We start from the raw sequence: 57158 nt of genomic DNA on the forward strand, positions 1-57158 counted from the left end.
CCTGTGGGAGCGAGCTTGCACGCGAACGGTTCTGTACAAACCCCGTAAATGCTTCGACGGAAACACCGTCTTCGCGAGCAAGCTCGCTCCCACTAGGTCTTCATTGGCGCAGGGCATTCGCACGGCTCGAAACACCGTCGACCTGTGTGAGTAATCCACATGGCCCGAAAACACCCGGGCCCTGTGTGAGTGTTTCACATCGCCCGAAAACACCTCGCTCTCACGCCCTTCGGACAGAAGCCTGAAAGCCCTTTATTCCCGGCGTCACAGATCCGCGCCGTACCGTACTTTCAGGTACTGACGCGTCACTCCGGTGCTGCGACGGGTGTGGGGGCGGGTGGTGGGCGTAGGCCGACTTCGGCGCTAAGGCGCATTTCCTTGCCGTTGCGCATTACGTCGATCGCAATCTTGTCCTTGGGTTTGGTGCGCGCCACCTGGTTCATCGAACGACGCCCGTCGCCGGCAGGTTCGCCATTGATGCTCAGGATCACGTCACCCAGTTGCAGCCCGGCTTTCTGCGCCGGTCCGTCGCGGAAGATGCCCGCCACGACGATGCCTGGACGATCCTTCAGCCCGAAGGATTCGGCCAGTTCCTGGGTCAGGGGTTGAACTTCGATGCCCAGCCAGCCACGAATGACCTGGCCGTGCTCGATGATCGACTTCATGACATCCATGGCCAGCTTGGTCGGAATGGCGAAGCCGATGCCCTGCGAGCCGCCGGACTTGGAAAAGATCGCGGTGTTGATACCGATCAGATTGCCGCTGGCGTCTACCAGCGCACCGCCCGAGTTACCCGGGTTGATGGCCGCATCGGTCTGAATGAAGTCTTCATAGGTGTTGAGGCCCAACTGATTGCGCCCGGTGGCACTGATGATGCCCATGGTCACGGTCTGGCCGACGCCGAACGGGTTGCCGATCGCCAGTGCCACGTCGCCGATGCGGATGCTGTCAGAGCGCGCGATGGTAATCGCCGGCAGGTTTTTCAGGTCGATCTTGAGCACCGCCAGGTCGGTTTCCGGGTCATTGCCGATGACCCGGGCAATGGTTTCGCGGCCGTCTTTGAGCGCGACCACGATCTGGTCCGCGCCGGTGGTGACGTGGTTGTTGGTCAGTATGTAGCCTTCGGGGCTCATCATGACGCCAGAACCCAGACTCGATTCCATACGCTTCTGCTTGGGCGTGTTGTCACCGAAGAAACGGCGGAACTGCGGGTCTTCGAAAAGCGGGTTGTTGCCCTTGTTGACCATCTTGGTGGTATAGAGGTTGACCACCGCGGGCGCTGCGGCAATGACCGCGTCGGCATAGGAAGACGGACCTTGCATGACATTGGTGGTCTGTGGAGCCTGTTGCAGATTGACATCCAGGCTCGGCAGACCGACCCACTGCGGGTAGCGCTGAATAATCAGCATGGCGATAAGCACGCCAGCCAGCAATGGCCAGCCGAAAAAACGCAGTGCCTTGAACATTTAACAAGTCCTGATGGTTGCGGGCGCAGAAAGTTTTGCCACGGGTGCGCCATAATGGCGGGCATTATACGAGTACAACGCAGCTCTGAACTGCATATTTAGGAGTCTTTTATGGCTGTTGCCCTGAGCACCCTGGTCGAAGAAGCCGACCGCTATCTGAACAGTGCCCGGATTCAGGATTACTGCCCCAATGGCCTGCAGGTCGAAGGGCGGCCGCAAGTCATGCGCATCGTCAGCGGCGTGACGGCCAGTCAGGCCCTGCTGGACGCGGCAGTCGACGCTCAGGCTGATCTGGTTCTGGTCCACCACGGTTACTTCTGGAAGGGCGAAAACCCGTGTGTCGTCGGCATGAAGCAGCGTCGCCTGAAAACCCTGCTCAAGCATGACATCAGCCTGCTGGCCTACCACCTGCCGCTGGATGTGCATCCCGAAGTGGGCAACAACGTGCAACTGGCGCGTCAACTGGACATCACGGTCGAAGGCCCTCTGGACCCTGAAAACCCACGTGTGGTCGGGCTGATCGGCTCATTGTCCGAGCCCGTGACTGCACGGGATTTCGCCCGTCGTGTGCAGGATGCGCTGGGTCGCGAGCCATTGCTCATCGAAGGCAGTCAGATGATTCGCCGTGTCGGCTGGTGCACGGGTGGCGGTCAGAACTACATCGATCAGGCGGTGCTTGAGGGCGTCGATCTGTTCCTCAGTGGTGAAGCGTCGGAGCAGACGTTTCATAGCGCACGAGAGAATGACATCAGCTTCATTGCCGCCGGTCATCATGCCACCGAGCGCTACGGCGTGCAGGCGCTGGGCGATTATCTGGCGCGGCGATTTGCGCTCGAACATATCTTTATCGACTGTCCGAACCCGATTTGAACGATCAAACAGCAGGGCATATGCATAGATCGTTTCGATCTAGTTGCATCGCTGATTAGCGATATCACGCATGTTAAAGTGCGCGGCTCGAATACGGCCCGCTGGCCGCCCCGGGGTTTCCCGGTCCATAACGAACGCAATCCGTGAGTAGCCATGGTTGACAAACTGACGCATCTGAAACAGCTGGAGGCGGAAAGCATCCACATCATCCGCGAGGTCGCCGCCGAGTTCGATAACCCGGTGATGCTGTACTCGATCGGCAAAGATTCGGCCGTGATGCTGCACCTGGCACGCAAGGCATTCTTCCCCGGTAAACTGCCATTCCCGGTCATGCACGTCGATACCCGCTGGAAATTCCAGGAGATGTATCGCTTTCGCGACCAGATGGTCGAAGAAATGGGCCTGGACCTGATCACCCACATCAACCCCGATGGCGTGGCACAGGGCATCAACCCGTTCACCCACGGCAGCGCCAAACACACCGACATCATGAAGACCGAGGGCCTGAAGCAGGCGCTCGACAAGCATGGTTTCGACGCCGCCTTTGGCGGCGCCCGACGCGACGAAGAGAAGTCCCGGGCCAAGGAACGCGTCTACTCGTTCCGCGACAGCAAGCACCGCTGGGACCCGAAAAACCAGCGTCCCGAGCTGTGGAACGTCTACAACGGCAACGTCAACAAAGGCGAGTCGATCCGTGTGTTCCCGCTCTCCAACTGGACCGAGCTGGACATCTGGCAGTACATCTACCTTGAAGGCATCCCGATCGTGCCGCTGTATTTTGCCGCCGAGCGCGACGTTATCGAGAAGAACGGCACGCTGATCATGATCGACGACGAGCGCATCCTCGAGCATCTCACCGATGAAGAGAAGTCGCGCATCGTCAAGAAAAAGGTCCGTTTCCGCACCCTCGGCTGCTACCCGCTGACCGGTGCTGTCGAGTCCGAAGCGACCAGCCTGACCGACATCATTCAGGAAATGTTGCTGACGCGAACTTCCGAGCGCCAGGGCCGGGTCATTGACCATGACGGCGCTGGTTCGATGGAAGAAAAGAAACGTCAGGGTTATTTCTAAGGGGTGTCACATGTCGCATCAATCTGATTTGATCAGCGAGGACATCCTCGCCTATCTGGGCCAGCACGAACGCAAGGAAATGCTGCGCTTTCTTACCTGTGGCAACGTCGATGACGGCAAGAGCACGCTGATCGGGCGTTTGCTGCACGACTCCAAGATGATCTACGAAGATCACCTGGAAGCCATCACCCGTGACTCGAAGAAGTCCGGTACCACCGGTGATGACGTCGATCTGGCGTTGCTGGTGGATGGCCTGCAGGCCGAGCGGGAGCAGGGCATCACCATCGATGTCGCTTATCGCTATTTCTCCACGGCCAAGCGCAAGTTCATCATCGCCGACACCCCGGGCCACGAGCAGTACACCCGCAACATGGCCACCGGTGCGTCGACCTGTGACCTGGCGATCATTCTGGTGGACGCCCGCTACGGCGTGCAGACCCAGACCCGTCGTCACAGCTATATCGCCTCGCTGCTGGGCATCAAGCATATCGTCGTCGCCATCAACAAGATGGACCTCAACGGCTTCGATGAAAGCGTTTTCGAGTCGATCAAGGCCGATTACCTGAAGTTTGCCGACGGCATCGCGTTCAAGCCGACCACCATGGCTTTTGTACCTATGTCGGCGCTCAAGGGCGACAACGTGGTGAACAAGAGCGAGCGTTCGCCCTGGTACACCGGCCAGTCGCTGATGGAAATTCTCGAAACGGTCGAAATCGCCAGCGACCGCAATTATGCGGACCTGCGTTTCCCTGTGCAGTACGTCAACCGTCCGAATCTGAACTTCCGTGGTTTCGCCGGTACGCTGGCCAGCGGCATCGTGCACAAGGGCGACGAGATCGTCGTGCTGCCGTCGGGCAAGAGCAGCCGTGTGAAGTCCATCGTCACCTTTGAAGGCGAGCTGGAGCAGGCGGGGCCGGGTCAGGCGGTGACGCTGACCATGGAAGACGAGATCGACATTTCCCGTGGTGACCTGCTGGTGCATGCCGACAATGTTCCGCAGGTCAGCGATGCGTTCGATGCCATGCTGGTGTGGATGGCCGAAGAACCGATGCTGCCGGGCAAGAAGTACGACATCAAGCGCGCCACCAGCTATGTGCCAGGCTCCATTGCCAGCATCACCCACCGGGTCGATGTGAACACACTGGAGGAAGGCCCTGCCAGCTCGTTGCAGTTGAACGAGATCGGCCGTGTCAAGGTCAGCCTCGATGCGCCCATCGCGCTGGACGGCTACAGCAGCAACCGCACCACGGGTTCGTTCATCGTCATCGATCGTTTGACCAATGGCACCGTTGCGGCGGGCATGATCATCGCCAAGCCGGTTTCAGGTGGCGGCTCGCAGCACCATGGCGAACTGGCCCACGTCTCCACTGAGGAGCGCGCGCAGCGCTTCGGTCAGCAGCCGGCCACCGTGTTGTTCAGCGGCCTGTCCGGCGCGGGCAAAAGCACGCTGGCCTATGCGGTCGAGCGCAAGCTGTTCGACATGGGCCGTGCGGTCTATGTACTGGACGGTCAGAACCTGCGTCATGACCTGAACAAGGGCTTGCCACAGGATCGTGCAGGTCGTACCGAGAACTGGAGCCGTGCCGCGCATGTGGCGCGTCAGTTCAACGAAGCCGGCCTGTTGACCCTGGCCGCATTCGTTGCTCCGGATGCCGAAGGGCGTGAGCGCGCCAAGGCGCTGATCGGCAAGGATCGCCTGCTCACCGTCTATGTACAGGCGTCGCCAACGGTCTGCCGCGAGCGTGATCCGCAGGGCCTGTATGCCGCTGATGGCGACAATATCCCTGGCGAGTCCTTCCCGTATGACGTGCCGCTGAATGCCGATCTGGTGATCGACACACAGACACTCAACGTCGAAGAAAGCGTCAGGCAGGTGCTGGATCTGCTGCGCAGCCGCGGCGCGATCTGATTCATATCCCTTGGCAGGGGGCTTGCCTCCGCAAGGGATTGCAGTTTCGATCCTACAAAAAAAGCCCGCCGCAGATGCTCTCTGCGGCGGGCTTTTTGTGTGGCTGCGAAAGCTTACTTCTTCAAGCCGTAATGCTCATCCAGCATGCCCGGGGAGTTGGGCGACTTGGGCGCGTAATCCTTGGGTGTTTCAGTGTCGCGTGGCGGGGTCAGGCGGTCGCGATGATCGCGGTGCGCATGATTGGCCTCAGGGTGCAGGGCGGCCAGCAGGCGTTGGCGGGTCAGCTCGTCGAGAGCCAGACGGTTGGCGCCCTCGGCAAGGTGTTCCTGAACGTCCTGATAGCTCTGTGAAAGCTTTTGGACCAGATTGGCCGTGCTGTTGAAGTGCGTGACTACCTCGTTCTGATAGGCGTCGAAACGCTCCTGAATGTCATCCAGCTGGCGCTGGGTGCTGTTCGGAACGGTGTTGGGCAGCAGGCGTGCCACCAGAAAACCAATGACGACACCGGCCACCAGGGCGAGCGTCGGCAACAACCAGACTAAGAGCGAGTGTTCCACGAGTCCTTCCTCTATAAACGGCTTTGCTTTACGTTAACGGCTCGAACCTGCGCTGTATACCCGCGACGTATCGTTGATATGCATGCCGCAGACAATCAGCTAGACGAGTCGACCCATTTCGAGGTCACGGAGTTCTGTTTTGCTCATGCGTGAAACCCCATTATTTATCGATGGTCCTGAAGGCCAGCTCGAAGCGCTGTATCAGGATGTCCCCGACGCCCGAGGTGTTGCACTGATCTGTCATCCTAACCCGATACAGGGCGGAACGATGCTCAATAAAGTCGTCTCGACGTTGCAGCGTACCGCACGCGATCAGGGTTTGATCACGTTGCGCTTCAATTATCGCGGCGTCGGTGCCAGTGCCGGTACCTCGGTTGCCGGGCCAGGCGAGATCGATGATGCCCAGGCTGCCGCCCAATGGCTGCGGGCGCAACATCCTGATCTGCCGATGACCCTGTTCGGATTTTCCTTTGGCGGCTACGTTGCTGCAAACCTGGGTGGCAGGCTGGAAGCGCAGGGTGAAAAGCTCACGCATCTGTTTCTGATTGCGGCTGCGGCGTCGCGCCTCGAGGACCAGAGCGTACTGCCCAAGGCTTGCCCGCTGACGATCATTCAGCCGGAGAACGACGAAGTGATCGACCCAGAGACGGTCTATGCATGGTCCGCCGCGTTGCAACGTCCCCATGAGCTGCTGAAAGTGGCAGAATGCGGACACTTTTTTCACGGCAAGCTTACTGATCTGAAAGATCTGCTCCTGCCGCGACTTTCCAGCTGATTGCAGCCCGTATTGCATCCTATTGATAAGCGACCTGCCATGACCACTCGTATCCTGACCGGTATCACGACCACCGGCACTCCCCATCTGGGCAACTACGCGGGCGCCATTCGCCCGGCCATTGTCGCCAGCCGTCAGAGCGATTTCGACTCGTTCTACTTTCTGGCCGACTACCACGCGCTGATCAAATGCGATGACCCGCTGCGCATTCAGCGCTCGCGTCTGGAAATCGCCGCGACCTGGCTGGCGGCGGGGCTGGACGTCGATCGTGTGACCTTCTATCGCCAGTCGGACATTCCTGAAATCCCGGAACTGACCTGGCTGCTCACCTGCGTCGCGGCCAAGGGCCTACTCAATCGCGCCCACGCCTACAAGGCGTCGGTGGACAAGAACGTGGAAGGTGGCGAAGACCCGGACGCAGGCATCACCATGGGTCTATACAGCTACCCGGTGCTGATGGCTGCCGACATCCTGATGTTCAATGCGCATCAGGTTCCGGTAGGTCGCGACCAGATTCAGCACGTTGAAATGGCCCGTGACATCGGTCAGCGTTTCAATCACCTGTTCGGCAATGGCAAGGAATTCTTCGTCATGCCCGAGGCACTGATCGAAGAGAGCGTGGCTACGCTGCCAGGTCTGGACGGTCGCAAGATGTCCAAGAGCTACGACAACACCATCCCGTTGTTCAGCGGCGCCAAGGACATGAAAAGCGCGATATCGCGTATCGTCACCGACTCGCGTGCCCCAGGCGAAGCGAAAGACCCGGACACCTCGCATCTGTTTACTCTGTATCAGGCCTTCTCGACGGCCGAGCAGTGCGCCGAATTCCGCGCTGACCTGTTGCAGGGCCTGGGTTGGGGTGAAGCCAAGAATCGTCTGTTCACGTTGCTGGATGCGCAGCTGAGCGAGCCCCGTGAAAAGTACCTGGGGCTGATCGAGCGTCCTGCCGATCTGGAAGACATCCTGCTCGCTGGCGCGCAGAAAGCCCGACGTGTCGCCACCCCGTTCCTTGAGGAACTGCGCGAGGCGGTAGGCCTTCGGTCGTTCCGTACCGTGGTGCAGAACGCCGACACCGGCAAGAAGAAGGCCAGCAAGGGCGCTCGTTTCGTCAGCTTCCGTGAAGATGACGGTAGCTTCCGTTTCCGTCTGCTGGCAGCCGATGGCGAGCAGTTGCTGTTGTCGCGCAACTTTGCCGATGGCAAGGCGGCAGGCGTGGTCAGCAAGCAGTTGCAGCAGGGCGGCGAACTGGACCTGCGCAGCGAAGACGATCGCTTCACGCTGTGGCTGGACGGCGCCTGCGTGGCGGACAGTCCGGTATTCGCCGACGCTGCCGCGCGCGACAGCGCCATCGAAACACTCAAGCTGGCGCTCGCTTCTCAACAGGACTGATTGCCAATCCCCGGGGTCGTCGCTACAGTGACGACCCGTTTTTGTTGCCTTGCTAACGAATTATGACGCCCCTAGAACGATATCAAGCTGATCTGAAACGCCCGGACTTCTTTCACGATGCCGCGCAGGAAAACGCTGTGCGTCATCTGCAGCGCCTGTACGACGATCTGATCGCCGCTCACGACAGCAAGCCCGGCCTGTTCGGCAAACTGTTCGGCAAGAAAGAGCAGACGCTGGTTAAGGGGCTGTACTTCTGGGGTGGCGTAGGCCGCGGCAAGACGTATCTGGTCGATACGTTCTTCGACGCACTGCCGTTTCAGGACAAGGTCCGTACGCACTTCCACCGCTTCATGAAGCGCGTGCACGAAGAGATGAAGACCCTCAAGGGCGAGAAAAACCCGCTGACGATCATCGCCAGGCGTTTTTCCGATGAGGCGCGGGTCATCTGTTTCGACGAGTTTTTTGTCTCCGATATTACCGATGCCATGATCCTCGGCACGCTGATGGAAGAGCTGTTCAAGAACGGCGTGACGCTGGTGGCCACTTCCAACATCGTTCCGGACGGCCTGTACAAGGACGGCCTGCAGCGGGCGCGCTTCCTGCCGGCTATCGCGCTGATCAAGCAGAACACCGACATCGTCAACGTCGACAGTGGCGTCGATTACCGTCTGCGTCACCTGGAGCAGGCTGAACTGTTCCATTTCCCGCTCAACGAAGTTGCACAGGAGAGCCTGCGTAAAAGCTTCAAGGCGCTGACTCCGGATTGCGCGGAAACCATCGAAAACGATGTGTTGATGATCGAAAACCGCGAGATCCGTGCGCTGCGCACCTGTGATGATGTGGCGTGGTTCGACTTCCGTGAGTTGTGCGACGGCCCGCGCAGTCAGAACGACTACATCGAGCTGGGCAAGATCTTCCATGCCGTGCTGATCAGCGGCGTCGAGCAGATGGACGTCGCCACTGACGACATCGCCCGACGCTTCATCAACATGGTCGACGAGTTCTACGATCGCAACGTCAAGCTGATCATCTCGGCCGAGGTCGAATTGAAGGACCTGTACACCGGCGGCCGGTTGATGTTCGAGTTCCAGCGCACCTTGAGCCGTCTGCTGGAAATGCAGTCCCACGAGTTCCTCTCGCGGGCGCACAAGCCCTAGTCGCAGCGGCAAGTTTCAAGCTGCAAGCCGCAAGCTAAAAGCCCAGGCTCTTGCAGCTTGCAGCTTGCAGCTTGCAGCTTGCAGCTTATAGCTTCTCCCTCTGACCCTCGAACTGTTGCCGATACTGATTGGGTGACAGCTCGGTGTGCTGGCGGAACAGCCGGGCAAAGAAGCTGGCGTCGTCGTAGCCCACTTCATAGCTGATGGTCTTGATGCTCTTGCGCGTCCCCGAGAGCAACCCCTTCGCCGTTTCGATCCGCAGCCGTTGCAGGTAATGCAGCGGCTTGTCGCCCGTGGCGGTCTGAAAGCGGCGCATGAAATTGCGAATGCTCATGCCGTGCTCGCGGGCCACGTCTTCAAAGCGGAACTTGTCGGCAAAGTGCTCTTCCAGCCAGTGCTGAATCTGCAGAATGACCACGTCCTGATGAAGCTTCTGACCGCCAAAACCGATTCGCCCCGGCGAGTAGGTGCGACGCACTTCATAGAGGATGTCGCGGGCGACGGCCTGGGCGACATTGGCGCCGCAGAAGCGCTCAATCAGATAAATGTACAGATCGCAGGCCGAGGTCGTGCCGCCCGCGCAGTACACGTTGTCGGCGTCGGTCAGGTGCTTTTCCTGATTGAGCAGGACCTTGGGATAGCGCTCGGCGAATGCGCTGAAAAAGCGCCAGTAGGTCGTCGCTTCCTTGCCGTCCAGCAAGCCGGCTTCGGCAAGCCAGTAGACGCCGGTGGCTTCGGCGCAGAGTACGGCACCGTTGGCGTGCTGTTCGCGCAACCACGGCAGGATCTGGGGGTAACGCTGGCAGAGGGTTTCAAAATCGTCCCAGAAGGCCGGGATGACGATGATGTCGCTCTGGCACAGCGCGCCGTCGACCGGCAGGGTGACGTCGCTGAAGCTGCTGACCGAAAGTCCGTCCGGGCTGACCAGGCGCGTTTCGAAGGCGGGTACCAGGCCATGGCCCAGTTGCTTGCTGTAGCGCAGGCTCGCCAGATGGAAGAAGTCCTTGGCCTGCATGACAGTGGAGGCAAACATCTTGTCTGTGGTCAGGATGCTTACGCGGCGCAGAAGAGTGGCGTGTCGGATCGGCATAATCGTTATTCTTATATGGGTAAATGGTCATGCTACGGCTGGATCGTCTTATTTTTTGCCAAAACTGTCCAGCCTCGTTACGTGGGTGCCCTTGGCAGGGCACCCATGATGGCTTTGTGCTAAGGGGGTCAATATCCGCCAATCCACGCCTCGCAGGCAATAAACAGAATGTGAACAAAAAATCCGGTTGAGGTTATTTTTACAGTCTGTATAATCCGCCAGCTCTTTGCAGTGGAAGTGATGCGCCGTCTGCCGAAGAATCTTGCCGTATAACGGACGCGCTGACCCGAGCCCCCGATAGCGTCTGTTTCCGGCTGCCTTTGACTTGTCAAAGTACGCACTATTCAGTAAGATCCGCCGTCTAATTTTCAGGGCGGCCCCTGAGGCTATAAAGAATGAAAACTTTTACTGCTAAACCGGAAACAGTTAAGCGCGACTGGTTCGTCGTCGACGCTGCTGGTCAGACCCTGGGTCGTCTGGCCACCGAAATCGCGAGCCGTCTGCGTGGCAAGCACAAACCGGAATACACTCCGCACGTTGATACCGGCGACTACATCGTCGTGATCAATGCCGAGCAGATCCGCGTTACTGGTGCCAAGACCACCGACAAGATCTACTACTCACACTCCGGTTTTCCGGGCGGGATCAAGTCGATCAACTTCGAAAAGCTGATCGCCAAAGCTCCTGAGCGCGTGATCGAGACCGCGGTCAAAGGCATGCTGCCTAAGAACCCGCTGGGTCGCGACATGTATCGTAAGCTGAAAGTCTATGCGGGCGCTGTACACCCTCATACTGCTCAGCAGCCCCAAGAACTGAAGTTTTAACGGAATAGTTCATTATGTCGGCGACTCAAAATTACGGCACTGGCCGTCGCAAGACCGCAACCGCTCGCGTTTTCCTGCGTCCGGGTACTGGTAACATCTCGATCAACAACCGCTCCCTGGACAATTTCTTCGGCCGCGAAACTGCCCGCATGGTAGTTCGTCAGCCGCTGGAACTGACCGAGACAGTTGAAAAGTTCGACATCTACGTCACCGTTATCGGTGGTGGTGTGAGTGGTCAGGCTGGCGCAATCCGCCACGGTATCACTCGCGCTCTGATGCAGTACGACGAGACACTGCGTGGCGCTCTGCGTAAAGCAGGCTTCGTGACTCGCGATGCTCGTGAAGTTGAACGTAAGAAAGTCGGTCTGCGTAAAGCGCGTAAGCGTCCGCAGTACTCGAAGCGTTAATACGCTCTTCGTTCGAAAAAAGAACGTCCATCCCCTCGCGGGGCTGGGCGTTTTTTTATGGTCGTGATTTTTACGGTCAGGATTTTTTCGCGGTGCTCGTTTTACGTCGATATTGTGAAATTTATCCGCCTGTCGACGAAGATTACGGAATTTACATCGCGTAAATGAGCTATCTTGTGGCCCGCGACGAACACCTGTCCTGTTGCGTTCATTATCGGATGCGCCCTTGAAGCGCGTTCGTTCGTCTGTCCGATAAATTTTAACAAGCGAGGAGGATCGCCATGGGCGTGACCAACCGGTTGGCCTGCTATTCCGACCCCGCCGACCACTATTCTCATCGCGTACGCATTGTGCTCGCCGAGAAGGGTGTCAGCGCCGAAATCATTGAAGTGGTGGCAGGTCGTCATCCGCCGCAGCTGATTGAAGTAAATCCATACGGCAGCGTGCCGACCCTCGTCGATCGTGACCTGGCGTTGTACGAGTCGACCGTGGTGATGGAGTATCTGGATGAGCGCTATCCACATCCGCCTCTGCTGCCCGTCTATCCGGTTGCCCGTGCCAATAGCCGTTTGCTGATCCATCGTATTCAGAGAGACTGGTGCGGCCTTGTCGACCTGATCCTGGATACGCGCAGCAAAGAGCCCGCTCGTGTTCAGGCGCGCAAGGAGCTTCGCGAGAGTCTGGCCGGGGTTTCCCCGTTGTTCGCGGAAAAAGCTTTTTTCATGAGCGACGAGCTAAGTCTTGTTGACTGCTGTCTACTCCCCATACTCTGGCGTTTGCCAATTTTGGGTATTGAATTGCCGCGGCCTGCCAAGCCGTTGCTTGATTACATGGAGCGCCAATTTGCGCGTGAGGCTTTTCAGACGAGTCTGTCTGCTGCCGAACGTGAAATGCGCTAAGGCTTAAGGAGCCGTTAATGAACTCCAGTCGCCCTTATCTTGTTCGTGCTCTTTACGAGTGGATCGTCGATAACGATTGCACCCCGCATGTGCTGGTCAATGCGGATTACCCGGCGGTGCAGGTCCCGCAAGGATTTGCCAATGACGGGCAGATTGTCCTGAATGTTTCGCCGAGTGCTGTGCGTCATCTGCATATGGATAACGAAGCGGTGAGCTTTGAAGGCCGCTTCGGCGGTGTGCCGCATACGCTTTATGTACCTGTCGCTGCCATCCTGGGTATTTATGCCCGCGAGAACGGCCAGGGCATGGTTTTCGATCTGGAGCCCTCCATGGAAGAGGGCGAAGAAATCGAGATCGAGATCGAAGACGATACGCCTCCGCCAGACAGCGAACCGCCGCGTCCGAGTGGCAGGCCGAGTCTGAAGGTCGTGAAGTAAAAAACGGGCAATAAAAAAGGCGATCTTCGGATCGCCTTTTTCATGCCTGCCGGTTACCCGTCAGTCGATGTACTCGAAGAGTTTGACGATCTTCTGTACGCCGGAGACGCCCTGCACCAGGTTGGTGGCGCGATTGGCTTCGTCCTGGGTTACCAGGCCCAGCAGGAACACGATGCCGTTCTCGGTCACTACCTTGATGCGTGAGCCGGGGATGGATGCGTCAGCGATCATCTGGCTTTTGACCTTGGTGGTCAGCCAGGCGTCGTTGTTGCGCGCCAGCAGCGAGGAGGGTGCCATCACCTGCAGTTCGTTGTTGACCTTCTTGACGCGCTGAACGGCGCTGGCGGCCTGTTCGGCCATAGCCTTGAGGTCGGCACGCGGTGTCTGGCCAGCCAGCAGCACGATGCCGTTGAAGCTGGTCACGACGATGTGCGAGCCCTCTGCGAGGTCAGGGCTGGCCTTGGAGATGTTGACGGCTGCCTTGGTCTCGATCAGCGAGTCATCGATCTTGCTGCCGAAGGTGCGCGTGCCGCGATCATCTTCGATCGGTTTTTCGCGAGTGGCCGTGATCACCGAACTGCATCCGGTGATGCTGAGGCACAGTGTCAGAACCAGTAGGCTGAGACGATTAGGGGTCATTCTTCACTCCCGAACAGTTGGCTGTCGATCAAATCGCAAAGGCAATGGATCGCCAGCAGATGGACTTCTTGTATGCGTGCCGTGACATTGGCGGGTACGCGGATCTCCACATCCTCCGGCAATAGCAGTGAGGCCATGCCGCCACCGTCGCGTCCCGTCAATGCTACGACAATCATTTCGCGATCATGTGCGGCCTGGATGGCCTGAATAATATTCGCCGAGTTGCCGCTGGTAGAAATAGCCAGCAATACATCGCCTGGCTGGCCCAGCGCGCGGATCTGTTTGGAGAAGATTTCGTTGTAGCTGTAATCGTTGGCGATCGAGGTGATCGTCGAGCTGTCGGTGGTCAGTGCAATTGCCGGCAGGCTCGGCCGCTCACGTTCGAAGCGGTTGAGCAGTTCCGAGGAAAAGTGCTGTGCATCGCCAGCTGAACCGCCGTTGCCGCACGCGAGCATCTTGCCCTCGTTGAGCAGGGCATTGACCATGACCTGACTGGCTTGCTCGATAAAGGGTGCAAGGACTTCCATCGCCTGTTGCTTGGTTTCGATGCTGGCCTGGAACAGCCGGCGAATTCGGGATTGCATGTCCATCAATGTGACCTTAATTAGAGCGTACGGCGGCGGGACGGATGCGCCGGGTTCTCCCGGGAGCTATCCGGCACACAAGGTGTGCAGCCGGCAAAACAAATAGCGAAATCGGTGAGGGCTGTAGTGTATTGCAGGTCATGACTCAAGTCGGATTGCTGCTTCACTGCGCCAGGTCAACTGTCAAAAGCGCTCTTGATCCAGTTCAGCGGTGCAGCCTTACCGGGCTCGCCTTCAATGGCGACCACGTCGAAACGGCAGGGGGAATTGGCCCAGGCCGTTGCGTGCTGCAGAAAAAGCTGTGCGGCCGTGACGAGTTTCTCCTGCTTGCGAAAATCGACGCTTTCCATGGCGCCGCCCCATCCTGAATGGCGACGGTAGCGAACTTCGACGAATACTACTGTATCGCCGTCAAGCATGACTAGATCAAGCTCGCCGCGTTTACATAACCAGTTTTGTTCAATCAGGCGCAGGCCCTGCTGTTGCAAAAACTGCAGGGCGAAGGCTTCGGCCTCGCGCCCTGCTTGCTGGCGGGTGCTGCGTTGCATCAAGGAGCGGTGTCCGGCAGGCGCTGGATCTTGCCGTCGACGAATTCGGCCCATGGCAGCTGGCGTTCGACGCGACGGCCAGGGTTCAGGCTGAGGCTGCCGGACAGCCCGTCAATGCGGCTGTCAGGCATCGCCTTGAGCTGGGCGAGGCGCGGTGCCAGACGATAGGCGTCGATACCCATCGCATACAGGCGACCCAGGCTGCCTGCGGCCTGTGGCCATTGCGCGGTGACCTGCTGGCGCAGCGGGTCTTCGGCGTTCAGCAGCCATGGCGTTTCGCAGAAGCGCACGCCATTCAGGTCCATGTATTGCGCGTGATCGTTGCTGTTGGTGAACAGGTGCGAAGTGGCGTAGACCGGAACGTCACCTGCGTACTGGAAGACCATGGTGGGTTTGATCTGTTGCGCTTGTTGCGGGGTCGCGGCGAGGAACATGAAGTCGATGTCCTGGCGACGGCTTGGTTGAGCGGCGACTTGAGTGCCGGCCGTGCTTTGCAAGCGCTGCGCGCGGCCTTCGCTGTTACGCAGCTGGAACAGATCGGCGACCTGCTGTGCCAGTTCTACAGGCTGATCAACGTGCTCTGCAGCGATCAGTGTGCCGCCCTTGGCCTGCCAGCTCTTGCGGAAGGCATCCAGCACGCGGTCGCCCCATTCACCTTTCGGAACCATCGCCACGGCGCTGCGCTTGCCGTCTGCCCAGGCGCGACGTGCAACCTCGCGGGCTTCGTCTTCTGCGGCCAGGCCGAACTGATACAGCTGGGCAGGGCCTTCGTTGCTGGTGTCGCTGTAGTTCAGCGCCAGGGTAGTGATAGGCAACTGCTGACGGCTGTTCAGCTGTTTGACGAGGTTCTTTTCCAGCGGACCGACGACCAGTTGCACACCAGCGGCCTGGGCCTGACGATAGAACTCGTCCATCGAGGTGATTCGCGAGCTGTCGAAGACCTGGATGGCCGGAGGATTCTCGCCTGCTTGCTGAGCCTGGAAGTGCGCGGCCATGAAGCCTTCGCGCAATGCCTTGGCAACTGCGGCCAATTGACCGTCCTGCGGCAGCAGCAGGGCGATTTTGGTAATCGGCTCGCTGGTCAGTGCACGCAACTGCGCGAGGGCGGTTGGCAGTTGCAGTGCAGCAGGGTGTTTAGGGTTCTGCGCTTTCCAGCTGTCGATGGCAGCCTGTTGTTGCTCAAGCGTGCCTGCGCCCTTGATCGAGCGAGCCAGGTTCAGCCAGCCGCCCATATCGTCGGTGGCTGTGCTCTGCAGTTGTTCGGCAGGCAGGGCGGAGACCAGTGTCCAGATCGCGTCATTGTTGGCGCTGGCGTCTGCGCCTTGCAGCAGCGGGCCGGCGTAAACACGTTCATTGGCGGCTGCGAGCGCCTGACCATCGGCTTCCAGGGCGCGTGCCTTGACCATGTGCGTACGAATCTGCTGCTCGACCGACAGCTCGCCCAGGCGCTGCATGCTTGGATGATTCAGGGCGGTCAGCGCTGCCTTGGGCTGATTACGGCCCATCGCCAGCTCAGCGGACAGTGTGCTGGCGAAAACCTGCAAGCCGGGCTTGAGTTGATCGATTTGCACCTGTCCGAGGATTTGCGCGGCGCGTCCTGCGTCATTCTGGCGGCTGGCCAGATCGGCAGCACTCAAGCGCAGCGTTGCGGCCTGCTCGGGTGTTTTGGCGCTGGCGGCCTGCTCGAGCAATTGCTCGATGCTGGCATCAGGGGTTCGAGGCAGCTCGCCAAGACTGGACGAGGGCGAGCTGGCACAGGCTGCGAGGAGGGCAGCGAGGCAGAGGGCAGAGAGCAGCCGCAGACAAGCGATCATTGGTATGTTCCTGAAACTCAAGCGAATTAACGGGGGATTGTACCCAAGCGCTGGCCGGGGTGCGATGTCGATGGTATTTAAAGCCGTGATATCAGTCGCGTTAAGGTCATCTGGCGGCCAAATCGTTCAATTGGCGAGGTGCGCCGCGTTTCTGGCTCGGGTCTGAACATGTTTTCATTCCTTTTTTGTCGGCATCCTGAGGCGCGAACCGTTCCGCCGGGCCGCAGCCTGTACAATGCGTTTTTTCCAAGCACCTGTTTTAACCTGCGAGGTTTGCGTTTTGACTGTTCCGGTTGTTTCGAATTCCACTCCGGGTTCGCTTTATGTAGTGGCGACTCCTATCGGCAATCTGGACGACATGAGTGTGCGAGCCTTGAAGGTGTTGCGTGACGTCGCGCTGATTGCGGCTGAAGACACGCGTCATTCCGCACGGCTGATGCAGTACTTCGGCATCTCGACGCCATTGGCTGCCTGCCACGAACATAACGAACGTGATGAGGGTAGTCGTTTCATCACGCGTCTGCTGGCCGGTGATGATGTCGCACTGATTTCCGATGCGGGCACGCCACTGATCTCCGACCCCGGTTATCACCTGGTGCGCCAGGCGCGTGCCGCAGGTGTGCAGGTCGTACCGGTGCCAGGTGCGTGTGCCTTGATTGCGGCTTTGTCTGCGGCCGGGCTGCCGTCGGATCGATTTATTTTCGAGGGTTTTCTTCCTGCCAAGTCTGCGGGTCGCAAGGCCAGGCTCGAGCGTGTCAAAGAAGAACCGCGCACGCTGATCTACTATGAAGCGCCGCACCGCATCCTGGAATGCCTGCAGGATATGGAGCTGGTGTTCGGTGCTGATCGTCAGGCGTTGCTGGCGCGTGAAATAACCAAAACTTTCGAAACCCTCAAGGGTCTGCCTTTAGGTGAGCTGCGGGCATTCGTCGAATCCGACAGTAATCAGCAGCGTGGCGAGTGCGTAGTGCTGGTGGCTGGCTGGACGCCGCCGGATGACGAGGACGTCATTGGTGAGGAGGCTCGTCGGGTGCTGGATCTGTTGCTTGCAGAGATGCCGCTCAAGCGTGCCGCGGCGCTGGCTGCCGAAATAACCGGCGTGCGCAAGAACCTGTTGTATCAGGTGGCGCTGGAGAAGCAGAAGGAGTAGCGGCCTGCTTTTGAAAGGGGTAAGGGGGACACGCATGCTATTAAAGCTTGTTCTTGATGGCGTGTGCCGCTAACCTTGTCGGCGGAGAGTCGATTGGACAGTCGCTGCCTCTTGTTGTTCCGCAACAAGGGGGGGAGGAAAGTCCGGGCTCCATAGGGCGGAGTGCCAGGTAACGCCTGGGAGGCGTGAGCCTACGGAAAGTGCCACAGAAAATAACCGCCTAAGCACTTCGGTGCCGGTAAGGGTGAAAAGGTGCGGTAAGAGCGCACCGCACGTCTGGTAACAGTTCGTGGCAAGGTAAACCCCACTCGGAGCAAGACCAAATAGGGTTCCTAGGCGTGGCCCGCGCTGGAACCGGGTAGGTTGCTAAAGGCGTCCAGTGATGGCCGTCGTAGAGGAATGACTGTTCTCGACAGAACCCGGCTTACAGATCGACTCTCCACCTTTTTTCTTCCCCTTCGTTTCAAGCAGCAAAACCCCTCCGTAATACCAAAAAAATCTTACAGCTCATAAATTACATTAACTTCGAATCGCAACGATTTGAGTGGCGTGGGATTTATCCGTCGGATCCTTCGCAGAATTACCCTTTTATCCCCAATACCTCTCCTAAATCTCCGAAATGTAAGGGTTTTCCTTAAGACCGTGCCTTGACGGTGTGGTGGGCGCGTTCCTATAGTGTGCGCAAGTGGCAGAAAGTGGCACGAAGTGGGTTTTTTTAGCGCAAAAAGCTAATATTCGGAGAATGCGCCTGTGTTCCGTGGTGCCAATGCGATCAATCTCGATGCCAAGGGCCGTCTCGCTATGCCGAGCCGGTACCGTGACGAGTTGGATTCGCGTAGCGCCGGCCAACTTATCGTGACCATTGATGCTGTTGATCCATGCCTTTGCCTTTATCCGCTTTCCGAATGGGAGCTGATAGAAGCAAAACTTCGTGATCTGGCGACGTTTCGTGAAGAGAACCGCCGTCTGCAAAGGCTTCTGATTGGTAATGCTGTCGATCTGGAACTCGACGGGAGTGGGCGTTTTCTGGTACCGCCGCGCCTGCGCGAGTACGCGAAGCTGGATAAGCGCGTAATGCTGGTGGGCCAGCTGAACAAGTTTCAACTGTGGGACGAGGACGCCTGGAATGCTCTTGCTGATGCTGACCTGGCTGCCATTCAAAAACCTGGCGCGATGCCCGACGAATTACGTGATTTGATCCTGTGACTATGAATAGCGGCTTTACCCACATCACCGTGCTGCTCGAAGAAGCCGTGGAGGCTCTCGCGGTGCGCGCCGATGGCTGCTATCTGGACGGCACGTTCGGACGTGGCGGGCATAGTCGTCTGATACTCAGCCAGCTGGGCCCCGACGGTCGGCTTCTGGGATTCGACAAGGACCCTCAAGCGATTGCCACCGGGCAAGCGCTAGCGGCCGAAGACGGCCGCTTTGTCATTGTGCAGCGCAGCTTTGCCGAATTGGGATCCGAGGCTCAGGAACGCGGTTTGGCGGGCAAGGTCAGTGGCATTCTGCTGGATCTGGGTGTGTCGTCCCCGCAGTTGGATGATCCCGAGCGCGGTTTCAGTTTCATGAACGACGGTCCTCTGGATATGCGCATGGACCCTACCCGTGGCGTGAGCGCTGCCGAGTTCATCGCGACTGCCCCGGCTGAAGAAATTGCCCGCGTCTTCAAGGAATACGGCGAAGAGCGGTTTGCCAAGCGCATGGCCAACGCGGTCGTCGCGCGTCGCGAAGTCCAGCCTTTCGAGCGCACAGCCGATCTGGCAGAAGTGCTCAAGGTTGCCAACCCTGCCTGGGAAAAGGGCAAGAATCCTGCAACGCGTGCCTTTCAGGGCCTGCGTATTCACGTAAACAACGAATTGGGCGATCTTGAAGCCGGCCTCGAAGCGGCAATGGATGCGCTGGAAGTGGGTGGCCGTCTGGTCGTCATCAGCTTTCACTCGCTGGAAGATCGCATCGTCAAGCTGTTCATGCGCAAGCTCGCCAAGGGCGAAGCCGACAACATGCCGCGCAATCTGCCGATCCAGTTCAAGCCGTTCGAACCGAAAATCAAAATTCACGGCAAGGCTCAATTCGCTTCGGATGTCGAAACCAAAGCAAACCCGCGCTCGCGCAGTGCTGTCATGCGTGTAGCGGAGAAGCTCAGGTGAGCCGTCTGTTTCTGAAGCCTCTGCCCGGCGGCAGCTTCATTATGCTGCTGCTGTTCATTGCTGTCCTGATTTCGGCGATTGGCGTTTCCTATAGTGCACATTGGAATCGTCAACTGCTCAACTCGCTGTATTCGGAAATGAGCGTGCGCGACAAGGCGCAGGCAGAGTGGGGTCGGCTGATTCTTGAGCAGAGCACCTGGACTGCACACAGCCGCATCGAGAACCTGGCCACCGAACAACTGAAGATGCGCATCCCGAGCGCTGCCGAAGTGCGGATGGTGGCGCCATGATGAAACTTGATGGCGCTCTTTATCCGTGGCGTTTTCGCGTAGTCGTAGGGCTGCTGGTGTCCCTCGTGCTCGCCATTTGCTGGCGCATCGTCGACCTGCAGGTCATCGACCATACCTTTCTCAAGGAGCAGGGCGATGCACGCAGCCTTCGGCACATTCCTATTCCGGCGCACCGTGGCCTGATCACCGACCGTAACGGCGAGCCGCTGGCCGTCAGTACGCCGGTGACAACCCTGTGGGCCAACCCGCGTGAAATGCAGCAGGACAAGTCCAAGTGGCCGATGCTGGCCGCCGCGCTGGGTCAGGATCTCAAGGCATTGACCGAGCGCCTGGATTCGCAGGCGAACAAGGAATTCATCTACCTGGTACGTGGCCTGACGCCAGAACAGGGCCAGTCGGTCATCGACCTGAAAGTGCCGGGTGTCTATGGCATCGAAGAGTTCCGCCGCTTTTATCCTGCCGGCGATGTTACTGCACACATGGTCGGCTTTACCGACCTTGACGACCATGGCCGGGAAGGCGTCGAGCTTGCGTATGACGATTGGCTCGCCGGTGTGCCCGGCAAGCGTCAGGTCATCAAGGACCGGCGTGGCCGACTGATCAAGGATGTTCAGGTCACCAAGAATGCCAAGGCCGGAAAGACCTTGGCTTTGTCTATTGACCTGCGCCTGCAGTACCTGGCCACCCGTGAACTGCGCAACGCCATCGTCGAGAACGAGGCCAAGGCCGGCAGCATGGTGATCATGGACGTCAAGACCGGTGAGGTGCTGGCGATGGTCAACCAGCCGACCTACAACCCGAACAACCGCCGCACCATGGTGCCTGCCGCCATGCGCAACCGGGCCATCATCGACGTGTTCGAACCCGGTTCGACCATGAAACCGATCTCCATGACTGCAGCGCTGGACAGTGGCCGCTGGAAGCCGACCGACAAGGTCGAGGTTTATCCGGGCACCCTGCAGATCGGCAAATACACGATTCGTGACGTGACCAAGACCGAAGGCCCGATCCTCGACCTGACCGGCATTCTGATCAACTCCAGTAACGTCGGCATGAGCAAGGTCGCGTTCGATGTGGGCGGTGAGGCGATTTTCCGTGCCATGCAGCGCGTCGGGTTCGGTCAGTACACCGGCCTCGGTTTCCCTGGCGAGCGCGTCGGCAACCTGCCCAACTACCGCGAATGGCGCAAGGCCGAAACCGCCACGCTGTCCTATGGCTACGGTCTGTCGGTCACTGCCTTGCAGCTGGTGCATGCCTACGGCGCGCTGGCCAACAACGGCCGCATCGTGCCGTTGACCATCCTCAAAACAGATAAAGAGCCGGAGTCGACCCAGGCCATCCCGGAGAAAACCGCGAAGACCCTGCAAGGCATGTTGCAGCAGGTTATCGAGGACCCGCGCGGCGTCTATCGCGCCCGTGTGCCGTCCTACCACGTCGCTGGCAAGAGTGGTACGGCGCGCAAGACGTCCATCGGTACCAAGGGCTACGCGGAAAATTCCTATCGCTCGCTGTTTGCCGGTTTCGGCCCGATGAGTAACCCGCGCTACGCCATCGTGGTGGTCATCGACGAGCCGAGCAAGGGTGGTTACTACGGTGGTCTGGTTTCGGCCCCGGTATTCAGCAAGGTCATGTCTGGCACGTTGCGTCTGATGAACGTGACGCCAGACAACCTTGCGCCACCTGAACAAGTCAACGCCGCACCGGCAGCCAAAGGAGGGCGTGGTTGATGGCCTTTAATCTGAGCAAGCTTTTCGCTCACACCGACCGCGATGCGCTGATTCGCGAGTTGACTCTCGACAGCCGCAATGTGCGTCCGGGCGACCTGTTTCTGGCTGTGCCGGGCATCAAGGTCGATGGCCGCGCGCACATCGCCGACGCGCTCAAGCGTGGCGCAGCTGCCGTAGCCTATGAAGTCGAAGGGTCGATCGTTCTGCCGATCACTGACGTGCCGCTGATTCCGGTAAAAGGGCTCGCCGCGCAGTTGTCCGCGATCGCTGGTCGCTTCTATGGCGATTCGAGCCGCAGTCTGAATCTGGTGGGTGTTACCGGCACCAACGGCAAGACCAGCGTGACCCAGTTGGTGGCTCAGGCGCTTGATGCCCTCGGCCAACGCTGCGGGATCGTCGGTACACTGGGCACCGGTTTCTACGGTTCGCTGCAAAGCGGCCGCCACACCACGCCTGATCCGATTGCCGTGCAGGCGACGCTGACCGACCTGAGACAGGCCGGCGCGCGCGCAGTGGCGATGGAAGTCTCCTCCCACGGTCTTGATCAGGGACGCGCTGCGGCGCTGTCCTTTGATGTGGCGGTGCTGACCAATCTGTCCCGTGACCATCTGGATTATCACGGCACCATGGAGGCCTACGCTGCCGCCAAGGCGAAGCTGTTCGCATGGCCCGATCTGAAATGCCGGGTGATCAACCTGGATGACGATTTCGGCCGTGAACTGGCCGCTGTCAAACAAGAGTCGCGCCTGATCACCTACAGCCAGCTGGACAGCTCGGCCTACCTGTATTGCCGCGATGCGAAGTTCGATGACGATGGCGTGCGTGCCACGCTGGTCACGCCTCAGGGCGAGCACTTCCTGCGCAGCAGCCTGCTGGGCCGTTTCAACCTGAGCAACGTGCTGGCTGCGGTCGGCGCACTGCTGGGCCTGGATTACGCGCTGGACGAAATTCTCAAGGCGCTGCCGAAACTCGAAGGCCCGGTCGGACGCATGCAGCGTCTGGGTGGTGCCGACAAGCCTCTGGTGGTCGTGGATTACGCGCACACCCCGGACGCGCTGCAAAAAGTACTCGAAGCACTGCGCCCGCACGCCAAGGGCCGCTTGTTGTGCCTGTTCGGCTGCGGCGGTGATCGTGACCGTGGCAAGCGTCCGCTGATGGCTGAAGTGGTCGAGCGTCTGGCCGACGGCGTATGGGTCACTGATGACAATCCGCGCTCCGAATCGCCGGCCAGTATTTTTGACGATATACGCCCTGGCTTCGTTGCTGCGGACAAGGTGCGTTTCATCGAAGGTCGCGGTCAGGCCATTGCCGAGCTGATTGCCAGCGCCAATGCCGATGACGTCGTGGTGCTTGCCGGCAAGGGCCACGAGGACTACCAGGAAATCAACGGTCAGCGGCAGCCGTTCTCCGACCTGCAAGAAGCCGCCAGTGCGCTTGCTGTATGGGAGCCTGCGAATGCTTAAGCCAATGACCTTCAGCGAACTGGTTGTGCCTCTCGACGCCCGTCTGGTCGGCGGCGACTGCAGCTTTGCCGGCGTCAGCACCGACAGCCGTGGCATCGAGCCTGGCCAGCTGTTCGTGGCCCTGACCGGCCCGCGTTTCGACGGTCATGAATACCTCGATCAAGTGGCTGCCAAAGGTGCGGTCGGGGCTCTGGTCGAGCGCGAAGTGCAGGGCGCCGCCTTGCCGCAACTGGTCGTGCTGGATACCCGCAAGGCACTTGCGCAACTGGGTGCCATGAATCGCAATGCGTTCGTCGACCGGCCGGTTGCTGCCGTCACCGGGTCGAGTGGCAAAACCACGGTCAAGGAGATGCTCGCGAGCATCTTGCGCACGCGCGGGCCTGTGCTGGCGACCCGAGGCAACCTGAACAACGAATTGGGCGTTCCGCTGACCCTGCTGGAACTGGCCCCCGAATACACGTCTGCTGTGATCGAGCTGGGTGCGTCGCGGGTTGGCGAGATTGCCTACACCGTGAGCCTCGCCAAGCCGCACGTCGCCATGATCACCAACGCCGGAACCGCCCATGTTGGCGAGTTTGGCGGCCCGGACAGGATTGTCGAAGCCAAGGGCGAGATTCTGGAAGGTCTCGACGCGGGTGGCACTGCAGTATTGAACCTGGAAGACAAGGCGTTCCCGATCTGGCGCAAGCGCGCCGGCAATCGCAATGTCCTGACCTTCGCACTGACTGACTCTGCGGCTGACGTGTACGCCAGCGAGCTTAGCCGTGATGCGCGGGGCTGCCCGGCTTTCACCATCAACAGTCCGCTCGGCACTGCCCGGGTTCAGTTGAACCTGCTCGGCACACACAACGTGTCCAATGCCCTGGCCGCTGCGGCTGCCAGCTGCGCAATGGGTGTGCCGCTGGAAGGGATCGTCACCGGACTGAACAACGTGCAGCCGGTCAAGGGCCGTGCCGTGGCGCAAATCGCCAGCAATGGCACGCGCGTCATCGATGACACCTACAACGCCAACCCTGCCTCGATCAACGCGGCCGTCGACATCCTCACCGGCTTTACCGGTCGTACCGTACTGGTGCTGGGCGATATCGGCGAGCTGGGCGACTGGGCCGAGCAGGGTCATCGCGAAGTCGGTGCCTATGCCGCTGGCAAGGTGTCGGCGCTGTATGCCGTCGGCCCATTGATGACTCACGCCGTCAGCGCCTTTGGCGAGCACGCTTACCACTTTGCCAGTCAGGCTGAACTGATTGCGGCGCTGGGCGCCGAGCAGGACCCTGATACCACTTTACTGATCAAGGGCTCGCGTAGCGCTGCGATGGAACACGTCGTGGCTGCCTTGTGCGGTTCTAGCCTGGAGAAACATTAATGCTGCTGCTGTTGGCCGAGTTTTTACAACAGTTCTACAAAGGCTTCGCGGTCTTTCAGTACCTGTCATTGCGCGGGATCCTTGGCGTGCTCACTGCACTGACGCTGTCGCTGTGCCTGGGGCCGTGGATGATCCGCACCCTGCAGATGCGTCAGATCGGTCAGTCGGTGCGTAACGACGGTCCGCAGTCGCACCTGTCCAAGTCGGGTACGCCGACCATGGGCGGCGCGTTGATCCTCTCGTCCATTGGTATCAGTACGCTGCTGTGGGCTGACCTGAGCAATCGTTACGTGTGGGTTGTGTTGCTGGTGACCTTCCTGTTCGGCGCCATCGGCTGGGTCGATGACTACCGCAAGGTGATCGAAAAGAATTCGCGTGGCCTGCCGAGCCGCTGGAAGTATTTCTGGCAGTCGGTGTTCGGCCTCTGTGCCGCGATCTTCCTTTATACGACTGCGCCGTCGGCGACTGAAACCACGCTGATCGTGCCGATGCTCAAGGATGTGCGCATCCCGCTGGGTATCGGTTTCATCGTACTGACCTATTTCGTGATCGTCGGCTCCAGCAACGCAGTCAACCTGACTGACGGGCTGGACGGTCTGGCGATCATGCCGACGGTGATGGTGGGCGGTGCCCTGGGCATCTTCTGCTACCTGTCGGGTAACGTGAAATTTGCTGAATACCTGCTGATTCCCTACGTGCCGGGGGCGGGCGAGCTGATTGTGTTCTCAGGCGCGCTGATTGGCGCGGGGCTCGGGTTCCTGTGGTTCAACACGTATCCGGCGCAGGTGTTCATGGGCGACGTCGGTGCGCTGGCGCTCGGCGCGGCGCTGGGCACCATGGCGGTGATCGTTCGTCAGGAAATGGTCCTGTTCATCATGGGCGGCGTGTTCGTGATGGAAACCCTTTCAGTGGTCATTCAGGTTGCGTCTTTCAAACTTACCGGCCGCCGCGTATTCCGCATGGCGCCGATCCACCACCACTTTGAACTCAAAGGCTGGCCCGAGCCACGTGTGATCGTCCGTTTCTGGATCATCACCGTGATTCTGGTGCTCATTGGCCTTGCCACGCTGAAACTGAGGTAGAACGAGTGTCCCTGATCGTTTCCGACCGCTTCCGCATTGTCGTGGGTCTAGGCAAAAGCGGCATGTCCCTGGTTCGCTTCCTGGCGAACCAGGGCGTGTCCTTTGCCGTGGCCGACACGCGGGAGAATCCTCCTGAGCTGGCGACCTTGCGTCGCGACTATCCGCAGGTGGAAGTGCGTTGTGGCGAGCTGGACGTGGATTTCCTCTGCCGTGCCGATGAGCTGTATGTCAGCCCCGGTCTGGCCCTGGCGACCCCGGCCCTGCAGCAGGCGCACGCACGCGGCGTCAAACTGTCGGGCGACATCGAACTGTTCGCGCGTTACGCGAAGGCGCCGGTGATTGCCATTACCGGCTCGAATGCAAAAAGCACCGTGACCACGCTGGTCGGTGAGATGGCCGCTGCCGCTGGAAAGCGTGTGGCGGTGGGCGGCAATCTCGGCACTCCGGCGCTGGACCTGCTCAGCGACGATGTCGAGCTGTATGTGATGGAGCTTTCCAGCTTTCAGCTCGAAACCACCGACCAGCTCAATGCTGAAGTGGCGACCGTGCTGAATATCAGCGAAGACCACATGGACCGCTACAGCGGCCTGCCTGCCTACCACCTGGCCAAGCACCGGATTTTCCGTGGCGCGCGGCAAGTGGTGGTCAATCGTCAGGACGCGCTGTCCCGCCCGTTGATTGGCGAAGGCCTGCCGTGCTGGACATTCGGCCTCAACAAGCCCGATTTCCATGGTTTCGGCCTGCGTGAAGAGAACGGCGAAAAGTACCTGGCGTTCCAGTTTGAAAACCTCATGTCGGTGCGTGAGCTGAAAGTGCGCGGTGCGCACAATCAGGCCAACGCGCTCGCAGCCTTGGCGCTCGGGCATGCAGTCGGCCTGCCGTTCGACGCCATGCTTGCCAGCCTGCGTGAATTCACCGGCCTGGAGCATCGCTGCCAGTGGCTGCGCGAGCACGATGGCGTTCATTACTACAACGATTCCAAAGCCACCAACGTGGGCGCCGCACTGGCGGCCATCGAAGGGCTGGGCTCGGATATCGACGGCAAGCTGGTGCTGATCGCCGGCGGCGATGGCAAAGGTGCTGACTTCAGCGGTTTGCGTGCGCCAGTCGCCAAGCATTGCCGCGCGGCGGTCTTGCTCGGTCGCGATGCCGAACTGATTGCCCAGGCATTGGGCGACGCCGTCCCGCTGCTGCGTGTCGACACCGTCCAGGCGGCTGTCGAGCACAGCGCAAAACTGGCGCAACGTGGCGACGCCGTATTGCTTTCTCCTGCATGCGCCAGTCTGGACATGTTCAAGAATTATGAAGAGCGCGGACGTGTGTTCGCGCAGGCAGTGGAGTGCTTGTCATGATCTTCGGTGTGATCAAGCCTTATCCATCGCCACTGATCAGCGGGCGCGGCATCGACCTGGACTTCCCGATGCTGGTCGGCTGCCTGGCGCTGCTCGGCCTTGGCCTGGTGATGATTACCTCGGCCTCGTCGGAAGTGGCCGCAGTGCAGTCGGGCAACACGCTGTACATGATGACCCGTCACCTGGTTTATCTGCTGATCGGCCTGGGTGCCTGTGGCGTGACCATGATGATCCCGGTCGCCACCTGGCAGCGTCTGGGCTGGATGATGCTGCTCGGCGCGTTCGGCCTGTTGCTGCTGGTGCTGGTGCCGGGGATCGGGCGTGAGGTGAACGGTTCGATGCGCTGGATCGGCTTCGGCGCGTTCAACGTGCAGCCGTCGGAAATCGCCAAGGTGTTTGTGGTGATCTTCCTTGCCGGCTACCTGATCCGTCAGCAGCAGGAAGTTCGCGAAAGCTGGATGGGCTTTTTCAAGCCGTTCATCGTGCTGTTGCCGATGGCCGGTCTGCTGCTCATGGAGCCTGACTTCGGTGCGACCGTGGTAATGATGGGCGCCGCGGCGGCCATGTTGTTCCTCGGTGGTGTCGGCCTGTTCCGCTTCTCGCTGATGGTGGTACTGGCGGTTGCCTCTGTTGTGGTGCTGGTTCAGGCCCAACCTTACCGGATGGCGCGTCTGACCAACTTTACCGATCCGTGGGCCGACCAGTTCGGCTCCGGCTACCAATTGACCCAGGCGCTGATCGCCTTCGGTCGCGGCGAGTGGTTCGGCGTCGGGCTGGGCAACAGCGTGCAGAAGCAGTTCTACCTGCCGGAAGCGCACACCGACTTCGTGTTCTCGGTCCTTGCAGAAGAGCTGGGCGTCGTGGGTTCGCTGATCACCGTCGCGCTGTTCCTGTTCGTCAGTATTCGCGGCATGTACATCGGCATGTGGGCCGAGCGCGCCAAGCAGTTCTTTGGTGCCTACGTGGCTTACGGCCTGTCGTTCCTGTGGATCGGTCAGTTCCTGATCAACATCGGTGTGAACGTCGGTCTGCTGCCCACCAAGGGCCTGACCCTGCCGTTCCTCAGCTACGGCGGCAGCTCGCTGGTGATCTGCTGCGCGAGTCTCGGGCTGCTGCTGCGCATCGAGTGGGAATCGCGCAACAACATGGGCAGTGAAGAAGCCGAGTTCAAGGAAAGCGACTTCGCCGAGGACACGCCCAATGGACGCTAACGTGCTGATCATGGCGGGCGGGACCGGCGGGCATGTATTCCCGGCGCTGGCCTGTGCGCGCGAGTTCCAGGCACGCGGCTACAAGGTCCATTGGTTGGGCACGCCACGCGGTATCGAAAACGAACTGGTACCGCAGGCCGGTCTGACGTTGCACCTGATCAACGTCAATGGTCTGCGTGGCAAAGGCCGCCTGTCACTGCTCAAAGCGCCTTTCATGTTGCTCAAGGCCCTGATGCAGGCACGCAAAGTCGTGCGTCAGGTGAAACCGGTCTGCGTGGTCGGCTTTGGTGGCTACGTCACCGGCCCCGGCGGTCTGGCGGCGAAGCTGGCAGGCGTACCGTTGATCATTCACGAGCAGAACGCCGTTGCCGGTACCGCCAACCGCAGTCTGGCGTCGTTCGCCAGCCGGGTGTGCGAAGCGTTCCCGAACACCTTTGCGGAGTCGTCCAAGCGTCGCACCACCGGCAACCCGGTGCGTGTCGAGCTGTTTCTGGAAACACCGCGTCAGGCACTGGCCGGACGCAAGGCTCGTCTGCTGGTACTGGGTGGCAGCCTGGGCGCAGAGCCGTTGAACAAATTGTTGCCCGAGGCGCTGTCCCAGCTGCCTCAGGACATCCAGCCCGAAGTCTTTCATCAGTCGGGCAAGAATCATGACGCAGTTACCGCCGAGCGCTATCGCAACGTGGGCGTCGAGGCGCAGGTTGCGCCGTTCATCCAGAACATGGCCCAAGCCTATGGCTGGGCCGATCTGGTGGTCTGCCGCGCAGGTGCATTGACCATCAGCGAACTGGCCGCCGCCGGCCTGCCGTCGTTGCTGATACCGCTGCCCCACGCGATTGATGACCATCAGTCACGTAACGCTGACTATCTGGCTCGCGAAGGCGCAGCCTTCGTCATGCCGCAAGCGACAACTGGCGCCGCCGAGATGGCAGCACGCCTGAAAGAGGTTTTGATGCAACCCGAACAATTGAACAGCATGGCCCGTACTGCACGCAGCCTGGCCAGGCCTGATGCAACCAGCACCGTCGTCAACATCTGTGTGGAGGTGGCACATGGTTGAGAATCAACGCGCCATGCCACAACCTGAAATGCGCCGTATCCGTCGTATCCACTTCGTCGGTATCGGCGGTGTCGGCATGTGCGGGATTGCCGAGGTGCTGCTGAACCTGGGCTACGAAGTCTCGGGCTCCGACCTGAAGGGTTCGGCCGTGACCGAACGCCTGGAATCGTTTGGCGCACAGATTTTCATTGGCCATCGTGCCGAGAACACCATCGGTGCCGACGTGCTGGTAGTGTCCAGTGCCGTCAACACCTCCAACCCGGAAGTGGCCACTGCGCTGGAGCGCCGCATTCCGGTCGTACCGCGTGCCGAAATGCTCGCCGAGCTGATGCGTTATCGCCACGGTATCGCCGTTGCCGGTACGCATGGCAAGACCACCACCACCAGCCTGATCGCTTCGGTATTCGCTGCCGGCGGCCTGGACCCGACCTTCGTGATTGGCGGCCGTCTGAATGCGGCGGGCACCAATGCGCAGTTGGGCACCAGCCGCTACCTGATCGCCGAAGCCGATGAAAGCGACGCCAGCTTCCTGCACCTGCAACCTCTGGTCGCAGTGGTCACCAATATCGACGCCGATCACATGGCGACCTACGAAGGCGACTTCAACAAACTGAAGAAGACCTTTGTCGAGTTCCTGCACAACCTGCCTTTCTACGGGCTGGCGGTAATGTGCATCGACGATCCGGTGGTGCGTGAAATTCTGCCGCTGGTCAAGCGTCCCACGCTGACCTACGGCTTCAGCGAGTCTGCCGATATACGTGCAATCAATGTGCGTCAGGACGGCATGCTGACCTTCTTCACCGTACTGCGCCGCGACCGCGAGCCGCTGGATGTGTCGGTGAACATGCCCGGCAATCACAACGTACTCAACTCGCTGGCGACCATCGCCATCGCCACCGATGAGGGCGTCAGCGACGAGGCTATCGTTCAGGGACTTTCCGGCTTCCAGGGCGTCGGCCGGCGCTTCCAGGTCTACGGCGAGCTGCCGGTCGATGGCGGCAACGTGATGCTGGTCGATGACTACGGTCACCACCCGCGTGAAGTCGCTGCCGTTATCAACGCCGTGCGAGGCGGCTGGCCTGATCGTCGTCTGGTCATGGTCTACCAGCCACACCGTTTCAGCCGCACCCGTGACTTGTACGACGATTTCGTCCAGGTGCTGGCGGACGCCAATGTGCTGCTGCTGATGGAAGTCTACCCGGCCGGTGAAGAACCGATTCCCGGTGCGGACAGCCGTAACCTGTGCCACAGCATTCGTCAGCGTGGCCAACTGGACCCGATCTACATCGAGCGTGGTGTCGAGCTGGCGCCGCTGGTCAAACCGCTGCTGCGCGCGGGCGACATCCTGCTGTGCCAGGGCGCTGGCGACATCGGCGGTCTTGCGCCACAGCTGCTGAAAAGCCCGCTGTTCGCCGGTGCCAAAGTGGCCTCCACCGAAGGGAAGCTGAAATGACAGCCGTCGCCCAGTCTTCCCTGCGCTCGACACTCGAGCCGAAAAGCTTCGGCCGTGTCGCCGTGCTCTTCGGTGGCAAGAGTGCCGAGCGGGCAGTCTCGCTGAACTCGGGTAACGCCGTGCTCAGTGCGTTGCTCGAGGCAGGCGTGGATGCGTTCGGCATTGATGTGGGCGATGATTTCCTGCAGCGACTGGTCAGCGAGAAAATCGACCGTGCCTTTATCGTTCTGCACGGACGTGGTGGTGAAGACGGCACCATGCAAGGCCTGCTGGAATGCCTGGAAATCCCTTATACCGGCAGTGGCGTACTGGCTTCTGCACTGGCGATGGACAAGTTGCGCACCAAGCAGGTCTGGCAGAGTCTCGGCCTCGCCACACCGCTGCATGCCGTTCTTGAAAACGAGAGTGATTGTATTTGCGCCGCGACGGAACTGGGCTTGCCTTTGATCGTCAAACCGGCCCATGAAGGTTCAAGTATCGGTATGGCAAAGGTGAACAGCGTCGATGAATTGATCGCCGCATGGAAAGCCGCCAGTACCTACGATTCGCAAGTATTAGTCGAACAATGTATTCAGGGACCTGAGTTCACTGTCGCGTCTCTGCGTGGCCAGGTGTTGCCTCCCATCGGCCTGGGCACTCCTCACAGTTTTTATGATTACGATGCCAAGTACCTGGCGTCCGATACTCAGTATCGGATTCCGTGCGGACTTGGCGATGCGCAGGAACAGGAACTCAAACAACTTGCAGCACGTGCTTGCGATGCCATCGGCATTGCAGGCTGGGCGCGCACGGATGTCATGCAGGACGCACAAGGCAAGTTCTGGTTACTGGAAGTCAATACTGTACCGGGCATGACCGATCACAGTCTGGTGCCTATGGCGGCCCGTGCGGCAGGTCTGGATTTTCAACAACTGGTGTTGGCGATCCTGGCCGACAGCGTTCAGGCGAGGGGTTAAGGCATGTACGGCCCGTCGACACGTCCTCAGCCACCTGCACCCGGCCGCAACAAGCCGGTGCCGCGCGGCGCCAGCCGTATGGTGGCCAAGGAGCCCTTGTCGGCGCGCCTGCCCAAGGCCAACTTCAGTTTTCTGAAGCGTCTGCTCTGGCCTGTGCTGTTGGTGGTTCTGGGCTTCGGTACTTATGAGGCAGCACAGCGTCTGCTGCCGTACGCCGACCGCCCGATTACCCGCATCAACGTGCAGGGCGATTTGAGTTACATCAGCCAGCAGGCTGTGCAGCAGCGGATTGCGCCTTATGTGGCGTCGAGCTTTTTCAAGATCGATCTGGCTGCCATGCGCACCGAGCTTGAGCAGATGCCATGGATTGCGCACGCCGAGGTCCGTCGTGTATGGCCGGATCAGGTAGTGATTCGTCTTGAAGAGCAGTTGCCGGTTGCCCGTTGGGGCGATGAAGCGCTGTTGAATAACCAGGGGCAGGCTTTCACACCGCGTGAACTGTCCAATTACGAACATCTTCCCCAGTTGTTCGGCCCGCAGCGGGCCCAGCAGCAGGTGATGCAGCAGTATCAGGTGTTGAGTCAGATGTTGCGCCCGTTGGGCTTCTCCATCGTGCGCCTGGAGCTGCGCGAGCGTGGCAGCTGGTTCCTGACCACAGGTGCCGGTAGTGCTGGCCCGGGTATCGAGTTGTTGCTTGGACGCGACCACCTTGTCGAAAAAATGCGCCGCTTCATCGCGATTTACGACAAAACGCTGAAAGACCAAATAACGAATATCGCGCGCGTCGACTTGCGTTACTCCAACGGCCTTGCGGTCGGTTGGCGCGAACAGGCAGCGCCGGCGACGGAAAAACCCGCCGTCGCGAAGAATTGATAAGAGGCAGGACCATGGCAAATGTGCAAAGCGGCAAAATGATCGTCGGGCTGGATATCGGTACCTCCAAGGTGGTGGCACTGGTAGGCGAAGTCGCGGCCGATGGCTCGCTGGAAATCGTGGGTATCGGTACCCATCCCTCCCGCGGCCTGAAGAAGGGCGTGGTGGTGAATATCGAATCGACCGTGCAGTCGATCCAGCGCGCAATCGAAGAAGCGCAATTGATGGCCGGCTGCCGTATTCACTCGGCATTCGTGGGCGTTGCAGGCAGCCACATTCGCAGCCTGAACTCGCACGGCATCGTGGCGATTCGTGATCGCGAAGTCAGCGCTGCGGACCTGGAGCGTGTGCTCGATGCTGCTCAGGCGGTGGCCATTCCTGCCGACCAGCGTGTGCTGCACACCCTGCCTCAGGATTACGTGATCGATAACCAGGAAGGCGTGCGTGAGCCTCTGGGCATGTCCGGCGTACGTCTGGAAGCCAAGGTTCATGTGGTGACCTGTGCGGTGAACGCGGCGCAGAACATTGAAAAGTGCGTACGTCGCTGCGGTCTGGAAGTCGACGACATCATTCTCGAGCAGCTGGCTTCGGCGTATTCCGTGCTGACCGATGACGAGAAAGAACTGGGTGTGTGCCTGGTGGACATCGGTGGCGGCACCACCGACATCGCGATCTTCACCGAAGGCGCCATTCGCCACACGGCGGTCATCCCGATTGCGGGTGATCAGGTGACCAACGACATCGCCATGGCGTTGCGCACTCCGACCCAGTACGCCGAAGAAATCAAGATTCGTTATGCCTGTGCGCTGGCCAAGCTGGCCGGTGCAGGCGAAACCATCAAAGTGCCGAGCGTGGGCGACCGTCCACCTCGCGAGCTGTCGCGTCAGGCCCTGGCCGAAGTGGTAGAGCCTCGTTACGACGAGCTGTTCACCCTGATCCAGGCCGAACTGCGCCGCAGCGGCTACGAAGATTTGATCCCGGCCGGCATCGTGCTGACCGGGGGCACAGCGAAAATGGAAGGTGCGGTCGAACTGGCCGAGGAAATCTTTCACATGCCGGTCCGCCTGGGCGTACCGCACAGCGTCAAAGGGCTCGCTGATGTCGTGCGCAACCCGATCTACTCAACCGGCGTAGGCCTGTTGATGTACGGGCTGCAAAAACAATCGGATGGCATTTCGCTGTCCGGGATTGTCGGCAACAGCAGTTACAGCGACGAAACCAAGGCACCGGTGCTTGAGCGTATCAAGCGTTGGGTGCAGGGAAATTTCTAAGTTTCAACGTTTAACGGTTTCACAGCTTCAGATTCAGGGCTTCACCAGCAATATCGGCAGGCAGTAGGCAAAACTAACTAGAAAGCGGAAGGAGAGAGAAAATGTTCGAACTCGTAGACAACGTCCCGCAAAGCCCGGTTATCAAAGTTATCGGCGTAGGCGGTGGTGGCGGCAACGCTGTCAATCACATGGTCAAGAGCAACATCGAAGGCGTGGAATTCATTTGCGCCAACACCGATGCTCAAGCGCTGAAAAACATCGGCGCGCGGACCATTCTGCAACTGGGCACCGGCGTGACCAAGGGGCTTGGCGCTGGCGCCAACCCTGAAGTCGGTCGTCAGGCCGCACTGGAAGATCGTGAGCGCATTGCAGAAGTTCTGCAGGGCACCAACATGGTTTTCATCACCACTGGCATGGGCGGCGGTACCGGTACCGGTGCAGCACCGATCATTGCTGAAGTGGCCAAGGAGATGGGCATTCTGACGGTCGCAGTCGTGACCCGTCCGTTCCCGTTCGAAGGTCGCAAGCGTATGCAGATCGCCGATGAAGGCATCCGTATGCTGTCCGAAAGCGTAGACTCGTTGATCACCATTCCCAACGAGAAGCTGCTGACCATCCTCGGTAAAGACGCCAGCCTGCTGTCGGCTTTCGCCAAGGCTGACGATGTACTGGCCGGTGCCGTTCGCGGTATCTCCGACATCATCAAGCGTCCGGGCATGATCAACGTCGACTTCGCCGACGTGCGTACCGTGATGAGCGAAATGGGCATGGCGATGATGGGCACTGGCTGCGCCAGCGGTCCTAACCGTGCACGTGAAGCGACCGAAGCGGCGATCCGCAACCCGTTGCTCGAAGACGTCAACCTGCAGGGCGCTCGCGGCATCCTGGTCAACATCACTGCCGGTCCTGACCTGTCTCTGGGTGAGTACTCGGACGTGGGTAGCATCATCGAAGCGTTCGCTTCCGAGCACGCGATGGTCAAGGTCGGTACCGTTATCGATCCGGACATGCGTGACGAGTTGCACGTGACCGTGGTTGCCACCGGCCTGGGCGCGAAAATCGAGAAACCTGTCAAGGTCATCGACAACACGCTGCAGACCACCCAGCAGGCTCCTGCCCAGCAGGCGTCCCGCCAGGAAGCACCGTCGGTCAACTACCGTGACCTGGATCGTCCTACCGTGATGCGCAACCAGGCACACGCAGGCGCTACAGCCGCGGCGAAGATGAATCCTAACGATGATCTTGATTACCTGGACATCCCGGCTTTCCTGCGTCGTCAGGCCGATTGATGAAATGTATCAGGGGTATTAGGGTGATTGGTGTTCAGCAAAGGCATGGTCTGCTATCATCGCCAGCCTTTGTTGATACCAGTTCGCAACTTGCGCTGAAGCGGCCCATGCCATGATAAAACAACGCACCCTGAAAAATATTATCCGTGCCACAGGTGTAGGCCTGCACTCCGGGGAGAAGGTTTACCTGACCCTCAAGCCCGCACCTGTGAATACCGGCATTGTGTTTTGCCGAGCTGACCTTGATCCCGTCGTGCAGATCCCTGCGCGTGCGGAAAACGTCGGTGACACCACTCTGTCGACCACTCTGGTCAATGGTGATGTCAAAGTCGACACGGTAGAACACTTGCTCTCGGCCATGGCTGGCCTTGGCATCGATAACGCCTACGTCGAGCTCTCTGCCTCCGAAGTTCCTATCATGGACGGCAGCGCAGGCCCTTTCGTATTCCTGATTCAATCGGCAGGCCTGGAAGAACAGGACGAGCCGAAGAAATTCATCCGTATCCTGCGTGAAGTCACAGTGGAGGAGGGCGGTAAACGCGCTACCTTCGTGCCTTTCGAAGGGTTCAAGGTCAGTTTCGAGATCGATTTCGATCACCCCGTCTTCCGTGACCGCACCCAGAGTGCAAGCGTGGACTTTTCCAGCACTTCCTTCGTGAAGGAAGTCAGCCGTGCCCGGACCTTCGGGTTCATGAGTGATATCGAGTACCTGCGCAAGCACAACCTCGCACTCGGCGGCAGCGTGGAAAACGCCATCGTGGTCGACAAGGACGGTGTACTGAACGAAGACGGCCTGCGGTACGAGGACGAATTCGTCAAACACAAAATCCTCGACGCCATCGGTGACCTCTACCTGCTGGGCAACAGCCTGATTGGTGAGTTCCGGGGTTTCAAATCGGGGCATGCACTGAACAACCGTCTGCTGCGCACGTTGATCGAGCAGAAAGACGCTTGGGAAGTGGTGACTTTCGAGGATGCCAGTACGGCACCTATTTCTTACATGCGTCCTGTCGCGGCGGTGTAAGCAAGCTTTACTCTCTTTCCTTTTGTTCTTTAAAGGCTGCCCTCGGGTGGCCTTTTTTTATGGATTTTTTTAGGGAAAGTCAGTGCGCGCGGAGGGCTTGAAGCGATGGGGCAGAGTTACTTCCTGTCCTTCGCATGGCTGGCCAGCCGTTCCAGTGCGGCGCGCAAGCGCGGATCGGTGATGCCTTCAGCGGTGGCCTGAATGTTTTCGGCAGCCACTGCCGACAGGTCGATCGTGTGCGTGGCGGCTCCGCGTGGCGCTTCAGGCGGCTGCACCTTGAACACGATGCGGGTCAGGTTGATGAATTCGTCAAAAGCCATCATTTGCCGGTGCAGGCGTTTCTGCTGGTAGCGCAGGCGCGTGGCCCAATGACCATCCGTCACGATCAGCAACAAGGTACCTTCGCGCCACGATGCCACGCGACAATGCTCGCGGGCCGCAGGTTGCAGCTGGCTTTCGAGCAGGCGCTGCAAGTGGCTGAGTCGCTCGGCGTGGCGAAATATAGCCTTCAAGGGCTTGGCTTCACGCAGCAAAACCGCGGGCGGGCGGGCGTTCAGAGGACGAAAGGCCATGGAGGGATGCCTGGGTAACAAGATGAACATCTTAACAGAAAGCGTTCTGACGGCTGCTTTTCAGGGCATTTCCGTGCTTTCATATGCAAATCAATGAGTAACTTCCCCGGCTAACGGGTTGAAGTGCTTGAAAATGGCCCCATTGTAAACCTGCCCCGTCACAGCGCTGTGCCAGCATCGTGGAATAACGCCACTTTCCTCACCATCGTTTCCGGGTAGAATGCTCGTTCGCATGCGGCCATCTGGGCTGCACGGGCGACTCACGGGGCCGCCCTCCATTCCTATGTGTGGAAGATCCTGTCGATATGTTTGCGCCTTTGTTGAAAAAACTTTTTGGAAGCAAGAACGAGCGTGAAGTAAAACGCATGCTCAAGACGGTACAGATCGTCAATGCCTTCGAAGAGCAAATGGTGGCCCTTTCGGACGAGCAACTGCGCGCCAAGACCGAAGAGTTCAAGGCCCGCATAGCCAAAGGCGAGACCCTCGATCAATTGCTTCCGGAAGCCTTTGCTGTCGCTCGTGAAGCGGGCAAGCGCGTCATGGGCATGCGCCACTTCGACGTTCAGTTGATCGGCGGCATGACCCTGCACGAAGGTCAGATCGCGGAAATGCGCACCGGTGAAGGTAAAACCCTGGTCGGTACGCTGGCGGTATACCTCAACGCATTGTCCGGCAAGGGCGTTCACGTCGTTACCGTGAACGACTACCTCGCTCGCCGCGATGCCAACTGGATGCGTCCGCTGTACGAATTCCTCGGCCTGACCGTAGGTATCGTCACGCCATTCCAGCCGCCAGAAGAGAAGCGCGCCGCCTACGCTGCCGATATCACGTACGGCACCAACAACGAATACGGTTTCGATTACCTGCGCGACAACATGGCGTTCAGCATGGACGACAAGTTCCAGCGTGAACTCAATTTTGCCGTGATCGACGAAGTCGACTCGATTCTGATCGACGAAGCGCGTACGCCGCTGATCATCTCCGGCCAGGCTGAAGACAGCTCCAAGCTGTACACCGAAATCAACCGCCTGATCCCCAAGCTCGAGCAGCATATCGAGGAAGTGGAAGGCGAAGTCACCAAGCCGGGTCATTTCACCGTCGACGAAAAAACCCGTCAGGTCGAGCTGAACGAAGCCGGTCACCAGTTCATCGAGGAAATGCTCACCGAAGTCGGCCTGCTGGCCGAAGGCGAGAGCCTCTACTCGGCGCATAACCTGGGCCTGCTGACCCACGTCTATGCCGGTCTGCGTGCGCACAAGCTGTTCAATCGCAACGTCGAATACATCGTTTCGGACGGTCAGGTGCTGCTGGTCGACGAACACACCGGCCGTACCATGCCGGGCCGTCGTCTGTCCGAAGGTCTGCACCAGGCCATCGAAGCCAAGGAAGGTCTGAACATTCAGGCTGAAAGCCAGACCCTGGCATCGACCACGTTCCAGAACTACTTCCGTCTGTACAACAAGCTGTCCGGCATGACCGGTACGGCCGACACCGAAGCGTTCGAATTCCACCAGATCTACAACCTGGCCGTCATGGTCATCCCGCCGAACAAGCCTTTGGCGCGTAAGGACTTCAACGACCTGGTCTACCTGACGGCGGAAGAGAAGTACGCCGCCATCGTCACCGACATCAAGGCCTGCATCGCGGAAAACCGTCCGGTGCTGGTGGGTACGGCGACCATCGAAACCTCCGAGCACATGTCCAGTCTGCTCAACAAGGAAGGTATCGAGCACAAGGTTCTGAACGCCAAGTTCCACGAAAAGGAAGCGGAAATCATCGCGCAGGCCGGTCGTCCGGGTGCGTTGACCATTGCCACCAACATGGCCGGTCGTGGTACCGACATCCTGCTGGGCGGCAACTGGGAAGTCGAGGTTGCGAATCTGGAAGACCCGACTCCCGAGCAGATCGCACAAATCAAGGCTGACTGGCAGAAGCGCCATCAGCAGGTGATCGAAGCGGGCGGCCTGCATGTCATTGCCTCCGAGCGTCACGAATCGCGTCGTATCGACAACCAGCTGCGCGGTCGTGCCGGCCGTCAGGGCGACACCGGCTCCAGCCGTTTCTACCTGTCGCTCGAAGACAGCCTGATGCGCATCTTTGCCTCTGACCGGGTGAAGAACTTCATGAAGGCGCTGGGCATGCAGTCCGGTGAGGCCATCGAGCATCGCATGGTGACCAACGCCATCGAAAAAGCGCAGCGCAAGGTGGAAGGTCGCAACTTCGACATCCGCAAGCAGTTGCTGGAATTCGATGACGTGGCCAACGAACAGCGTAAAGTGATTTATCACATGCGTAACACGTTGCTGGCCGCCGAGAACATTGGCGAGACCATTGCCGACTTCCGCGAGGAAGTGCTCAACAACCTGATCATCCAGCACATTCCGCCACAGTCCCTGCCGGAGCAGTGGAATGTTGCCGGCCTGGAATCGGCGCTCAATACCGACTTCGCGGTGCAAATGCCGATCCAGCAGTGGCTCGACGAAGACGACAACCTGCACGAAGACAGCCTGCGCGAAAAAATCATGGCGCAGTTGCTGGTGGCGTACAACGAGAAGGAAGACCAGGCCAGCGCCGAAGCTCTGCGCTCCTTCGAGAAACAGATCCTCCTGCGCGTGCTGGACGACCTGTGGAAAGATCACCTGTCGACCATGGATCACCTGCGTCACGGTATCCACCTGCGCGGCTACGCTCAGAAGAACCCGAAGCAGGAATACAAGCGCGAGTCCTTCACGCTGTTCCAGGAACTGCTGGATTCGATCAAGCGCGACACCATCCGTGTGCTCTCGCATGTTCAGGTTCGCCGCGAAGATCCAGAGGAAGAAGCAGCACGCCTGCGTCAGGACGCCGAAGAGCTGGCCAGTCGCATGCAGTTCGAACACGCGCCTGCACCGGGCATCGAGCAACCGCTGCTCGACGAAGAGGGTGGCGAAGCGCCTGTTGCCGTTGCATCCGAGCCGGTTCGCAACGACCAGAAACTGGGCCGTAACGAACTGTGCTGGTGTGGTTCGGGCAAGAAATTCAAGCACTGTCACGGCCAGATCAACTAAGCCTTTGACTGTGTAATACCTGCGCCGCGACCGGCTTGCCCGTCGCGGCGTTTTTTCATTGATTGCCGTACCGATGCGGACGGCGCCACACTCCATGAGGAGCACCCCGATGGCTGTTGGTCTTGGTCCTTTGCCTGCGTTGTACCCGGTTCCCGGTTTTGAACTTGGCATTTCTTCTGCCGGCATCAAACGCCCGGGGCGCAAGGATGTCGTGGTCATGCGCTGTGCCGAAGGCTCCAGCGTGGCCGGCGTATTCACCTTGAATGCGTTCTGCGCAGCGCCGGTCATTCTGGCCAAACAGCGTGTCCAGGGCACCGTGCGTTATTTGCTGACCAACACCGGCAATGCCAATGCGGGTACAGGCGAATCAGGTCTTGTGGCGGCGCGGCGGACCTGCGAGAAGCTGGCGCAACTGACCGGCGTCGATGCTTCGGCGGTGCTGCCCTACTCGACGGGCGTGATCGGCGAGCCGTTGCCGGTGGAAAAGATCGAAGGCGCCCTGCAAGCCGCGCTGGATGATCTGTCTGTGGATAACTGGGCCGCTGCGGCGACCGGGATCATGACCACCGACACCCTGCCCAAAGGCGCCAGCCGTCAGTTCAGCCATGACGGCGTGACCGTCACGGTGACCGGCATCAGCAAGGGTGCAGGCATGATTCGCCCGAACATGGCGACCATGCTCGGTTACATCGCCACCGACGCCAAAGTGGCGCAGAGCGTGCTTCAGGACCTGATTCGTGACGGCGCCAACAAGTCGTTCAACCGCATCACTATCGATGGCGACACCTCGACCAACGATTGCTGCATGCTGGTCGCCACCGGTCAGGCTGATCTGCCGGAAATTACCGAGGCCAAAGGTCCGTTGTTCGAGGCGTTGAAGAAAGCCGTGTTCGATGTGTGCATGGAAGTCGCTCAGGCCATCGTGCGTGACGGTGAAGGTGCGACCAAGTTCGTGACCGTTGAAGTCAACGGTGGCGGCAATCATCAGGAATGCCTGGACGTCGGTTATGCCGTGGCCCACTCGCCGCTGATCAAGACCGCGCTGTTCGCCTCCGACCCGAACTGGGGACGCATCCTGGCGGCTGTCGGCCGTGCCGGTGTGCCGGATCTGGACGTGAGCAAGATCGACGTATTCCTCGGTGGCGTGTGCATCGCCAGTCAGGGCTGCCGCGCCACTACCTACACCGAAGAGCAGGGCTCGGCGGTAATGGCCGAAGAAGAGATCACCATCCGTATCGAGCTGGGTCGCGGCGATTGCAGCGAAACGATCTGGACCACCGATCTTTCTCACGAGTACGTGAAGATCAACGCGGAATATCGCACCTGATTCAATGCCCGGCGCGCCGGCATCCTGTCTTCGCGCCGGGCTCAATGGAGCTGAACCATGAGCCTGCATCTGATTATCGGCGACAAACGCTACTCCTCCTGGTCGCTGCGTCCCTGGCTGGTGCTGGAAATGACCGGTGCTCCGTTCACCGATCAGGTTATCCGCCTCAACCAGCCTGACACCCGCGCGAACATTCTCAAGTATTCACCCACCGGCAAGGTCCCTGCGCTGCAGTGCGAGCACGGCACGATCATCGATTCGCTGGCCATTTGCGAATACCTGGTCGAACGTTTTCCGGACGCTGGCCTGTGGCCGAGTGATACCGCTGCGCGTGCCCAGGCACGTTCTGCCTGCGCGCAGATGCACAGCGGCTTTGTCAGCCTGCGTTCGAACATGCCGATGGACCTGCGCCAGGATCAGGCACTGGAAGTGATTCCGGTCGATACCCAGAACGACATCGACCGTATCGTCGAACTGTGGGCCGAATGCCGCACTGCGGCGGCCGAAAGCGGCCCGTTTCTGTTCGGTAAGCCAAGCATTGCCGACGCGTTCTTTGCCCCGGTAGCCATTCGCCTGCGCAGTTACCGTGTCGAGTTGCCTGAAGAAGCGCTGAAGTACATCGAAACCATTTACCAGTGGCCTGCCTTCAAACGCTGGCAGCAGGCCGGTCTGGAGGAGTCCTGATCGTGAAACGAGTTCATGTGGCCGCCGCCGTCATTCGTGGCGCTGACGGCAGCGTATTGATTGCCCGGCGTGCCGACACTCAGCATCAAGGCGGCCTCTGGGAGTTTCCTGGCGGCAAGGTCGAGGAGGGCGAGACCGTCCAGGCCGCGCTCGCACGTGAACTGCAGGAAGAGCTGGGTATCCTGGTGACGGCGGCACGTCCGCTGATCAAGGTCTGTCACGACTATCCGGACAAGCAGGTGCTGCTGGACGTCTGGGAAGTCTCGGCCTTTACTGGCCAGGCGCATGGTGCAGAAGGGCAGCCGCTGGTCTGGGCCAGCCCGCGTGAGCTGGCCAATTATGACTTTCCGGCCGCCAATCAGCCGATCGTCGCGGCGGCACGTTTGCCCGGCGAGTACCTGATCACCCCTGAGGGGCTGGACAATATCGAGCTGTTGCGCGGTATGCAGAAAGCCATCGCAGGCGGCATCAAGCTGGTCCAGTTACGTGCACCGGGTGGTTACGACCCGAAGTACCGTGACCTGGCCGTGGATGCGGCGGGCCTGTGTGCCGGCAAGGCGCAGCTCATGCTCAAAGGGCCTCTGGAGTGGCTGGGCGACTTTCCGTCCGCCGGCTGGCACCTGACGGCGGAGCAACTGCGCAAGTACGCCAGTCGCGGGCGTCCGTTCCCTGAGAACCGCTGGCTGGCGGCGTCATGCCATAACGTCGAAGAGCTGGCGCTGGCGGAGCAGATGGGCGTGGATTTCGTCACCCTGTCGCCCGTTCAGCCAACCCTGACCCACCCTGATGCACAGCCGCTGGGCTGGCCGCAGGCAACGCAACTGATTGCGGGGTTCAACAAGCCGGTCTTTCTGTTGGGCGGCGTAGGCCCTGCCGAGCGTCAACAGGCCTGGGAAAGCGGCGCACAGGGCGTGGCCGGGATTCGCGCGTTCTGGCCTGACGAGATCGTCTGACGCTCAGCAGAGGACGCAGAGCGTCCAGAACGGCATGCCCACGCGGAGTAACTAGCGTTATACACACGTCTGCTCTTGATTCTGGCCGCAGGCCGTGGGAGCGAGCTTGCTCGCGAAGAGGCCAGTAAAACCCCTGAAAATGTGGCGTCTGGACCGATGTCTTCGTGAGCCCGCCTCGCTCACTCCCACAAGACCTGTACCTAACGCCAGGACGCTGGCGTGAGGATGTCTTCTGTGCTGCTCCGTTTAATGGATATGCCCATCAAACCGGCTTGGGCGCGGGCTGCCAAAGGATCTCGGCAATGCCCTGTCTTCTGGCGATCAATCGGGCAGCGACGAACAGCAGGTCCGACAGCCTGTTGATGTACGCCAGCCCTGCGCCTTCCAGCGGCTCGACGGCATTCAGATGCTGACAGCGACGTTCTGCACTGCGCGCCAGGCTACGGCAGATGTGCGCCTGGGCGATCAGCGATGAACCGCCAGGCAAAATGAAATTCTCCAGTGGCCCCAGTTCGTCATTCCAGACATCAATGGCGGCCTCCAGTCGCTCGACCTCGGCTTCGTTCAGCGCCTTGTAGGTCGGCATGGCCAGTTCACCGCCCAGATCGAACAGACGGTGCTGGCAGGGTGCAAGTACCTCGATCACTTCGTTGAGGGCCGGGACGCGCTGAGCTTCATCGATCAGCCCCGCCAGCAACAGTCCCAGCTGGCTGTTGAGCGTATCGACCTCACCGATGGCCTCGACGCGCGGATGATCCTTGGAGACCCGACGGCCATCGCCCAGACCGGTTTCACCGGCATCGCCGGTACGCGTGTAAATCTTCGACAAACGAAAGCCCATTGATGCGATTCCTGATCAGGATTTTGAAATGACCTGCTGCTGAACGCTCACCTGGTTGGCCACCAGCGGTAGACGCAGCGTAAAGCAGGTGCCTGTGCCGAGAGAGGAATGTACCTCCATCTGGCCTTTGTGGTTGTTGGTGACAATAAAGTAGGACACCGACAGGCCCAGTCCGGTGCCCTGGCCGATTTCCTTGGTGGTGAAAAACGGCTCGAACGTACGCTTGCGGATGTTCTCTGACATGCCGATGCCGTTGTCCTCGACCTGAATCTCGGCCCACGGCGGATTGAGGCGCGTGCGCAGGGTAATGCGCCCGGGCTCTTCGCTCTCCGGCCGCTGGTGGATGGCCTGCGCGGCGTTCTTCAGCAGGTTCAGCAGCACCTGCTCCAGCTCGTTGGCAATGCACGGCACCGGGCCCAGTTCGGGGTCGAACTGACGGATGATGTGCTGGCCCTTGAAGTCGAAACCGATGGTCAGATCGAAGTCGTTACTGGCGATCTCCACGGCCTGATCGATCAAGGCCGGCAAGTCACAGGGCGATAACTGACGACTGCTCAGGCGGCTGAAGTTGAGCATATGGCTGACGATTTTTGCAGCCCTGGCACCGGCCTGCTGAATGCCGTCGAGCAGTTTTGGCACTTCGCGGCTTTCCAGGTAATGGTTGACCTGCGCCAGATCGACGCCGTCGGCCTCGGCCTGCTCGATGTTCTTCGGCAGCTCCGGAGACAGCCGCCGGCGGATGTTCTGCACGTTGTGCAGAATGGCGCCCAGCGGGTTGTTGATCTCATGCGCCATGCCTGCTGCCAGACCGCCGACGGACAACATTTTTTCCGACTGCACCATCATTTCTTCCAGCGATATGCGCTGGGTGATGTCATCGATCCGGATCACCACGCCGCGCCCGGCATCGCCGGTCAACGGGTAGAACGTCAGCGCGTAGTGGCGGGACTCGTCATTCTTGATCCAGGTCACGCGCTCGATCTTGGTCACGCTATGGCGCTCGACGGTGTGCTTGATCTGCGGCAGAAACGAGCGCATCGGCTCGAAGGCCAGGAAGATCGGCTGGTTCAGCGCTTCGTCCAGGGTCGTCCCGGACAAGGCCGTCGCCTCCTGATTCCACTGGGTGACGTACAGCTGTTCGTCCAGTGCGATCATCGCCGAGGGCATCGAGTCGATGATGCTGTTGAGGTAGTTCTGAAAGCCGGTGAGCTTCTTCTCGATCTTGCTGCGCACCTGGACTTCCAGCTCCAGCTTGCGGTTGGTGTGGCGGGTTTCCTCGGCCAGCCCCTGGGCCTGATCGTAGGCTTCCTGCGAGTCGTCGCGCGCGCGCTTGAGTTGTTGTTCACGCGCTTCGATACGCGACAGCATGGTGTTGAACGCCTCGGCCAGGCTGCCGATTTCATCCTCGTTACCGGGTTCTGCGCGCAGTGCGTAGTTCTCTTCGCGGGTCACCTGCCGGGACAGTTCTTCCAGTTGGTAAATGGGTTCGGTGATCAGGCGCCGAATCTGTCGCGCTACCACCAGCCACAGCAGCACGCTGAACACCAGAATGCCCAGGCTGGCAGTCAGCGTACCGGTGTAGAACGCAGGAGGCAGCTCACTGCTGGCAACCAGCAGCAGATGCCCTGGCGGCTCGTCGCCCTTCGGTACGGTAATAACCTGCGTGCTGCGAAATTCGGTCAGGCGCCAGTTGTCCATGTCTTTGAAGTGTCTGGGCAGCTCAAGGCTTTCGCCCTGATGCATCTGCTCAAGCCGCTCGCCGTCGTTGTCATACAGGGCTGCGGCGCGCAATGGCCCGTAGCTTCTCAGCTCCTTGAGCAGCGCGCGCGCCTCGTCCGGCGAGTACAAGGCCCGCTCGTTGAGGTTGGCGCTGCTGATCAGCCGGCCGATGGTCTGCAGGGCCTGCGGAGCCATCGCCTCCTGAGAGATGTAATAGGCCGCGCTGATGAAGGTCAGGTTGGCGACCAGCAGTACGGTGGTCATCAGGACCAGCAGGGCGGCCAGCAGTTTCTGGCCGACGGGCAGGTTTTCCAGGCGTTGGCGCAAGGGCATTGGGCAAGTCGCAGTGACGGGTGATGCGAGCAGGGTAGCGCGGGCTAGTCGGTACGCAAACCCTTGCTTGCCAGATGAGCTGTGAGACGCGTCTGCAAATGCTGCAGGTGCGGTGCCGGGCAGCCATGACGCGCTGCGGCTGCGCATGCGTAACCCAGCAGGTAGCTGATTTCGGTGCGTCGCCCGTTAAGCACATCCTGATACATGGATGAGTAGTTGGCGGCGGTCGCCTGGATGACCCGCAGCACCTCCGCATGCAGTTCCTGCGCAGCCGCTGGCTGGCCGCAGCGGCCCAGCAAATGGCTCAGCTCGGCGCACAGCGTGGCGACCTCGCAGGCGTGTTCGAGCAGGCCGCCGTTACGGCAGTCGTGCAGGACCGTCAGCGGGTTGATCGCACAGTTGAGTGCCAGCTTGCGCCACAGACGGGTCAGGATGTCCGGCGTCCATTCGTGGGGAATACCACTGTCGTGCAAATCCTGCAGAAGCGCGGGGGCTATCGGGTTGGACGCGTCACCCAGCCAGTTGAAACCGTGGCCAGCGAACCTGACGCGCCAGTCCGACTCCAGAAACGCGCCTTCGGTGCTGGAGGCGAACAGGCAGCGCGCGTGGGGGATTTGCGCCGCCACAGCGTCCTGGCTGCCCAGGCCGTTCTGCAACAGGATGACGTCGGCCTGCGCCGTCAATCGCGGAGCCAGCTGAGCGACAGCCTGCTCGGCCTCGTAAGCCTTGCAGGCCACCAGCAGCCGTTCGATAGGTTGTCGATGGTCGGCGGTCTGTGCTTCGACCGGGTACGCATGGGCAATATCGTTCTCGACCAGCGTCACGCAGCTGCCATTGGCTTGATAGGCGGCCAGCCGATCCGCGTTGCGAAGGATCAACCGCACCGGCAGATTCGCGCGTGCCAGTCGCGTCGCCCAGAGACTGCCCAGGCTGCCCGCACCGAGAACATGCCATGTCACCGCCATCACAGCGGCACGTTATGGCGCTGAAGCGGTCTGCAGAAGATGAAAACAAGGATGTGCATGGAAGGCTCACAGTGAACGCCGGAAAAGTCTCGTTATAATGAGCGTTCTTTCACACCGTCAAGTCATGCGTGCCCGAATTGTGCGCACGCCGTTTATCTGGAGAACATACATGCCCTCGTTCGACGTAGTGTCCGAATTGGATAAACACGAAGTCACGAATGCCGTCGACAACGCTATCAAAGAGCTGGACCGTCGCTACGACCTCAAAGGCAAAGGCACGTTCGAGTTCAAGGAACTGACTGTAACGCTGACTGCAGAAGCAGACTTCCAGCTGGAGGCCATGATCGAAATCCTCAAGCTGGCGCTGGTCAAACGCAAGATCGACGCGAAGTGCCTCGAGATCAAGGACGCTTATGCTTCCGGCAAATTGATGAAGCAGGAAGTCATCCTGCGTGAAGGCATCGACAAGGAGCTGGCGAAGAAAATCGTCGCTCACATCAAGGAAGCCAAGCTCAAGGTCCAGGCCGCCATTCAGGGCGAGCAGGTGCGGGTGACCGGCAAGAAGCGCGACGACCTGCAAGAAGCCATCGCAGCGCTGCGTGCCTACGATTCGGGCATGCCTTTGCAATTCAACAACTTCCGCGACTGATCGTTGCATTGAAAGCCGGGGAACCCTGCGTTCCCCCGCCAGTCCGAATCGCCCTGAGCATTGAAATGACGGCAGGCCGCCGTGGTTTTGATCGCAGTTCGTGACGAGTAAGGAGATAACGATGGATTTAAACGCAGAAGTCGGTCATCTGTGGCAAGCGTCGCAGGCCTGGATTCCGATGATCATGGAGTACGGCAGCCGCTTGCTGCTGGCAGTCGTCACGCTGTGCGTAGGCTGGTGGCTGATCAACCGGCTGACCGGCAAACTGGGCGCCTTGCTGGCCTTGCGACACGCCGATCTGGCCTTGCAGGGCTTTGTCAGTAATCTGGCCAACGTCATTCTGAAAATCCTGCTGGTGGTCAGCGTCGCGTCGATGATCGGCGTGGAAACCACCTCGTTCGTGGCGGCAATCGGTGCGGCCGGTCTGGCGATCGGTCTGGCCCTGCAAGGCAGCCTGGCAAACTTCGCCGGTGGCGTGCTGATTCTGTTGTTCCGCCCGTTCCGTATCGGTGACTGGATCGAAGCCCAGGGTGTGTCGGGAACCGTCGACAACATCCAGATCTTCCACACCGTGCTGCGCACCGGCGACAACCGTACCGTGATCATTCCCAACGGCAACCTGTCCAACGGCATCATCACCAACACCAACCGACAGCCGACCCGCAAGATCACCTTCGACATCGGCGTCAGCCACGATGCCGATCTCAAGAAGGCCTTGCAGGTCCTGCTGGACATGGCCGACGACCCGCGCGTACTCAAGGACCCGGCCCCCCAGGCTGTGGTGGCTGCGCTGGGGGAGAACGCAATTACTTTGTCCCTGCGTGTCTGGACCAGCAGTGGCGACATGGGCGACGTGACGTCGATGTTCAACATCGAAGCGCGCGACCGCCTGAAGGACGCAGGCATCGAGATCCCACTGCCGCAACGGATTGTGCGGATGGTTCAGGAATAGTGGTTTGTGCGGTATGACAAAGCCCTGGCTCGTGAGAGTCGGGGCTTTTTTAGTTGCAGTGTCCAGCGAAAGGCGATTTCGAAAACAGCACAATGGCCCTTCGCATCCAGAATGCTTAAAGGGCCAGCACTGACCTACTTCCAAGAGTCGTACGGCACACCAAATTTTTCGATATAGGCTTTGGAAACTGCTGAAAGGGGCCTGTAGTGGCCACCAGACTTACCTTCATACGGACCGCGCGGATCAATCATGGCTTTTACCGTAGTCACCTCGATCGGTGTCATGCAGGGACCGGTTACCGATACTTTGGCAATGCCACCGGGAGCCAGCCTTATACCTATTGCCTCACGATATCCGGTGATCCATTCTCCACCAAAGGAACAGAAAGCCTTTTCCTCTTTGCGCATGAGCTCCCGGGTCGCCTCGGGGATTTTAATCACCATCTGGTAGGTTTGCGGTTCGACCAGCGATTGCCAGCGGACATAGATCAGTTTGGGCAAGTCAGCCCCTGTCACGTACTTGCCCTTACCCCAACCTGCTCTTTTCGGCCAGCCTCGGGGATCGCCGGAGTTGTTGGGGGGCGTTAGTATTGCAGCGTTGCCACTCATCGCACGTGGATATACCTGTTCCTGAATATCGACCACATCCGCCGATTCGATCCAGACTTCCATGTAAGCGGGAGCAGAAAATCCCAAGCGCCAGGCTTTATAGGGCATTGACTGGCTATTGGCAAAGGCGCAGCCACTGAGCAAAAAAACGACAAAAGTGATACGTATAAAATTACTCATTTGGATGCACCGCGCGCGCAGAGTTTTCGTCTGACCGATTAAAGATGTGACGTGCCAGCCCTTCGCATCCAGGATGCTTGAAGGGCCAGCACTGACCTACTTCCAAGAGTCGTACGGCACACCAAACTTCTCGACATAAGCTTTGGAAACTGCTGAAAGGGGCCGGTAGTGGCCACCTGACGTACCTTCATATGGGCCGCGCGGATCAATCACGGCTTTTACCGTAGCCACCTCAATCGGGGTCATGCAGCCGCCGCCTACCCAGACTTTGGCAATGCCTCCGGGTGCCAGTCTTATGCCGATTGAACTACGATAACCCGTGATCCATTTCCCATCAGCCTCGCAGAACACTTTCTCCCCCTTACGCATGATCTCTCGAGTGGCCTCGGGGATTTTTATCACCAACTGGTAGGTTTGCGGTTCGACCAGTGATTGCCAGCGGACATAGATCTGTTGCGGCAAGTCGGCCCCTAGTACTCGTTTTCCGCTGCCGATGACCCCTCTTTTCGGCCAGCCTCGTGGATCACCGGTGTTGTTAGGGGTCCTTATCATTGACGCAATGCCACTCATTGCGCGTGGATACACATGATTCTGAATGTCGACGACATCGGCGGTTTCGATCCAGACTTCCATATAGGCAGGAGCCGAGAACCCCAGCATCCACGCTTTATAGGGCATTGACTGACTACTGGCGAAAGTGCAACCACCGAGCAGAAACGCGGCAAGCGCGATACGGATAAAATTACTCATGAGGATGCACCGTGCGCACAGAGTTTTCGTCTGGTCGATTAAAGATGTGACGTACCAGCCCTTCGCATCCAGGATGCTTAAAGGGCCAGCACTGGCCTACTTCCACGAGTCGTACGGCACACCAAACTTATCGACATAGGCTTTGGAAACTGCTGAAAGGGGCCGGTAGTGGCCACCAGAAGTACCTTCATACGGGCCGCGCGGAGCAATCACGGCTTTTACCGTAGCCACCTCGATCGGTGTCATGCAGGCGCCGCCTACCCAGACTTTGGCAATACCTCCGGGGACCAGCCGTACACCGATTGAATTACGATAACCCGTGATCCATTTCCCATCGGCCGCGCAGAACACTTTCTCCCCCCTGCGCATGATCTCTCGAGTGGCGTCTGGGATTGTTATCACCATCTGGTAGGTTTGCGGTTCTGCCATCGATTGCCAACGGACATAGATCTGTTTGGGCAAGTCGGCCCCTGTTACGTGCTTACCTTTGCCGATGCCAGCTCTTTTCGGCCAGCCACGTGGATCGCCAGAGTTGTTGGGAGGCCTTAATATTGACGCGTTGCCACTCATCGCCCGTGCGTACATATGGTCCTGAATATCAACCACATCGGCTGTTTCGATCCAGACTTCCATATAGTCGGGGACCGAGAACCCCAGGAACCAGGATTTGTAAGGCATTGACTGGCTATTGGTAACGGTGCAGCCACTGAGCAAAAAAACGACAAAAGTGATACGGATAAAATTACTCATTTGGATGCACCATGCGCACAGAGTTTTCGTCTGGTCGAGTAAAGATATGACGTGCCAGCCCTTCGCATCCAGGATGCTTAGAGGGCCAGCATTGACCTACTTCCACGAGTCGTACGGCACACCAAACTTCTCGACATAGGCTTTAGATACATCGGAAAGAGAGTCGTACTTACCACCAGACTTACCTTCATACGGACCGCGCGGATCAATAACGGCTTTTACCGTAGCCACCTCGATTGATGTCATGCAGGCACCGCCTACCCAGACTTTGGCAATGCCTCCGGGGGCCAGCCTTATACCGATTGAATCACGATAACCCGTGATCCATTTCCCATCGGCCGCGCAGAACACTTTCTCCCCCTTGAGCATGATCTCTCGAGTGGCCTCAGGGATTTTAATCACCATCAGGTAAGTTTGCGGTTCGGCCAGAGATTGCCAACGAACATAGATCTGTTTGGGCAAGTCGGCACCTATTACATTCTTACCGCTGCCGAGGGCGATTTTTTTTGGCCAACCTCGCGGATCTCCTGAGTTATTTGGGGGAGTTAATATTGACGCGTTGCCACTCATCGCACGCGGGTATACTTGGTCCTGAATATCGACGACATCGGCTGTTTCGATCCAGACTTCCATATAAGCGGGGGCAGAGAACCCCAGGTACCAGGATTTGTAAGGCATTGACTGGCTATTGGTAAAGGTGCAGCCACTGAGCAAAAAAACGACAAAAGTGATACGGATAAAATTACTCATTTGGATGCACCGTGCGCACAGAGTTTTCGTCTGATCGATTAAAGATGTGCGTGCTGGCTCTTGGCATCCAGGGTGCTCAAAGCGCCAGCACTGACCTACTTCCAAGAGTCGTACGGCACACCAAACTTCTCGACATAGGCTTTGGAAACGGCTGAAAGGGGCCGGTAGTGGCCACCAGACTTACCTTCATACGGGCCGCGCGGATCAATCACGGCTTTTACCGTAGCCACCTCGATCGGTGTCATGCAGCCGCCGCCTACCCAGACTTTGGCGATACCTCCAGGAGCCAGCCTTATACCGATCGAGTCACGATAACCGGTGATCCATTCTCCACCAAATGAACAGAAAGCCTTTTCCTCTTTGCGCATGAGCTCCCGGGTCGCCTCGGGGATTTTAATCACCATCTGGTAGGTTTGCGGTTCAGCCAGCGATTGCCAACGGACATAGATCTGTTTGGGCAAGTCGGCCCCCGTTACGTTTTTACCTTTACCAATGCCAGCTCTTTTCGGCCAGCCACGTGGATCGCCAGAGTTGTTGGGGGGAGTTGATATTGACGCATTGCCACTCATCGCACGTGGGTATATCTGGTCCTGAATATCGACCACATCGGCTGTTTCGATCCAGACTTCCATGTAGTCGGGGACCGAGAACCCCAGGTACCAGGATTTGTAAGGCATTGACTGGCTGCTGGCGAAAGTACAACCTCCGAGCAGAAACGCGGCAAGCGCGATACGGATAAAATTAATCATTTGGATGCACCGTGCGTACAGAGTTTTCGTCTGGTCGATTGATGAAGATAACGTTCAGGTCGCTATTGTTAAGATTTTTAGCGGCGTTCCAGTTATCGGAAATATGAACATAACGGTGAAACAGCAGTTCCTCCTCCTGCGAGGTTAGCCCGGTTGTTTTGCTTTTCCCTTGAGTGTAAGCCATCAATTTTTCGGAGATGGGAACGAGCTCCGCAGGTAGCGAAAGTCGCGGTTCACCTTCGTCAATCTCGCCAAACGGCACTCCATTTTCCACAGCCAGTTCGCGCATGATCCGAAAGTAGATCAAGGACAGATCACCGCGGACTTCGCGCTGGCTGCTGACGGCGGCATACACCTGTTTCATGTCCTTACGGTTGTCTCTGTCGGTGTTACGAAACGGCACTTCCCACGTGCGGATCTCTAACGGAAGGTTATAGGGGGCCAGTTGGTCTTGAAGCCGTCTCAAGTCCTGCTGGGCAAGCTTGTAACTGTTGGCGTCAGCGAACGATGTCCTTTCTTCAAGCGTGCTTTTACGCGGTTTGCTGAGCAGGATGCGCTCCATCGCCTTGGGTAAATAACCGCCGCCCAGGTCTGAATGCGCGCCAGGCAGGATAATATCGGCCGATCCCAGGCTGTTGAGGGCGAAGTTATAACGGCGTTCATTGCGAGCGACCAACTGGACGACTTTCTTGGCCGCGTCTGGCGCCAGATGGATGTTGATGCCTGGGTTATAAGCGTTATTACCCGTCCAGTCCCCCTTCATCGGATTGGCAATGGCCGCGACGGTGTCGTAAACGCCAATGAAATTGATGGACACATCGGTATGCGGCTTCCAGGCAAAGCTGTCCGCTAACCCGGGTTTACCTGCAGGCATCGCTTGGGCCAGAACGCTGCCGCCACCCTTGAGCACTTCATTGGCAAAGTCCCTGGCTGCGGCAGCGCCACGGCTGAAGCCGAAAATATCGAACTCGATTTTTGCCACATTCTTATCGGGATTTTTTTCTCGAAAGGCCTGTATGGCCTTCAAGATAAGCAGTGGGGTTTCTTCAACTCGCGCCCGGACGCCCTGCACACCCATACCTGTGCCTTGCGAGAAAGTGGAATCTCCTGCGGTACTGCTGGTTCCGATCCCGTCCAAATAAACGGACAGGTTTGCGGTTTTGGCGTCAATCGGAAGTGTTATGTCCCGCTGGTCTATGTAAAGGTCATACAGCCGGGCGACGTTGCTGACATCATTGCCATAGCTGTTGTCCGGGCTGCTTCCCTTGCCGTCAAAACCATGAGCCGCACAGAACTGACGAATATCTTCAGCGGCTTCCTCCAGGTTCACATCTGACGCAAAGCAGCCAAACGCACGCTCACTGTTGGTGCGGTTGTTGCCCGTCCCGTCAAAGAACATCCCGATTCGCAAGGTGATCTCTTCCAGCTCAACCTCTTCTTCCTCTTCCTCAAGCTCCTCTTCCGCCGGCGCCTGGGCACTGAGCTCTCCCACGGGGGGCGGACTCAGTAATTGCCCCGCGATGGCTGCGCCAGCGGCACCCGGAACGAGTGGAGTCAGAATACCGATCCCGGTCCCGACACCTGCAGAACCTCCTGTATTGACCTTCACCTCGGGACCGCTGATCGTCACGCCACCGGCGTCCAGCTTGATGAAGCTGCCACCCGCTTTGGCGGTCAGTTCCACTCCGGCCTCAATCACCACCTTGTCGCCCGCGTGGTAGTGAATCTCCGTACCGGCTTCTACAAACTGCGCCGCCCCGATTTTCACGTGCCGGGTCGCGCCGACGGTCAGATGGTCATCTGCTCGTGCTTCAATCTTGCGGTCCAGGTGCGTGATCCGATGTTCTTCCACCTTGAACTCGCTGAACACATCGGCCTCGACCGTGTCATGCCGCTCATTGCCGATGTGGATCTTCTGGTCATGCTCGATGTTTTCATCCCAGTCGCGCTGGGCGTGCAGGTAGATCTGTTCGGCACCTTTCTTGTCTTCGATACGAAACTCGTTGTAGCCCTTGCCGCCCGGTGAGCTGAGGGTCTTGAAGGTGCTGCGGGTCTTGTTCGCCGGCAGGTCGTAGGGAACGACGTTTTCCTTGTGAAACAGGCAGCCGCTGATCAGCGGTTGGTCGGGGTCGCCTTCGAGGAAGGTGACGAGCACCTCCATGCCCACGCGTGGAGTGGCGATGCCTCCGTAGGCATTTCCGGCCCAGCCAGTGGCGACGCGCAGCCAGCAGCTGGAGTTGTCGTTGGCCTGGCCGTCACGATCCCAATGGAACTGGACTTTGACACGCCCGTATTCGTCGCAATGGATTTCTTCACCCGGTGGCCCGGTGACGAAGGCCGTCTGGATACCCAGCGCTTTGGGTTTGGGGTGCTCCAGGGCAGGGCGGTAATGCGCATCCCACGGCGTGGCCAGGAAGTGATTACGGTAGCCCTGGTGAAAATCGTCTTTGTTATCCGTGACATCGCTGGTGACGTTTTCGCCCAGCACTTGCGGCTGTTTGCCTTCGTGAATGACTTCCAGCAGCAACCAGAGGTCGTTCCACTCTGTGCGCGGATGTTCGTTCAGGGCCAGGAAATGGCCGCTGACCAGCGTCGGCTCGTCGCCTTTGCCTTCGGCGAGCTGGTAGTCGCTGCGATGGCGTTCCAAGGCGCGGGTTGCCAGTTGTTTGCCGCGCTCACGGCTGGTGAAGCGGCCAGGGTAGTCGTAGTCCTCCAGGTCCGGAGCAAAGGCGCTTTTGGCGGCGCTTTCGGGCAGGATGCCTGGCTTTTTGAAATCGTAATCGCGCCGGCTGACGCGGGTGGTGCGGGTTTCCAGGCGCAGGTTGAAACGTTTGACCACCGGCTTTTCGGCGGCCATGCCGGAGTCTTGCTGGTAGCTCACTGGCGCCAGTTTGCGGAACACCGTCTGATCATCGCCGAACACCAGTGTGTGACCGCTGGCACTGTGCTGGAAGTGGAAGTGAATGCCTTCTTCTTCACACAGGCGCTGGATGAAATGCAGGTCTGACTCGTCGTACTGCACGCAGTAATCGCGCTCGGGGTAGGTCGCACCGAGCTGAAAGCTGTAGGCGTCGGCCAGGATGCCACGGGCTTCGAGGACCTGGGCGATGATCTTCGGTACGGTCAGTTGCTGGAAGATTTGTTGGTCGTGGTTGTGGCGCAGGTAAGCCAGCTGCGGCATTAGCCTGATGCTGTAGCGGGTTAGACTTTTACCGGAGTCGCCTTGCGTGATGCGATAGACCAGACCGTGGACAAGGCCCTTGCCGGTGGCACCGAAGGTCAGGCAGCCACGCTTGTGCAGCAACTCTTCGAGCTTCAGGTCGGGGCGGGGGCTGACCAGTTCGATGTCGAAGCAGAACGGCTGATTGAGGGCTTCACGCCCCACAAAACCGAGTACCTGAAAATCAACGGATATCCCCTCCAGCGTGAGGGCAATATGGGTTGCGTTTGCGTCCAGCATGTCTTGAGTTCCATCCTTTGAAACAATCTATAACCTGGATGGTGCTTGAATACTTCCTTTATCTCAATGCAGAAATTGAGCAGGGCGCTACCGCAGCAAAAATCCAGAGTTTTCCTACAGCGTCTTGCCGTCGGATATTTGTACTGTTGAAGGGGCTCACCGAGAGGGCGCCGATCAAAGAAGCTTCGGCCACTCTTCTCGCTGTTAACTCAGCGATTTCCATTCGAGCAGCACCTTTCCAGGGCTTTTTTAGTCGGCGATTACTGCAGGCTTATATTGGCCAGCGTAACGATAATGCCGATTGCCGCGACGACGGCGGCGACTGCGTTGATCGAGAACACCGTACGTAGGGTTGTGGAGAGTCTCCACGGTTTTACGGCGAACGCATAAACCAGCAGAAAGATGATGGCGAAGATCTCCACCTGTGCGAGCAGAACCACCGCGCCACCGAAGGCCATTGGCCCGGAAGGGGTCGCGGGATCCTGTGACAGGTAGGAGCTCAGCAGGGTGCCGATGATCGGCAGCCAGATCCCCAGGCTGATAAGGATCAGGGGAACGGGGTTGAAAGCGCGTGCTTTGTTTTCGGTGTCCAATGTTGTTCCTTGATGAGGTAGCCAGAGATCAGGGCTTGTCGATAACGGAAGCCTCTTGAGGCGGCTCGGTCTTCGCCGTGCGTATCTCTCGGTTCCATTGCAGGATGATCATCACCAGCGTCGGAATGCCCAGCAGCGCGGTGATCAGGAAGAAGTTGTGGTAGCCGTACTTTTCCACCACCACACCGGAATAGCCGCCCAGCAGGCGCGGTAGCAGCAGCATGATGGAGCTGAGCAAGGCATATTGCGTGGCAGAGAATTTCAGGTTGGTGAGGCTCGACAGGTAGGCGACGAACGCCGATGTCGCAAGCCCCGAGCTGAGGTTGTCCAGCGAGATGGTGAGGATCAGCATCTTCACGTTCGGGCCCATATCGGCCAGCAACAGGAACAGGATATTGGTCGAAGCCGAGGCCAGTCCGCCGATGAACAGGATCGGCATGATGCCGAAGCGCACGATCAGCAGTCCGCCGATACCGGCCCCCAGCAGGGTCATGATCAGGCCGAAGATTTTGCTGACGCTGGCGATCTGGTCCTTGGTAAAGCCCTGATCGATGTAGAACACGTTGGCCATGACGCCCATCACCGTGTCCGACATCCGGTAGGTCGCGATCAGGCCCAGCAACAGCAGCGCCTGCCAGCGGTAGCGCATGATGAAGTCGTTGATCGGGGTGAGAACCGGTGCCAGTCCGCGACGACCCATCGAGGACAGGCAGGCGATGGTCAGGAGCGTGTAGAGAATCGCGCGTAAAAACGCCCGGTCTTCCAGCAACAGGTCCATCCAGCTGGTGCCGTTGAACAGCACACTGGCGAAGTCGGTATTGTAAAGCTGGGTAAACATCGCCGGTACGGAGACCAGCAGCACAATCAGCACGAACACCGAGGCCAGCTGGTGCGTAAAGCCATAGCGCGCTGCCGACAGTTGGGTGCGCAGCGGCACCGGCGGCTCGCGCATGATCAGCGTGGTGACCAGGGCGGGCAGCATCAGCAGTCCGAACAGCACATAAGTGCCGGTCCACGCTGAATGCTTGTAGGCAAAGCCCGTCGAGCCGAAGCCCTCGGCGAAATACAGCGCACCCGCTGTCGCCAGCAGTGCAGCGACCCGGTAGCCGGACATGTAGCTGGCGGC

General features: G+C 59.2%; 52 protein-coding genes and 1 other RNA gene (1 of these 53 running past the window's edge). 34 read left to right on the forward strand and 19 right to left on the reverse strand.

What is annotated here, in order from left to right:
* Positions 1 to 305: 305 nt before the first annotated feature.
* On the reverse strand, positions 306 to 1466 hold the full coding sequence (gene algW / locus GE543_RS23230) for a Do family serine endopeptidase AlgW (protein ID WP_003340656.1): 1161 nt from the start codon (positions 1464 to 1466) through the stop codon (positions 306 to 308).
* Positions 1467 to 1577: 111 nt separating this feature from the next.
* Here algW and GE543_RS23235 point away from each other — a divergent pair, with 111 nt between their 5' ends.
* The 3 genes from GE543_RS23235 to cysN all read left to right on the forward strand — a co-directional run bounded on the left by GE543_RS23235 (position 1578) and on the right by cysN (position 5316).
* Complete coding sequence (locus GE543_RS23235) at positions 1578 to 2336, forward strand: Nif3-like dinuclear metal center hexameric protein (RefSeq protein ID WP_003406058.1); 759 nt, start codon at positions 1578 to 1580, stop codon at positions 2334 to 2336.
* Positions 2337 to 2489: 153 nt separating this feature from the next.
* Positions 2490 to 3407, forward strand: coding sequence for a sulfate adenylyltransferase subunit CysD (gene cysD / locus GE543_RS23240; RefSeq protein ID WP_003313577.1), 918 nt, complete (start codon positions 2490 to 2492; stop codon positions 3405 to 3407).
* A gap of 10 nt (positions 3408 to 3417) precedes the next feature.
* Positions 3418 to 5316: a sulfate adenylyltransferase subunit CysN gene (gene cysN, locus GE543_RS23245; protein ID WP_016568910.1), complete on the forward strand. Its 1899-nt coding sequence runs from the start codon at positions 3418 to 3420 to the stop codon at positions 5314 to 5316.
* Between the two features lie 113 nt (positions 5317 to 5429).
* Here cysN and GE543_RS23250 read toward each other — a convergent pair whose 3' ends face one another.
* Positions 5430 to 5873 carry a YhcB family protein gene (locus tag GE543_RS23250; RefSeq protein ID WP_003340664.1) on the reverse strand — a complete coding sequence of 148 codons (444 nt, stop codon included), beginning with the start codon at positions 5871 to 5873 and terminating at the stop codon, positions 5430 to 5432.
* 145 nt (positions 5874 to 6018) lie between these two features.
* On the opposite strand from GE543_RS23250, the gene GE543_RS23255 reads away from it, so the two are divergent.
* From GE543_RS23255 to zapE, 3 genes are all read left to right on the forward strand, one after another.
* The gene (locus GE543_RS23255) at positions 6019 to 6648 is read left to right on the forward strand and encodes an alpha/beta hydrolase (RefSeq protein WP_004411662.1); all 630 of its coding nucleotides are present in this window, start codon (positions 6019 to 6021) and stop codon (positions 6646 to 6648) included.
* A gap of 39 nt (positions 6649 to 6687) precedes the next feature.
* A complete protein-coding gene (locus tag GE543_RS23260) occupies positions 6688 to 8037 on the forward strand; it encodes a tryptophan--tRNA ligase (RefSeq protein WP_057406664.1) in 1350 nt (449 codons plus the stop codon).
* Positions 8038 to 8099: 62 nt separating this feature from the next.
* Positions 8100 to 9194 carry a cell division protein ZapE gene (zapE, locus tag GE543_RS23265; protein ID WP_003340671.1) on the forward strand — a complete coding sequence of 365 codons (1095 nt, stop codon included), beginning with the start codon at positions 8100 to 8102 and terminating at the stop codon, positions 9192 to 9194.
* Positions 9195 to 9279: 85 nt separating this feature from the next.
* Here zapE and GE543_RS23270 read toward each other — a convergent pair whose 3' ends face one another.
* Positions 9280 to 10185, reverse strand: a complete 906-nt coding sequence (locus tag GE543_RS23270) for a GlxA family transcriptional regulator (RefSeq protein ID WP_162488814.1) — start codon at positions 10183 to 10185, stop codon at positions 9280 to 9282.
* Positions 10186 to 10679: 494 nt separating this feature from the next.
* Here GE543_RS23270 and rplM point away from each other — a divergent pair, with 494 nt between their 5' ends.
* The 4 genes from rplM (at position 10680) to GE543_RS23290 (ending at position 12851) form a co-directional block, all read left to right on the forward strand.
* Positions 10680 to 11108, forward strand: coding sequence for a 50S ribosomal protein L13 (gene rplM, locus GE543_RS23275; RefSeq protein WP_002555065.1), 429 nt, complete (start codon positions 10680 to 10682; stop codon positions 11106 to 11108).
* A gap of 14 nt (positions 11109 to 11122) precedes the next feature.
* Positions 11123 to 11515, forward strand: coding sequence for a 30S ribosomal protein S9 (rpsI, locus tag GE543_RS23280; RefSeq protein WP_002555064.1), 393 nt, complete (start codon positions 11123 to 11125; stop codon positions 11513 to 11515).
* Positions 11516 to 11796: 281 nt separating this feature from the next.
* The gene (locus tag GE543_RS23285; RefSeq protein ID WP_003406040.1) at positions 11797 to 12414 is read left to right on the forward strand and encodes a glutathione S-transferase N-terminal domain-containing protein; all 618 of its coding nucleotides are present in this window, start codon (positions 11797 to 11799) and stop codon (positions 12412 to 12414) included.
* A gap of 17 nt (positions 12415 to 12431) precedes the next feature.
* The gene (locus tag GE543_RS23290; protein ID WP_003418802.1) at positions 12432 to 12851 is read left to right on the forward strand and encodes a ClpXP protease specificity-enhancing factor; all 420 of its coding nucleotides are present in this window, start codon (positions 12432 to 12434) and stop codon (positions 12849 to 12851) included.
* A 60-nt stretch (positions 12852 to 12911) separates the two neighbouring features.
* Here GE543_RS23290 and GE543_RS23295 read toward each other — a convergent pair whose 3' ends face one another.
* The 4 genes from GE543_RS23295 to GE543_RS23310 form a co-directional block, all read right to left on the reverse strand.
* Positions 12912 to 13490 (reverse strand): BON domain-containing protein, encoded by a 579-nt coding sequence (locus GE543_RS23295; protein ID WP_003313570.1) that lies wholly within the window; start codon positions 13488 to 13490, stop codon positions 12912 to 12914.
* Positions 13487 to 14080, reverse strand: coding sequence for a phosphoheptose isomerase (locus tag GE543_RS23300; protein WP_003418801.1), 594 nt, complete (start codon positions 14078 to 14080; stop codon positions 13487 to 13489). Before GE543_RS23300 ends, GE543_RS23295 begins: the two co-directional genes overlap by 4 nt.
* Positions 14081 to 14250: 170 nt before the next feature.
* Positions 14251 to 14625 (reverse strand): YraN family protein, encoded by a 375-nt coding sequence (locus tag GE543_RS23305; RefSeq protein WP_174518673.1) that lies wholly within the window; start codon positions 14623 to 14625, stop codon positions 14251 to 14253.
* Complete coding sequence (locus tag GE543_RS23310) at positions 14622 to 16436, reverse strand: penicillin-binding protein activator (protein ID WP_003418800.1); 1815 nt, start codon at positions 16434 to 16436, stop codon at positions 14622 to 14624. Before GE543_RS23310 ends, GE543_RS23305 begins: the two co-directional genes overlap by 4 nt.
* A gap of 280 nt (positions 16437 to 16716) precedes the next feature.
* Between GE543_RS23310 and rsmI the strand changes: the two genes are divergently transcribed.
* The 18 genes from rsmI to lpxC all read left to right on the forward strand — a co-directional run bounded on the left by rsmI (position 16717) and on the right by lpxC (position 36150).
* Complete coding sequence (gene rsmI / locus GE543_RS23315) at positions 16717 to 17586, forward strand: 16S rRNA (cytidine(1402)-2'-O)-methyltransferase (RefSeq protein WP_178118663.1); 870 nt, start codon at positions 16717 to 16719, stop codon at positions 17584 to 17586.
* Positions 17587 to 17671: 85 nt separating this feature from the next.
* Positions 17672 to 18029: RNase P RNA component class A (gene rnpB, locus GE543_RS23320), an RNA gene on the forward strand.
* A 307-nt stretch (positions 18030 to 18336) separates the two neighbouring features.
* Positions 18337 to 18792, forward strand: coding sequence for a division/cell wall cluster transcriptional repressor MraZ (gene mraZ / locus GE543_RS23325; protein WP_003406034.1), 456 nt, complete (start codon positions 18337 to 18339; stop codon positions 18790 to 18792).
* 2 nt (positions 18793 to 18794) lie between these two features.
* A complete protein-coding gene (gene rsmH / locus GE543_RS23330) occupies positions 18795 to 19736 on the forward strand; it encodes a 16S rRNA (cytosine(1402)-N(4))-methyltransferase RsmH (protein ID WP_004411650.1) in 942 nt (313 codons plus the stop codon).
* The gene (gene ftsL, locus GE543_RS23335; RefSeq protein WP_002555053.1) at positions 19733 to 20026 is read left to right on the forward strand and encodes a cell division protein FtsL; all 294 of its coding nucleotides are present in this window, start codon (positions 19733 to 19735) and stop codon (positions 20024 to 20026) included. The genes rsmH and ftsL overlap by 4 nt, the downstream gene beginning before the upstream one ends.
* The gene (locus tag GE543_RS23340) at positions 20026 to 21753 is read left to right on the forward strand and encodes a penicillin-binding protein 2 (RefSeq protein ID WP_162234414.1); all 1728 of its coding nucleotides are present in this window, start codon (positions 20026 to 20028) and stop codon (positions 21751 to 21753) included. The genes ftsL and GE543_RS23340 overlap by 1 nt, the downstream gene beginning before the upstream one ends.
* Positions 21753 to 23216: a UDP-N-acetylmuramoyl-L-alanyl-D-glutamate--2,6-diaminopimelate ligase gene (locus tag GE543_RS23345; RefSeq protein WP_153222480.1), complete on the forward strand. Its 1464-nt coding sequence runs from the start codon at positions 21753 to 21755 to the stop codon at positions 23214 to 23216. Before GE543_RS23340 ends, GE543_RS23345 begins: the two co-directional genes overlap by 1 nt.
* On the forward strand, positions 23209 to 24579 hold the full coding sequence (gene murF, locus GE543_RS23350; protein WP_153222481.1) for a UDP-N-acetylmuramoyl-tripeptide--D-alanyl-D-alanine ligase: 1371 nt from the start codon (positions 23209 to 23211) through the stop codon (positions 24577 to 24579). The genes GE543_RS23345 and murF overlap by 8 nt, the downstream gene beginning before the upstream one ends.
* Positions 24579 to 25661 (forward strand): phospho-N-acetylmuramoyl-pentapeptide-transferase, encoded by a 1083-nt coding sequence (gene mraY, locus GE543_RS23355; protein WP_003313553.1) that lies wholly within the window; start codon positions 24579 to 24581, stop codon positions 25659 to 25661. Before murF ends, mraY begins: the two co-directional genes overlap by 1 nt.
* 5 nt (positions 25662 to 25666) lie before the next feature.
* Entirely contained in the window at positions 25667 to 27013 is a 1347-nt protein-coding gene (gene murD / locus GE543_RS23360; protein WP_371927243.1) for a UDP-N-acetylmuramoyl-L-alanine--D-glutamate ligase, read from the forward strand.
* Positions 27010 to 28224, forward strand: coding sequence for a putative lipid II flippase FtsW (ftsW, locus tag GE543_RS23365; RefSeq protein WP_003313551.1), 1215 nt, complete (start codon positions 27010 to 27012; stop codon positions 28222 to 28224). Before murD ends, ftsW begins: the two co-directional genes overlap by 4 nt.
* The gene (gene murG, locus GE543_RS23370; protein WP_153222482.1) at positions 28214 to 29284 is read left to right on the forward strand and encodes an undecaprenyldiphospho-muramoylpentapeptide beta-N-acetylglucosaminyltransferase; all 1071 of its coding nucleotides are present in this window, start codon (positions 28214 to 28216) and stop codon (positions 29282 to 29284) included. Before ftsW ends, murG begins: the two co-directional genes overlap by 11 nt.
* Positions 29277 to 30737: a UDP-N-acetylmuramate--L-alanine ligase gene (gene murC / locus GE543_RS23375; protein WP_003424493.1), complete on the forward strand. Its 1461-nt coding sequence runs from the start codon at positions 29277 to 29279 to the stop codon at positions 30735 to 30737. The genes murG and murC overlap by 8 nt, the downstream gene beginning before the upstream one ends.
* A complete protein-coding gene (locus tag GE543_RS23380; protein WP_153222483.1) occupies positions 30734 to 31693 on the forward strand; it encodes a D-alanine--D-alanine ligase in 960 nt (319 codons plus the stop codon). Before murC ends, GE543_RS23380 begins: the two co-directional genes overlap by 4 nt.
* Before the next feature lie 3 nt (positions 31694 to 31696).
* Positions 31697 to 32566: a cell division protein FtsQ/DivIB gene (locus GE543_RS23385; protein ID WP_003395370.1), complete on the forward strand. Its 870-nt coding sequence runs from the start codon at positions 31697 to 31699 to the stop codon at positions 32564 to 32566.
* A 14-nt stretch (positions 32567 to 32580) separates the two neighbouring features.
* Positions 32581 to 33837 (forward strand): cell division protein FtsA, encoded by a 1257-nt coding sequence (ftsA, locus tag GE543_RS23390; RefSeq protein ID WP_003424486.1) that lies wholly within the window; start codon positions 32581 to 32583, stop codon positions 33835 to 33837.
* 101 nt (positions 33838 to 33938) lie between these two features.
* The gene (ftsZ, locus tag GE543_RS23395) at positions 33939 to 35126 is read left to right on the forward strand and encodes a cell division protein FtsZ (protein ID WP_002555041.1); all 1188 of its coding nucleotides are present in this window, start codon (positions 33939 to 33941) and stop codon (positions 35124 to 35126) included.
* A 112-nt stretch (positions 35127 to 35238) separates the two neighbouring features.
* Positions 35239 to 36150, forward strand: coding sequence for a UDP-3-O-acyl-N-acetylglucosamine deacetylase (gene lpxC / locus GE543_RS23400; RefSeq protein WP_003364012.1), 912 nt, complete (start codon positions 35239 to 35241; stop codon positions 36148 to 36150).
* Positions 36151 to 36266: 116 nt separating this feature from the next.
* On the opposite strand, the gene GE543_RS23405 is transcribed toward lpxC, so the two are convergent.
* On the reverse strand, positions 36267 to 36722 hold the full coding sequence (locus GE543_RS23405; protein WP_003313540.1) for a DUF721 domain-containing protein: 456 nt from the start codon (positions 36720 to 36722) through the stop codon (positions 36267 to 36269).
* A 305-nt stretch (positions 36723 to 37027) separates the two neighbouring features.
* On the opposite strand from GE543_RS23405, the gene secA reads away from it, so the two are divergent.
* The 4 genes from secA (at position 37028) to GE543_RS23425 (ending at position 42733) form a co-directional block, all read left to right on the forward strand.
* A complete protein-coding gene (gene secA / locus GE543_RS23410; protein ID WP_003413362.1) occupies positions 37028 to 39769 on the forward strand; it encodes a preprotein translocase subunit SecA in 2742 nt (913 codons plus the stop codon).
* 109 nt (positions 39770 to 39878) lie between these two features.
* The gene (gene argJ / locus GE543_RS23415) at positions 39879 to 41096 is read left to right on the forward strand and encodes a bifunctional glutamate N-acetyltransferase/amino-acid acetyltransferase ArgJ (protein ID WP_046236485.1); all 1218 of its coding nucleotides are present in this window, start codon (positions 39879 to 39881) and stop codon (positions 41094 to 41096) included.
* A 57-nt stretch (positions 41097 to 41153) separates the two neighbouring features.
* Positions 41154 to 41780, forward strand: a complete 627-nt coding sequence (locus GE543_RS23420) for a glutathione S-transferase family protein (protein WP_003313535.1) — start codon at positions 41154 to 41156, stop codon at positions 41778 to 41780.
* A 2-nt stretch (positions 41781 to 41782) separates the two neighbouring features.
* Complete coding sequence (locus GE543_RS23425) at positions 41783 to 42733, forward strand: Nudix family hydrolase (protein WP_371927245.1); 951 nt, start codon at positions 41783 to 41785, stop codon at positions 42731 to 42733.
* 262 nt (positions 42734 to 42995) lie between these two features.
* Here the strand turns inward: GE543_RS23425 and GE543_RS23430 are convergent, their stop codons facing one another.
* From GE543_RS23430 to GE543_RS23440, 3 genes are read right to left on the reverse strand one after another with little or no spacing between them, the layout of a single operon-like run.
* Positions 42996 to 43574 carry a cob(I)yrinic acid a,c-diamide adenosyltransferase gene (locus GE543_RS23430; RefSeq protein ID WP_046236487.1) on the reverse strand — a complete coding sequence of 193 codons (579 nt, stop codon included), beginning with the start codon at positions 43572 to 43574 and terminating at the stop codon, positions 42996 to 42998.
* A gap of 15 nt (positions 43575 to 43589) precedes the next feature.
* Positions 43590 to 45626: an ATP-binding protein gene (locus tag GE543_RS23435; RefSeq protein ID WP_003418768.1), complete on the reverse strand. Its 2037-nt coding sequence runs from the start codon at positions 45624 to 45626 to the stop codon at positions 43590 to 43592.
* A 44-nt stretch (positions 45627 to 45670) separates the two neighbouring features.
* On the reverse strand, positions 45671 to 46591 hold the full coding sequence (locus GE543_RS23440) for a putative 2-dehydropantoate 2-reductase (RefSeq protein ID WP_153222484.1): 921 nt from the start codon (positions 46589 to 46591) through the stop codon (positions 45671 to 45673).
* A 169-nt stretch (positions 46592 to 46760) separates the two neighbouring features.
* On the opposite strand from GE543_RS23440, the gene GE543_RS23445 reads away from it, so the two are divergent.
* Together GE543_RS23445 and GE543_RS23450 are read left to right on the forward strand one after the other, a co-directional pair.
* Positions 46761 to 47240 (forward strand): YajQ family cyclic di-GMP-binding protein, encoded by a 480-nt coding sequence (locus GE543_RS23445; RefSeq protein WP_003304827.1) that lies wholly within the window; start codon positions 46761 to 46763, stop codon positions 47238 to 47240.
* A 121-nt stretch (positions 47241 to 47361) separates the two neighbouring features.
* Positions 47362 to 48192, forward strand: a complete 831-nt coding sequence (locus GE543_RS23450; protein ID WP_003413348.1) for a mechanosensitive ion channel family protein — start codon at positions 47362 to 47364, stop codon at positions 48190 to 48192.
* Between the two features lie 134 nt (positions 48193 to 48326).
* Here GE543_RS23450 and GE543_RS23455 read toward each other — a convergent pair whose 3' ends face one another.
* The 8 genes from GE543_RS23455 to GE543_RS23490 form a co-directional block, all read right to left on the reverse strand.
* Positions 48327 to 48980, reverse strand: coding sequence for a DUF2931 family protein (locus GE543_RS23455; RefSeq protein ID WP_153222485.1), 654 nt, complete (start codon positions 48978 to 48980; stop codon positions 48327 to 48329).
* A gap of 96 nt (positions 48981 to 49076) precedes the next feature.
* Positions 49077 to 49730 (reverse strand): DUF2931 family protein, encoded by a 654-nt coding sequence (locus GE543_RS23460; RefSeq protein ID WP_153222486.1) that lies wholly within the window; start codon positions 49728 to 49730, stop codon positions 49077 to 49079.
* A gap of 96 nt (positions 49731 to 49826) precedes the next feature.
* A complete protein-coding gene (locus GE543_RS23465; RefSeq protein ID WP_153222487.1) occupies positions 49827 to 50480 on the reverse strand; it encodes a DUF2931 family protein in 654 nt (217 codons plus the stop codon).
* A 96-nt stretch (positions 50481 to 50576) separates the two neighbouring features.
* Complete coding sequence (locus tag GE543_RS23470) at positions 50577 to 51230, reverse strand: DUF2931 family protein (protein WP_153222488.1); 654 nt, start codon at positions 51228 to 51230, stop codon at positions 50577 to 50579.
* Between the two features lie 95 nt (positions 51231 to 51325).
* On the reverse strand, positions 51326 to 51979 hold the full coding sequence (locus GE543_RS23475; RefSeq protein WP_153222489.1) for a DUF2931 family protein: 654 nt from the start codon (positions 51977 to 51979) through the stop codon (positions 51326 to 51328).
* Positions 51972 to 55439 carry a type VI secretion system tip protein TssI/VgrG gene (gene tssI, locus GE543_RS23480; RefSeq protein ID WP_153222490.1) on the reverse strand — a complete coding sequence of 1156 codons (3468 nt, stop codon included), beginning with the start codon at positions 55437 to 55439 and terminating at the stop codon, positions 51972 to 51974. Before tssI ends, GE543_RS23475 begins: the two co-directional genes overlap by 8 nt.
* A gap of 260 nt (positions 55440 to 55699) precedes the next feature.
* Complete coding sequence (locus GE543_RS23485; protein ID WP_004416217.1) at positions 55700 to 56032, reverse strand: hypothetical protein; 333 nt, start codon at positions 56030 to 56032, stop codon at positions 55700 to 55702.
* A gap of 28 nt (positions 56033 to 56060) precedes the next feature.
* Positions 56061 to 57158 carry the 3' portion of an AmpG family muropeptide MFS transporter gene (locus GE543_RS23490; RefSeq protein ID WP_003413328.1) on the reverse strand. It continues 453 nt past the right edge of the window, so only the last 1098 of its 1551 coding nucleotides appear in the window; its start codon lies beyond the right edge, outside the window; the stop codon is at positions 56061 to 56063.

It is taken from the genome of Pseudomonas sp. SZ57 (assembly GCF_009495975.1).
In the GTDB taxonomy this organism is placed as follows: domain Bacteria; phylum Pseudomonadota; class Gammaproteobacteria; order Pseudomonadales; family Pseudomonadaceae; genus Aquipseudomonas; species Aquipseudomonas syringae.

What these genes read in the sequence shown, in the direction of transcription:
- algW (WP_003340656.1), bottom strand. Translation starts at nt 1,466, where the DNA reads ATGTTCAAGGCACTGCGTTTTTTCGGCTGGCCATTGCTGGCTGGCGTG.
- GE543_RS23235 (WP_003406058.1), top strand. Translation starts at nt 1,578, where the DNA reads ATGGCTGTTGCCCTGAGCACCCTGGTCGAAGAAGCCGACCGCTATCTG.
- cysD (WP_003313577.1), top strand. Translation starts at nt 2,490, where the DNA reads ATGGTTGACAAACTGACGCATCTGAAACAGCTGGAGGCGGAAAGCATC.
- cysN (WP_016568910.1), top strand. Translation starts at nt 3,418, where the DNA reads ATGTCGCATCAATCTGATTTGATCAGCGAGGACATCCTCGCCTATCTG.
- GE543_RS23255 (WP_004411662.1), top strand. Translation starts at nt 6,019, where the DNA reads ATGCGTGAAACCCCATTATTTATCGATGGTCCTGAAGGCCAGCTCGAA.
- GE543_RS23260 (WP_057406664.1), top strand. Translation starts at nt 6,688, where the DNA reads ATGACCACTCGTATCCTGACCGGTATCACGACCACCGGCACTCCCCAT.
- zapE (WP_003340671.1), top strand. Translation starts at nt 8,100, where the DNA reads ATGACGCCCCTAGAACGATATCAAGCTGATCTGAAACGCCCGGACTTC.
- rplM (WP_002555065.1), top strand. Translation starts at nt 10,680, where the DNA reads ATGAAAACTTTTACTGCTAAACCGGAAACAGTTAAGCGCGACTGGTTC.
- rpsI (WP_002555064.1), top strand. Translation starts at nt 11,123, where the DNA reads ATGTCGGCGACTCAAAATTACGGCACTGGCCGTCGCAAGACCGCAACC.
- GE543_RS23285 (WP_003406040.1), top strand. Translation starts at nt 11,797, where the DNA reads ATGGGCGTGACCAACCGGTTGGCCTGCTATTCCGACCCCGCCGACCAC.
- GE543_RS23290 (WP_003418802.1), top strand. Translation starts at nt 12,432, where the DNA reads ATGAACTCCAGTCGCCCTTATCTTGTTCGTGCTCTTTACGAGTGGATC.
- GE543_RS23295 (WP_003313570.1), bottom strand. Translation starts at nt 13,490, where the DNA reads ATGACCCCTAATCGTCTCAGCCTACTGGTTCTGACACTGTGCCTCAGC.
- GE543_RS23300 (WP_003418801.1), bottom strand. Translation starts at nt 14,080, where the DNA reads ATGGACATGCAATCCCGAATTCGCCGGCTGTTCCAGGCCAGCATCGAA.
- GE543_RS23310 (WP_003418800.1), bottom strand. Translation starts at nt 16,436, where the DNA reads ATGATCGCTTGTCTGCGGCTGCTCTCTGCCCTCTGCCTCGCTGCCCTC.
- rsmH (WP_004411650.1), top strand. Translation starts at nt 18,795, where the DNA reads ATGAATAGCGGCTTTACCCACATCACCGTGCTGCTCGAAGAAGCCGTG.
- GE543_RS23340 (WP_162234414.1), top strand. Translation starts at nt 20,026, where the DNA reads ATGAAACTTGATGGCGCTCTTTATCCGTGGCGTTTTCGCGTAGTCGTA.
- GE543_RS23345 (WP_153222480.1), top strand. Translation starts at nt 21,753, where the DNA reads ATGGCCTTTAATCTGAGCAAGCTTTTCGCTCACACCGACCGCGATGCG.
- murF (WP_153222481.1), top strand. Translation starts at nt 23,209, where the DNA reads ATGCTTAAGCCAATGACCTTCAGCGAACTGGTTGTGCCTCTCGACGCC.
- mraY (WP_003313553.1), top strand. Translation starts at nt 24,579, where the DNA reads ATGCTGCTGCTGTTGGCCGAGTTTTTACAACAGTTCTACAAAGGCTTC.
- ftsW (WP_003313551.1), top strand. Translation starts at nt 27,010, where the DNA reads ATGATCTTCGGTGTGATCAAGCCTTATCCATCGCCACTGATCAGCGGG.
- murG (WP_153222482.1), top strand. Translation starts at nt 28,214, where the DNA reads ATGGACGCTAACGTGCTGATCATGGCGGGCGGGACCGGCGGGCATGTA.
- murC (WP_003424493.1), top strand. Translation starts at nt 29,277, where the DNA reads ATGGTTGAGAATCAACGCGCCATGCCACAACCTGAAATGCGCCGTATC.
- GE543_RS23380 (WP_153222483.1), top strand. Translation starts at nt 30,734, where the DNA reads ATGACAGCCGTCGCCCAGTCTTCCCTGCGCTCGACACTCGAGCCGAAA.
- GE543_RS23385 (WP_003395370.1), top strand. Translation starts at nt 31,697, where the DNA reads ATGTACGGCCCGTCGACACGTCCTCAGCCACCTGCACCCGGCCGCAAC.
- ftsA (WP_003424486.1), top strand. Translation starts at nt 32,581, where the DNA reads ATGGCAAATGTGCAAAGCGGCAAAATGATCGTCGGGCTGGATATCGGT.
- ftsZ (WP_002555041.1), top strand. Translation starts at nt 33,939, where the DNA reads ATGTTCGAACTCGTAGACAACGTCCCGCAAAGCCCGGTTATCAAAGTT.
- lpxC (WP_003364012.1), top strand. Translation starts at nt 35,239, where the DNA reads ATGATAAAACAACGCACCCTGAAAAATATTATCCGTGCCACAGGTGTA.
- GE543_RS23405 (WP_003313540.1), bottom strand. Translation starts at nt 36,722, where the DNA reads ATGGCCTTTCGTCCTCTGAACGCCCGCCCGCCCGCGGTTTTGCTGCGT.
- secA (WP_003413362.1), top strand. Translation starts at nt 37,028, where the DNA reads ATGTTTGCGCCTTTGTTGAAAAAACTTTTTGGAAGCAAGAACGAGCGT.
- argJ (WP_046236485.1), top strand. Translation starts at nt 39,879, where the DNA reads ATGGCTGTTGGTCTTGGTCCTTTGCCTGCGTTGTACCCGGTTCCCGGT.
- GE543_RS23420 (WP_003313535.1), top strand. Translation starts at nt 41,154, where the DNA reads ATGAGCCTGCATCTGATTATCGGCGACAAACGCTACTCCTCCTGGTCG.
- GE543_RS23430 (WP_046236487.1), bottom strand. Translation starts at nt 43,574, where the DNA reads ATGGGCTTTCGTTTGTCGAAGATTTACACGCGTACCGGCGATGCCGGT.
- GE543_RS23435 (WP_003418768.1), bottom strand. Translation starts at nt 45,626, where the DNA reads ATGCCCTTGCGCCAACGCCTGGAAAACCTGCCCGTCGGCCAGAAACTG.
- GE543_RS23440 (WP_153222484.1), bottom strand. Translation starts at nt 46,591, where the DNA reads ATGGCGGTGACATGGCATGTTCTCGGTGCGGGCAGCCTGGGCAGTCTC.
- GE543_RS23445 (WP_003304827.1), top strand. Translation starts at nt 46,761, where the DNA reads ATGCCCTCGTTCGACGTAGTGTCCGAATTGGATAAACACGAAGTCACG.
- GE543_RS23450 (WP_003413348.1), top strand. Translation starts at nt 47,362, where the DNA reads ATGGATTTAAACGCAGAAGTCGGTCATCTGTGGCAAGCGTCGCAGGCC.
- GE543_RS23455 (WP_153222485.1), bottom strand. Translation starts at nt 48,980, where the DNA reads ATGAGTAATTTTATACGTATCACTTTTGTCGTTTTTTTGCTCAGTGGC.
- GE543_RS23460 (WP_153222486.1), bottom strand. Translation starts at nt 49,730, where the DNA reads ATGAGTAATTTTATCCGTATCGCGCTTGCCGCGTTTCTGCTCGGTGGT.
- GE543_RS23465 (WP_153222487.1), bottom strand. Translation starts at nt 50,480, where the DNA reads ATGAGTAATTTTATCCGTATCACTTTTGTCGTTTTTTTGCTCAGTGGC.
- GE543_RS23470 (WP_153222488.1), bottom strand. Translation starts at nt 51,230, where the DNA reads ATGAGTAATTTTATCCGTATCACTTTTGTCGTTTTTTTGCTCAGTGGC.
- GE543_RS23475 (WP_153222489.1), bottom strand. Translation starts at nt 51,979, where the DNA reads ATGATTAATTTTATCCGTATCGCGCTTGCCGCGTTTCTGCTCGGAGGT.
- tssI (WP_153222490.1), bottom strand. Translation starts at nt 55,439, where the DNA reads ATGCTGGACGCAAACGCAACCCATATTGCCCTCACGCTGGAGGGGATA.